The sequence below is a fragment of the Nitrospirillum amazonense genome (genome assembly GCF_029594735.1).
GTDB lineage: Bacteria > Pseudomonadota > Alphaproteobacteria > Azospirillales > Azospirillaceae > Nitrospirillum > Nitrospirillum amazonense.
The window spans coordinates 57341-108568 of sequence record NZ_JARPAF010000019.1; the positions used below are offsets into that span (position 1 = coordinate 57341).

Below are 51228 nucleotides of genomic sequence, written 5' to 3' on the forward strand. Positions count from 1 at the left end.
CCGAGCAGCAACTGGCCAGCTCTCCGCAGAGTGTCGCAGTCAAGGGTCATGGCCATACTTTCCGATAAGGGTTGTGGCCGCGCAATGCCGCAGCCTCACGCAATAACTCGACTTCCTGTGAACTGACGGTAGCGCATATTCCCCGGGTGTTTTCCCCAAGATTATAGCTGCCCCAGGTATCACCATCGCCACCCTTGTAGGTGATCATCCACACCAACCCATCATCCCCCAGCACCATCCATTCCCCGTAGCCATGTAGCAGCCCCCCTACTCGCTGGGCCAAGACCTCACCCGCAAATGGACGCTCCACCTTGACCGGGGATGAACCCTGCGTTTCGATGCGGACGGCGATTTCCTCGGCCGCGATTAGGACGGCATTGCGCGACGCTTCGACCGTTTCACTTGCTCCCAGCGCCGCCGCTTCGGCGGGTGTGGCCTCGCGCCAGTCCACCGCCACGACATGTCGATCCCATAGTGCGGAGGAATATAGCGAGGTAACACCGTCGTCGCGGCTGGCATCGATATACCACGGGAGGGACAGGCCGGTGGTGACCACAGCCATGCCGTCGCGCAGCCGCCACGTCGTTCCCACTGGGCGCGCCTGTTCCGCAGGCACAGTCACAGTGCCTGTCTTCGGAGCGGCGTCAAGGGCGGCCAAATGGCGAGCAACTTCCTCGGGCGAGGCCTCACGGGTGTAGGCGTACATGACGGTGTGGCCCGTCTCCTTCTCAACCCAGCTCGCCCCGTAACTCTCCACAGCCCGAAAGGTACCACCCCACCAAGGGACAAGCCCCCCGATCGCAGGCGCTTTGTCACACCGCACCTGCACTCGCGTCTTCATGCGCTCCGCGACCTCAGCCCGATCAGTGGCTATTTTCTGAGCCCGTGCCTCCAACTCCACCTGCCGGCGCGCCGCCTCGGCGACGCGGCGATCCTGACCCTGTTCGTCCAGCCTCTGGCGGATTACAGCGATTTTTTCCAAGGCTTGCCCAAGGCTCTTTGAGTAGCGGGCGAGGACCACATATCGCCGCGCCGCCTTGTCCCACCGCATCGAGCGAACCCCGCGCAGGATTTCCGCTGCTTCGTCTGAGCCGGGCCAGGCTACGTGGATCTCCGCCCCCACCACGCTGACGCTCAGGCCTGGTACCTTGGGCAGCACCACAGTGGTGGACGTGGTTTTCATCAACGACGTTTCGGCACGCTCCAGGCAAGCGGCAAGCTCATCTCCCCGCTCGAAAGGCACCGTGAAACTCCCCTCCAAGCCGGTCCAGGTACCAATGCGCTTAAGCGCAGTCCGACCCGCCGGGGTGGTGGTTACGATGTATTCCCAAGCATCTGTGCTGTGCTGGACCGTGTACACGCCAGCATAGGAGCCGGGGTTTATCCCGCCGCGGTGCCCTTCGGCGCAAGCACTGTCTAAGACGGCAATGACGGCCGCAGGGTCCTTTATCGCCTCTTCGATGACAATACGTCCGTCCCCTTTGACCTGGAGGCCATGACGCATCGCCTCGGCCCACAGGGCAGGTGCAAACCCCAGGCTGGCCGGGGCAATGATCTGCAATTTCTGAGATGTAGACGTGGTTTTTGCGACGGTTAGACCAGACAGACGTGTGCCCAGAACGACCTCATCACGCCCGGTGCCCGTAATGATAAGATTTTGCGGTGATTGCGACATATTGCGGTCTCCCGTCAAACCTGGGCGGCAGCGCCGTCCCATGTCCGTCAATATACGGACACCCCTGGCGCGCATCAACGGAAATTATGTCTCGCAGTTCAGCCGCGGCGGCCGCGCTTGTCTCACCATGGCGCCGACCAGGACCGCACATGCCGATCTTGGACATGGTGCCATAACCAAGAAATTTTGGGCTCATTGCCGCGAGGCTAGTCACCTGCTTCCTTGGGCGGGTAGGTGGGCGGCATGCTACTCGGGAGTAACGTCAACCGTCCGTCCGCCCAGCTTCCGTGCCGCAAAACTCGGGCTTCTGCAGCTGTGTCCCCGCGCCGGTCAGTTGACCAGGTCGCTGTGGGGCCGCTTAGCCGGATGGGGTGAATTCCGAATTCGGAATAGGAACGCCACTCCCATAGCTTCCTTGTCTCGCAGTCAAATTGCGCCCAGTCCTTCACCCGTTCCCGGTGGCTTCTGGACGGCGGCAGACGGGAGGCGGTCTGCTGTCAGAGGACGGCGTCACCTGCTGCCTTCACCGCAGCCAAGGGCTGGGATAGGACTGGCGTAGTCTCGATCGCCTCCGGCACCTGAAGATGTAACTCGATCCAAATGGTCTGGCCTGGCCGCAGGCTGGATACAGTGAACCCCCTATGACCTGGAACACCCGTTGAGAAATCATCCCAATCGACGTGCGCCGTTTGAGAAATCCCAAGCGAGCAAGGATGAAACGTCTGTCCGGCGGGCGGCGCGACGACGAACCGGCACGCCGCATCGACCTGGCCCACATTGACCACGGACACGATCACATGGCGGAACGCCTCGCTTTTGCGCTTTCCAGTACTGATGGCGATTTCCACCGACGTGGGTACATCTTGACGTATCAGCGACGGCATCCAGACCACCCATTCCGTTATGGCCAATTACCATACAAGGCGTCCACTTCGACGGTTCTGCCTTCAAAAAAACTACCGTTCCATCCAGCGCTGAAGGCTGCGCGTGAACGATTAACAGCATCATCGAGTCTGGACCCAAGAAGACGCAAGTTGGACGCGACGCCATGCATCATATCGAGATGCGCGGGCAGCGGGCGCCCATACCAAGCGGCGACGAGAGCAAGCTCCATGTACTCAACAGCTTCTTGCTCCCCCAAGCCCCGCTCTTTAAGCGCCTGCGCGGTGCTCTGCAGGCATTCGCTCATGACCATGATGGCAATGGCTTGTATAGTTGGATCGTCAGTATCGACCTCGCTCCGCGACGCTTCATCAGGCGCAATAAACGGAAGCCGTTCCAGCAGGGGGGCATTCTCCAGCTCAGCGAATTGCGCATAAAGCGGATCGTAGGCCGTGCCTTGCTGCCTGGCTTCCATCATAGCGCGGGCGCGTAAAGGCATTAGGCGCCAAAGCCAACCCGGGATAGCCCATTCAGCTTCAGGCCGATCGCACCACCAGCCTGACAACACAGTTCTGCCACTAGGAGCGACAATGAATTTTGTGCCTTGACGATCTGCGGACCTACGCGGCTTATCGGTCACGCGACCGTCAATTTGTACGGCTCCTGACATGATGACGGCGGAAAAGCCTTCCCGATCCCTGAAGCGGGCAAGTTCCTTGCCGCGCATGACTTCCTCTGGACGTTCCATGGCCATCGATTACCTTGAGGTCTGTACGCGATCAGTCGGCGCTATGGGCTGGGACACGCGGGCCCGCTCTGAGAAGTGCTTCACGTACTGGCTGGCAACGTCGGCGCCGTCCAACACCACCAGGTTCTCCACGTTCACGTCGCTGGCATGAGCAGTCGGGTTGTAACTGCCCGTGATGACCCGCGTGCCATCGATAATCATCACCTTGTCGTGCGCATGAGCGTATCGGCCGGGTGGAGCATCTATGGCGACAGTCACCCCCTGTCGCGCGCACCACTGCGCCTCTGCGCCATGCTGGGCATACTGCTCGCCATCAACGATAAGACGAACATCCACGCCCCTCCGCCAGGCCGCCACCAACGCTGAGCCGATCGGCCGCGAGGTGAAACTGAAGGCCTGGACCAGAACTTGGCGCCTCGCGCCAGTGATTTCGTGCACGATGACGTCTTCGCAGGCCCCCCCCGGTTCGAAACACACACTTGCAACCTGGCCCGCCGACGCCCCCACGACTGGAACAAGGCCAAGGAGGATGACCAAAAGTAAGAGCGTGCGCAATGTGGTCATCTCCAGCTCTCCTTAACATTGCGGTCGCCGCCATGACAGACAGAGCGACGAATGTCGTCCAAATATTTCCACTCTGGCAGATCAAAAGTGTTGCCCATCAATATCGCTTGAATGGCCAATAACATCGCCCTGTATGTTCATACAGGTTGCATTTAGCTCTTAGCTCGATGGCGTGAAGATCCGGTATTTGCTTGCTATTTTTCGAATGGCGGCCATCCGAAAAGAAAAAGGGCTCATCGCCGCCAGGCTAGTCACCAGCGACCTGTTAGTCGCTGGTGGGCCTGATGTTATTCGGTTAGGGAGCCCCCCTCCGCTTCCGTGGTGCTGCCGGCTTCCAGGAGCACCTTTCTTGGAAGGGCGGCTGACCTTCACGCCATAGCACATCCCCCAGCCTGGCTGGCGCCGGGCCAGCACGGTTGGCGCATGAATTGCCGATGACGGGGAAGAGACATCGCCAATTCAGATGCAAATGTACGAATGCAGGACCCGTCAGGGGAGACTCAGGCCCTGGTGGGGACTCCCGAACAGCAATCCACGCGGTACTTCACCGCCAATATAGCCCGCCTATTACGCGATTTGCACTGTTGGTTTCTACAGGTTGTCAGAGCTGTGGATACCCGTATTCGTTGTCTATCCCATTCCGCGCGACCTGTTCGGCGAATCCCACGCTCAATACCGCCTTTTACGCAGAACGAAACCTCCTTCATCCAGGAAACCCAATGAAACGCATTCTCGTGGCCGCCTTGGTCGTCCCCATTCTCCTCACGGGGCTCGCCCATGCGGAACCTAGCCCCAAAGAGGTCACCCGCGCCGTGCACTCCGGACACCTGCCGGAGGCCGAGAGTCTTCTGCGACAGGTCATAAGGGCCCATGGCGATAGCGCCCGAGCCCACTACGATCTCGGTGAGGTCCTCGGCATGGAGGGGCGGCACGCCGAAGCAGTTGCCGAACTGGAACTCGCGTCCAGCATCGACCCCTCATTGAGGTTTGCGAGCACAGCCGCCGCCTTTGAAGAGCGCCTTGGTCGCGAACGCCAGATGAGCCGCCCGGACAACTCGGGCAACACGGCGTCGATCGCCCCGGCGCCGCCCACTCAACAACAGCCAGACTGGGTGCTCATATCCGAAATCGTTGGAGGTCTGGCCCTTGCCGCCTTTGTTCTGTGGCTGGTCATGCGCCGGCTTGAGAATGGTGGCCAGGACAAGCCCATCCACCAAGAAGCGTCCTCGCCCTCTCCTGCGCCTCCTCCACCCCCTTCACCGCCACCACATGGCTACGCCCCAGCGGCCGCCGCCCCCAGTCCCAGTCCAGTGCTGCCGGACTACCAAGCAGTCGCTCCGCCGCCGGCCGCCAGCCCCGTCATCATCAACAACCACGACGACGGGTTCCTGGCTGGCATGTTCGCCGCATCGATTATGGAGGGACACCACGACACCACTGTGATCCATGAAACCGTCATCGTGGATCAGCCTACCTGGCGCCGGGACGACCAAATTCGCGGAGCGTCGAATGGCGCCCACTACACCGACTTGGAGCCTGCACATCACGGCGCCCGTGCGGCTGCGGACCAGGAGCACGATGAGCCGGGAGATGATGAAGAACAGCCGGACGATGACGAGCATGAAGCCCCCGGCGGCTGGGGCGGTGCATCTGACCATGACGCCTCATCTGATTCATTCGACAGCGGCAGCTCCGACTCTGATGGCAGCTGGTGATTTGACTTATCCCGCCGCGTCAAACCGATAGCGCGATCAAAAAATTCACTTCTTTCCTTGGAGTAATGAGCATGCCCCGAAAGAGTGCCAACACAGCCGTGGTCCTGTTCGAGGACAAGGTTGAACTTCATATCGCCAGTCGCATTCGGCTTCGCCGCGGCCTGATGGGCATAAGCCAGAGCCAGGTGGCCCGTGCCCTGGGCATCACCTTTCAGCAGGTGCAGAAGTACGAACGCGGCTCCAACCGTGTCTCGGCCGGCCGGCTCTTCCGTCTGGCCGAAATCCTCGACGTGCCCCTCACCTTTTTCTTCGACGACATGCAAATCGAAGGCGCCCCGGCGGCCAAAGCGACCACCAGCTGCGCACCCGAGGATAGCCCATCGCTTCTTAGCCGCCGAGACCTGGATCTCCTCCGAGCCTGGCGCAACGCGCCGGCTCATGTGAGCGAAGCCATCGCAGGCCTGCTCCGCGCGGTGGTGGATGGAGCGGTAATCTCCGAAACCACGGCAACGACAGTTGTGGAGCCCTCCCCCTCCCTGCCGGCGCCACAACCTCGGACCGAGATGGCGCAGTCTCCCGCCCGCCGCCGCCGCGGTGCCGCCTGGGACCCGGCCGACATGTACAGCGCTATCAAACCAAATCGCAGGGCCAAAGCCGGTGCAGTGCTTCCCGGAAGCCCCTCACCCTAGTGACCCACAGCACACGGAGTTTTTCCCCTGGCCTCCGGCCTTCGTTCGCCAAGGTGAATTGCCGCCCCAAAACTGCGGCTGACGTTAGTCGGTCGCATCATAGGAAAATCACCATGAACTTCAATCTCACCCCCCTCTATCGCTATGGCTCTGCGCTCCTCATCGGGCTCGTTCTGCTGGTAAGGGCGTGGGTAACCGTTCCCACTGGATCAGTGGGGATCCTCCGCACCAACGGTGCCGCCACGAAGGTGCTGGGCCCTGGGCTCCATCTGAAAATCCCTATTTTCCAAGATGTTGTTCGTCTTTCGGTGCAGTCTGAAATTGATAACTGGGACAAGCTGCAGGCCTACAGCAAAGATCAGCAGCCCGTCGATGCCCACATTTCCATCCAGACCCGTATCGATCCCGACACTGCACTGGACCTCTACAGGCAATTCGGTACGGCCATTCGTGCCCGCATCGTGCTTCCCCAGAGCGAAGCTGCTTTCAAGGAAATCTTCGGCCAATACAGCGCTGTCAGCATCGTCCAGGACCGAACCCGTCTGGGCCACGACCTGATGGAACGGGCCCAGCAGGAGATCAAGACACCGGGCATCGTCGTCGAAGCGGTCAACCTGCAGAACATCGATTTTTCCGATGCGTATGAACACAGCATCGAACAGCGGATGCTGGCTGAGGTGGAGGTTGCCAAACTCCAGCAGAATGCTGCCCGAGAGCAAGTCCAAGCCCAGATCGTCGTGACTCAAGCCAAGGGCCAAGCCGACGCCAAGATCGCTGAAGCTGAAGCTGAAGCGAAAGCAATCAAATTGCGAGGTGACGCCGAAGCAGCTGCCATCGCCGCCCGTGGTCAAGCGTTGCGCGACAATCCTGCCCTAGTCTCCTTGACGGCCGCCGAACGCTGGAACGGTGTGCTCCCCACCACCATGGTTCCCGGTGGTTCTACCCCCTTCGTCCAGTTGAAGTGACCCCCTGCCACATACATTCCAACCGGCCTAGTTCTCATCCTGTAGAGAACTAGGCCGCCTACATCGCTTCACCTTGTCGTTCTAAGCTTTGACCCACTGTCACCTCTTTTTGACTCTCTTACTGTCCGGCTAAAGTTTCGCACCCGCACATACCTCCTCATGGATTTCGGTGTAAGTCTTGAAATCCTTTGGGTCAATCATGCGGCCCTCAGCTATCGCGACCTTATTCATCCCCAGCGAGGCGTTTGCCTCGTACATGGGGTTCATGCTGTCCATCACGGGGACGATGCTGCTCTTCCGGGCAGCTTTGCCGCTCCGGTCGAGAAAATAGGCGGATCGGGTCTTGCTCTTTTCGATGAGGTCGGGCCAGGGCCCTGATCTCAATCGCCGCATCCTGTCGATCACCGCGCGCCCGATGTCGGTGCCGAAACCCTCCTCGGCGGCTTCCTCGACTGCAGCCTCCAGCTCCCACATCATGGCTTGATCGCGGGAGGTCAAAACCATAAAGGCCGCCGCTCCCCGCAAGATGGCCACCTGCGGAAGGAGGAAGGTCCAGACGATCTCGACACCGTAGAGACGTTTGCTATCCCCGCCAAGACGTTGCACCTCGCGGGTCAGGCGCTGTCCTTCTTTGGCTTTCCGCAGGTCGTAAGCGAGACCAAGGACAAACTCCCCCACGTCATAAGGCAGAGGGCCGTCCTGTCCACATACTTGGTGAACGAGATCGTAATGGGCGGAGAGATCATCATAATCGCCCCACAGTACCAGGCCGCCGAGCTTGGAAGTGGGATTGGCTGTCAGCATAGCAAATCACCGAGGTTGGAGGTACGGGCGGAGGCCCCCGGATCTGGGTAGACCATGGCGATGACGCAGGCGCTATCGCGTTCTGGTAAGCCTTAGTACCGGCATGGCGATGAAGGGTCTTTGGCAAGGCATGGGCTAAATGGATGGTCAGGCGGCTGCTTCAACCTGGTAACTTATGGGACAAGACATGTGGCGCGGACAGCGCCCTTCCCTCGATTTCCCACTTAATCCTGAACGACTCTATGGCGGCGGGGGCGGTGGGACGTGTCTGTTGTTCACTATCTTAGAACCTGTCAGCATCCTGGGGATCAACGTCAGCCTGGCAGTTCACCTCCAGAGGAAATTGGTCCAAGGAAACATGGAATTGACCAGTGGTGCCACCGGGCTCTGTTCCGGGGTAAATTGGGCCTTCCGTCAAGGGTCCAGGATTGATGGGACCCCAGTGTTCCATCCCACCAGCTTCCAGTGGACGAGCGTCGGTTGCGGAGACCTGGATCACGTCTTTATTCCCCCCCATGATCGATACTTGCATCCCGATGCAGACGCCTGCGAGATACGCCTCGGCACCAGCGGCATCGAGCATCGAGGTTGTTGTCATGACCTCAGGAACCAACATTCCGTCGAGCACGGCTACTGGGTAACCGTGTGGGAGCCGGATGACCAAGGAAGAGCCAAGAAGTTCCGCGCGAATCCGTTCAGACGTAACCCAGTTACCTTCGATATCCGCCTCGCCAATAGCGTCGGCTTGACTTCGCTCGAAAAGGCGAGAGAGGGTTGGATGAGACGAGAATGGGTTCCCTGTCGGTCCTGCTGACGAGATTTGCTCGCAGATATCCGCTAGATGGCTAAAGTCGCCGTCCAATTTCTTCCGAGAATGGCGACGAAAGATTAGTCCGCCGGGTATGCGAATATCATTGGTGGCAAGGATCCAAAACCATCGCGGGTGAGGCGCGGTCATTTGCCATCGACCATCAAGGCCCCAGACGTAGTGTGTGGGAATATGGGGGTTGACAGAAGTGTCGAGCCATGTCGCCAAGCGATGGGCAAACCATGCCGGGGCGGAGAACATAACAAAGGCGCCAATGGTGGTCTTGTTCCGATGCCCTTGGCACGAATAAAGGGTTTGAACCCCTGGCAATCGATTAAGTCTATAAACCAAATCTCGGATGTGTGGGTCGATGTTTGCTTCGTTGGCCGGATTCTGAGGCTGGGCCGGCATGAACAGGTCTGATAGCCTGAGAGGCATTCTGTTGTTTGACATGGTTCCCTTGCTTCCCGTGAGATTGCGCGAGCCTAATAGGGCTAAGGCGGAAGGTTGAGTAAACGTCGGTCCCGCGGTCCCGCGGTCAACTCCGGCTCTCCTTAACCTTGTGAGCGCCGCCATGACAGCCAGAGCGACGAATTGTCGTTGCAAATATTCCCAATCCTGCAATCAAAAGAGTTGGCCGCCAATATCGCTTGAATGGCCAACAACGTCGCCCTGTATGTTCTTACAGGGCGCATTTAGCTCTTAGCTCGATGGTGTGTAGATCCGGGATTTACTTGCTGATTTTCGGATTGCGGCCGTCTGAAAGGAAAAATGGCTCACTGCCGCGAAGCTAGTCACCAGCGACTTGATGGTCGCTGGTGGGGCTAATGCTATTTGTGTGCAAGGTCAACCGACCGGCCGACCAGCTTCCGCGCCCCCCGGGGAGCCTGTGCAGCCGGGTCCCCGCGCCGGCGGTGGACCAGGGCTGCGCGGAGCCGCTTTGCAGTATAGGGGCCTTCCGAATTCGGAACTGGAACGCCCACCCCATTCGCTTCTCCATCAGCTGAGGTCACACGGGGGGCGCTGACTTTGTCTGGTCAGCGATCAGCACTATTCATTGCAACGCAAATGATAATCGTCGCTGGTATATATCCCGCGCAAATAGCCAATAAAACACTGTCTGTGCAATAATATACAATTCCAGAAAGGAGCATCCCTCCGATGACCATTACGTTCGCGTATTTTTCAAGCAAAGTTTTAGGCATGGCGTATTCTCCAATTTAATAAATTCATAAATAAATTATCTTGTGATCGGCTTCCTTTCGCAAAGGGTTCATTATCCAGACATGGTCCGCTCTGCAGCCTGGCGGACCAGATCGTCACGCTCGTCCCAGCCAAGCTCGGACCACTGGTTGAATTCGTCAGCGCCTGCATTCCACGCCGCCATCGCCGGCGCCACAAACGGCAGTACGTGGGCTGGGACAGTCTCTAGCCACCCCTCATGGTTCAGGTCGAACATCCTCACACTCCTAGCTCTCGACCGGCGCGGCGGCGCTCACCAGCACAAAATGCTGCCTCGCTTGCTGGCGCCTGGATCGGTTACTGGCGGTTCTTGGTTAGTGCAGGGTTCTGGCCGCTTGTGACCACGCCGGCAGTCATTTGCACGGCGGCAACGGCGTCCTTCAGTGCCGCATCCTCGCGTTCGCTTTCGGTTGTCACACCCAAGGCCTTCAGGCGATTATTCTCGCGGATCAGCATGTCCTCAAGGCTCTCTTGCCAGGGGCCTTTGGCGACGAACTGATAGTAAAGTTTAAGAGTCCCCAGGTATTCCCCCGCAGTCTTCTTCTCATCCGGTAATTCGGAGAAAATCTTGACGTCTTTACCTGACGGGGTATGGACATAAATTTGCAAATTCTCATCGATAATAAACGGCTCCATGAAATAACATTGCCTATAATCGTAGGGGGATTGGCATTTCTGTAGCTGAACATCGGGTGGTCCGCTTTTAAAGGACGCAATATATTCGCGATATTCTGACAAAGCATGGTCCATGCAATTTGCGTAAATTGCCTGGGCGTATTGGCAGCGATCAACAATAAATTTATCTTCGGACGTCGGTGTGATAGTCCGAGATCGTTGAATTAAATCGTCAGCTAGATGCACGATGTTGGCTGCTTGTTTTGTTATCGCATAGGCATTGTGCCCACGAGAAAGTGGGACTACGACATCGGTTTTTTTACAGCCAGCAAAGGCCACTGCAATCGCGCCGACTACAACCATACCGGAAACATTTCGCATCATCGTTCCTCATCTATGGACCGTTTCATCTATCCGGCCATTTTCATGAATTATTCCATGCAGCTGTAGAATTTGGCCACATCCGTTGTCTTACCGGCGCCGCATGCCATAAAAATCGTCGCTCGCGGCACAACTCGCAACTCTGCCACGGCGACCGCAGTAACCTCAACCTGATACCGATCCGGAATCAGCTACGTAATCTTCGACGTGCGCCGTCGACAAGGGTAAAAAAAGGGCTCATCGCCGCGGGCTAGTCACCAGCGACCTGGTGGTCGCTGGTGGGCGGGATGATATTCGGGCGCAGGGTCAACCGGCCGGCCGCCCAGCTTCCGCGCCCCCGCCGGGGGCTTGTGCAGCAGGGTCCCCGCGCCGGCGGTGGACCAGATCAGCGTGGAGCCGCTTCGCAGGATAGGGTGCATTCCGAATTCGGAACAGGACCGCCCTGCCCATCCGCTTCTCCATCACCTCAGGTCTTTCGGTCTCGTGGGTCACGCGGTTCGCCGCTGACCTAGATTACCCGCACGAAATTAGCTCTGCAAAGGCCAGCAACGGTCGGAGGCCCCTTGCGGAACGCACAGTTCACGACCGATTTCGCGATATACAGCGTTATGCTTATGGGTAAACCACGATGATAACGGGTCATTATCCGCATCAATAGTAGCCTCCATTCTGGTCACAATAGTCGCGTCTCTTTCGCCCGCAAATGATACGATTGCGTCGATCTGAAATACGCCGGTTTCCGTTCTCACCGCGCTATGATCCGTAAAGAACCCTCGATCAACATCTACTGACAGAACTCGGCCAACCTTCTGCACATCCTCCTTTGGTGAAGGAGCTTTGAACAAGCTGTAATTTGATGCGACACATCCAACAGGTGCGGCAGTTAGAAACAGTAGAAATATGACAATAAGCATATTGTTGAAAGGTGACATTCGATTTTCTCCGGCCATATTTATCTACTGGTCGCGCCATTCGCGTTGCGTACTCGTGGTCACTTTCGGGGTGGGACCAAGCTCTTGGTCCGACGCCCATTCTCGCGTCGCTGGCCCAACTTACGGATACGATCAAGCTCGACGGCCGGGATGATCTCACCCTTGATGATCTTGGCATGGGCCGCAGGCCTAGCGCAGCCGAAAAGCCCGCGCATGTTCCGATTGATCGTATCTGTACTGACGCCTGCCTCTCGGGCGATATCCGCGACGGAGCCGCCATCCTCGCGCAACCACCGCTCGGCTGCTTGGGTCAAAGCATCCCCCGCCATCTTGGGCTTAGGGCCGGGGTTTTTCACGCTGCGTCGGCCGGCGGCGGATTGAAACCGCGCCTTCTGCTTCAGGAATTCCTGTTGGCACTCCAGCGCCATAGATAGATCGGTAAGAGGCCATACCCGTTGAGATGACCACTCACGCAAAGTGACCTGGCGCGGCGCCCCAGTCCCAGGCCACCTCGCAAGGGCCGACAACAGCCCGACAAAATCTGTGATGGATAGGGCCAGCACGGCTACGTGTGACACCGTCACCCGGTCTCCGTCCCGCAGGTCGCGCACTAAATAGGCCCGATGCTCCAGAGCCTCCGGGTCCTGCCGGCGCATCTTGGCGACGTCATCAATATAGATCGGGGCATATTCGTCGGAGACGTCTAGGCCAGCGTCCCGCATCGCGGACATCTGTTCTGACAGTGGTGGCCCAGACTTCCAGGTCCTTACATATCCGTGATCCCGAGGCTCAACCATGCTCAACCGTCCAGAAAATTTGAAGCCGCACATTCTATTCGTCTTGCGGTATATCATAGAATATGCCATAGTTCAATTCATCAGTAACGAGCACCCAGCAGAGACTCCGCCATGGCCGACTACCGCAAAACTCCCAACGCCCGCCCCTGGCCTCACCAACTGAGCGAGGGCGATATCCTGACCTTTGATCAAGCCGCGCCGTTGAAGACTGACATGGCGCGCCTTCGAGATTTCGGGCTGACGACGATGGAGTTGCGCAGATACGTAAGAATTGTGACGGTCGAGTGGTACGAGAATTGGATGAACGCTGAGCTTCTGCGCATGGATCGCGACGCCGCCGCCAAGGCAGCGGCCTAACGGTAGCGAAATCTCGGATCGCCAAGGATTGTGCTCTGCGGGGCGCGGCGGAGCAGGTTAATGGTGCGTCGCATATTCACAAGCCCCCGACATCCATCTAAGAGCTGATCGTCTATAGGGAGGATACCACGACGCCGGAAACGCAGGTCGGCCCTGCCCGCCAGCTTGGCGGTCGTCTAGCAAGGACACCGGGACTGTGGAGAGGCGGGTTCGACCCCCGCAAAGCTCACCAAATTCCGACAATCGCCCTCACCATGGAAGGACACGGCATGTTGACCACTGCTCCTCGCGTTGGGGCGATGTACCTGGAGATCGCCGGCTTACTCCGCTTCGTCATCGCAGTAGAAGCGCCCACGGCCCGACGTCAAGAGCGGGTTCATTGGCGCCGGCCTGGCGCGCATGCTGACCGCATTGTCTCCGAAACCTTCCGTCAATTTGCGCCTCAGATCCTACGGGAAGCGTCCGACGTTGCCCCTGATCCCGCACCTGCTTTGCCGCACAACGGCATGCCACAGGATGCACCTCCGTCCAACACGGTCGACGTTGTTCAACCGTCAACCAAATGATTGGCTCGAAAACTCCCGCTGCATAATCATTCTAGGTAACGACCTATGACCGAACCCATCGCTTCCAATGACTTCTCGGTCGACGCGAACCGGGCTGATAGCCGGGCCCGGAGCAACAGCAGAGCCACTTGGGCGGCAGTGGTCGCCATGATCGGCACTCTGGTCTTCGACTACCTCCTCATTGCGGAGCGAGGCCCATCGCTCAGCCTATCGCAGACTCTGGTCCTGGTTCTCGTTCCGGTTGGCTTGGGATTGGGCGCTGTCATGACCCGGCTTGACACGCTGCGGCACCGGGAAACAGCGGCGAAGTATCGACGCATGCTTCACCTGACGCCCCCGTGATGATTTCCGTAAGGAAAATCCCTCAAAAAAACCGTAACTACCATGCCCAACCATGATCCTTTTGCCGAAGGCGCCGATGCTTGTATCGCTGGGCAGCCGGAAACGGCCAACCCTTACGACTTGGGCACCGATGATTATCTTACCTGGAATGACGGCTGGCAAAGCCAAGCCGATCAGGATGACGATGACGCCTGACCCGCCCACAGCCCCAGCCCCAATGGCTGATCTTGCAACGCCTACAGGGAACTCATAAATGCTTTTCGATCATTCCACCTTAGCCGCTGCCGCTGAGGCCATCCGCGCCAATCCGCCGCCGCCCGCTGATAAAACCGAAGCACTGTGGGCGACCACCCACCTTCATCACATCCCTGAAGCGACCGCCGTGGAGTTGCAGGCACACATCCGAGCCAGCGGCACAGTGATCCTCCGTAGCGATGAGGACCTTCCCAAACTGATGGCGATTGTGGCTGCTTGGCGAGCCCACCTACAATTGCCTCCTGTCATGGCCCTGAGCGGCGACACCTATGATGCAGAGCTGACAGTCACCGAACTGAATGGCCTGATCACCATCACCGTTGGTGTCACCACGCTGTCGTCAATCTGCAGCGAAGCATTTAACGACTACCTCATCAAGGACAAGGCTGAGGCCAGCAAGTCTATTCTCCGCGCCCTCCTACGCGAAAAGGAAGACGGCACGACACTTGTCCACGAGATGTTCGACCAAGCTATCAACGACGCTATCGAGAGCGGCGACGACGGTTTCGAGGAATCTGACGAGGAAGACGAAGATGACTAACCAGTCCCGCAAACCCCAGCTCAGCCTCGAGCATTCCGACCGGAGGAGCAGCCATGCCCATCTTCAAAATCGTCGCCACCCAGGAAATTCGCCAGACCTTCACGCTCTACGTCGATGCTCCGACCGCGGAAAAAGCGATAAGCTACGCCGCCTGTCTGGAGGACCTTGATGGGGTCCAAGGCGTCGTCAAGGATGACGAGGAAGATATGGGAGGTGAAATCAAGTCAACCGAATTGGTGGAAAACACCCCCACCAATATCAAGGCGCTGACACCGGCCTGGAGCGGCGTCCGCGCAGTCGTAAAGGACCCCGCCCACGCGACGCCGGCGTCACCTGCGATGTAATTGTCACCAAAGCCCCCTCCCCTGGAGTTGCTCACCTTGGATCCCGAACAAGAGCTTACGGCCGCCATCCAACGCTTCGGTGACCAGCGCTATTCTGCAGGCATTGAGGTGGGCCTTGCAGTCGCTGAGCGTATCGTCGGGTGGCTTTCCATGCAGCCCGACACACCTCGCCAAAGAGAACAGCGCCAGTGGGCCGAGCGCGCAATCGCCGCTGCCCGCGCCGAAGACAAGTCCTAACTGCCCTGAATATGCCACCTGTAGGAGCACGCCTTGTTCACCATCACACCAGTGCCTCCCGATGCAGCCGGGCAGCTTGTCACCCCAGTCTATGTTGGCCCCCGGGCACATACCGCCCGGCTTATCGGCCGATATCTGGCCCCTCTTCCATCGCCCCTTGGCGACAAGGTCGTGATCGCGACCGGCCGCGGCGTGATTGAAGCCGCGGTTGAGCATCGCGGAGGCGCCCCGACCATCCGGTTCACGTCCTGTCCAGATGTCGCCCTGGTCTACGACCGGCTCATCGAACTGCAGCAGACATTCCTACATCTCGACGCGGCGCCGATCGATACGACCGCGCCCGCAACACCTGGCCGGTGCCGCGTGTGCGGTTGCACAATGGAGAGGGCGTGCGCCTGCGGATGCTGGTGGGCGGACAACACCGAAACGCTATGCAAACAGCATGGCACCTGACCCCTCCCGAAAGTCTCCAGCTAGGTTCCCACTTCATGAATCCAACCACCCGTCCTTGCGACTTCTGCGGCACCGGCAGCGAAGCCTTCGCGCTGATCTTCCTTTCCATCGGGGACGAGGATGCGGCCAACTTGGCGCCCTACACGGCTACGGCCCTGTGCGAGACGCACTGGCGCGAGCATGGCCCCGCCGCAGCCATCGCCCATAACAACGACATCCGCGACGGCGCCGGGCTGCCGTCACTGCCGCTGCCGGCCGCGTCCGACTTCGAGATGATGCTCCGCGTGCTGGTGCATAAGTTACGTGACTCCGCTGACCCGAAAATCATCAACGCCCGCGAGCGGGCGGCCGACCTGCTCAGGCGTAAGGGTACCACCAGTATCCTTCGCGGCCATCCCCCCAAGATGCCAGGTGCGCCCCCATGATCACCGACCGCCAAGCCAGCGCAGGATTCAAATGGGCCGGTATCGGGTTAAGGTAGCGCCTAATGGGTTTCCCGCCCCTGCCGGGGCCGGGAGACTGGGGCCTGTTCCGGCCCCACCTCCTGGCGTGCCGCCTAAAAGGGCACCAGGGCCGCGCCGCGTAGGGGCCAAGGCCCCCTTCGGCGCAACCCTGCTCCCCTCGCCGGCACACCCCCTCCACACCCGTCCCAGTTCGCCACTTGGCAGGGTTGCAGCAGCTGCTGCAACCCATGACTTAAGTGACCCGCTATGAACCGACCCAAAGACGAAAACGCTTTTGATCTCATGGTCGCCCCGGACTACCGCGGCACCTTCGACACTGCTCAAAATGCCCGCAACTTCCGTCAGGAGCACGGGACGGGTGGTTGGATTTTTTCCCCCGATGACGGCAGTCCCGTGATCCTATTCCAACCGTGGATCTATCCGTCTGCAATTTTCCATCACCCTTTGACTCTTGGGAAATCCGGTACCTTGATCGGGTGCTGTTAAAGGTCTGGTGGGCCGACACCAACGAAGCGCTGTGCAAGCAGCATGGCACTTAACTGTCCTGACACAGCCCCGAGGTCCTCAATGTACAGTGCACAAAAACGCCTTTATGATGCCTGCCTGGCATCGCCGCCTCCAACGCCCAACGGAGATGCGGCTGGACGTTTCTGGCAGGGCTATGCAGTAGAAGCTGGAGCCGTCGATTTACCGCGGCCGCCCAATGACGAAACCGTCATCTGGGGGCCTGGATGGCTGGGCGTGAATATCGCCGGCGAAATGGAAAAATACCGGCGACTGTACGCCTATCTTTGCCCCACCTCTTCGCCGACGTAAGCGATCCTCCTGAACCTTCCGCCCGGAACAATTCCCCCGAGAGCGAAATGGGCGACGACATCTCCACCGACCCGCTGGCAACCCAACTGCTTCAAGTCGCTCGTGACTTCCAGGTAGAGTTGCCGCTGATCCATATCCAGGCCCTCAAGGATGCGGCAGCGAGGCGGCACCGGCAGAATATCGATCATACCGCCCAGGTGTTCGACGAAGGAACGGCGGCGGCCCCTGCAGCGGCGCCCAGGGACTGGGCGGAAGCGCGAGCCCGCCTGATTGTTGATCAGTATCGGCACCTGTTCCGCGCTGACGCAGCGGCGGCCACCGGCGGCATGATCAATGTCATCGCAGGGGAACTGCGGGCGGCGGAGGCAACCATGCTCCGGCAAGCAGACGAGATCGCTGAAGATATGAGAGTGAAGTTGAAAGCCTTGCGCGCAGGCACCCTTTAACCGGCGTGCCGTAGTCCCATCCCCTCCTCGGAGCCATCTCGATCATGTCAGAGCAAGAATGGAAGGACATTGCCCTATATCTCGCCTCCTGCCACGCCGCGACCGCTGAGTATGATGGCCACCTGAAGGGCACATCGAAATCTCGTAGAAACCGCTACCGCGACATATGCACCACCGCCCTTAGGGCGATCAGCTCCGGCACCCTGGTGGATGCTCGCCCCCAATCAGAACAAGATGTCGTACGGCGCCTCCAAGATGCCATCACCGCCCTTACCGCCTGACCTCCCGTCCCGAGGTGTTGACAATGATTGTAATTCGGAAAGCTATGTTCGCGTGGATTTCGATAAACGGCAGCCACGAGTGGGTCGAAAATACTCCCGAAGCCATCGCGGCAGCTGAAACCGCGGCCAGCTATTGGCGCAGCAAGGTGAACACCACCCGCCCGGAGGAGCTTTGGGGGCTCTGGGTTGACACTCGGCTGATAACGACGTTCACCGAGGTCGACGGGGCGATGCGCTGGGCCTCGGAGCGAAATCCCGATCGGCATGAAATCCAAATTGTTGGCGACGATCCAGAAGCCGTCCAGGCCCGGCACGTCATGTCCTCGGATTCCATGTACCGTCTGGCCATCCTTAAGGAAAAAACCCACCGTCATGTCGATGGAACGGATCGCAATGTGACGGTCGACATAACCTGCCCGGATGGCGAGGTAGTCCGCCTAATTTGCCGCAATCTCGCGGACTTTGGACGGGTCATCAACCGCCCATTGGGAGGAATTCTGATTGGGTCCGAATGGGATACGGCGACGGGCCGCCTAGCCGCAACACCTGCAGAGATCGCTGCGGCGTCGTATTTGGCCCGGAACTGGCCAGTCCGCCCAACCTGAATTTCCAAAGTGACCAAGTTGACGCTCCCCCGGGGTTCAGCGTGATGAAGCCACCTACCATCATCTCCATCAGGCCGGCCGACGAGAACCACCAGGTCGTTTCCGTCGAAGGGGGCGGCGCACGGTACATGCGGAAGCCCTGCCCGGAGTGCCCCTGGCGCCGCGCCGCTCCGATCGGCGCGTTTCCCGCTGAAGCCTACCGCATCAGCGCTAAGACAGCCTACGATATGTCCTTGCACAAGTTCAGTTGCCACATGGCCGGCGCCGAAAAGCCGGCTACCTGCGCCGGCTTCCTCTTGCGCGGCGCTGACCATAACCTGAGCGTCCGTTTGGCCCGCTGTTCCGGGTCGTTGAAGCCTGACGACGTCACCACAGAGGTCGATCTCTACGACAGCTACCGCGACATGGCCGAAGCCAATGGTGTGGCTTCTGACGACCCCGCCTTAGCCCGGTGTCGATAGCCACCCTGTCCCCTCCACCCTGTCAGTAGGCGCACGATATGACCCACACCAGCACCGTCAGTTTCCGCCAGCAGACGAGCATTGACCTTACGACGGCTGAGATCGCCGAAACGATCGCGGCTGCCGGCCCGCGCGCGGTCTCTAATCTATTGAATGCCCTGGCCTACGAGATGTCGGAGGCCGGGATCGTTACGACCGACATCCACAAGAACTTAAGTCCGGCTGCCAGGGATTTCACGCGCGGCCTTATGGCCGCCATGTCGGCCCAATCCTAACCCTAAAGCAAACAACAACCGATCGTTCCATGAGCCGCTACACCCTTGCCTCCATCAAGCCAGGTCATGAAGTCGTCGTAGGGTGGGACCCGCCTTTGACGACCTACTATGGCCAGGTCTTTCGAGAAAATGACGTCATCCTTTGGTTCGGCCTGAACATCGATGAAATCCACGACGTCGAGAAGGCGGTTGCTCTCCTCAGCCCTTTTGCAACAGTGCCCGCCTACGTACTGACACAGCTCATTGCCGACCGCGCGGCCTCCCTTGATCGGCGCCTCGGTCCTGCACAACTGGCCGCTCGCGCCTTTATCAAGCAGAACCAATGACTATCCCTAAACCCTCAGCCCATCGAGCCGGATTGCTCACCTCTTCCGCTGCCGTCCGACGGGCTCTGGATTGGACATGCGCCGCCATCCAACACATGCCTGGCGACACCGATAGCATCTTGTCCCGATTGCGTGGGCTGCCCGTCAATCCGGCCGTAGCAGAAGACGTCCTCCTAGACGCCCTGGCATTCATCGAACGGAGCCCCGCTTACAATTCGAAGCTGGATGTCTTCCATTCCCTTACCGGCACCGTCAACGAACCCTTCACCGCTGCGTGGCGCGAAGCCAGGGCGACGCTTCTAGAAGCCCTCATCACCGGCGCCACGCCGCGATCCTGAACGGCCCCTGTCCGCATGAGTCCAGCACGTCCTCTGGCTCTATCCCCTCGCAATCATCATGGCCTTCGTCGTTACCTCCTTCCGACGTGGCGATTTAATTGCCTCCGCGTTCGGGCTCACGATCCAGATCCTCCATACCATTGGCCCAATCTGGTTGGGCCGGACGACCCGTTCCCCCAGCGCGGTTCCATTGGTCATGGCCAGGCTTCGCGCGCAATCTTATTTCGCGGCACCTAACAGAACTGCCAGTACATACAGTAGTAGGCCCCCGCAATCCTTCGACGGTAGCCGACCACACAAAGTCGGCTCAGACCGATGGAGGGAAGTGTGGAAAATACCGTAGCAGCGCCCACTATGGGGCTCCCAGTTGGGCCTATGGCCATCAACGCAGCAGCTGGCCCGCACGGCGCGACATTCGCCGCGGGGCGCGCTGAAGAACTCGCTCAAAAATACGGCCTGAACACTGTCTGCTCGCTATTCCAATTGCGACATGACGTATTCCATGGCCGGCTCCGTTGGATACCCGCGTCCCCCAACGGCCTCGACGTCGATGAATTTGACGCCCTTGCGCCCACTCATGGCCTGGTTATGCACCAGGGGGTGGTGGTCGGCGGCTGGCGGCTTCTTCCGACTATCGGGCCCTACATGTTGGCGGACATTTTTCCAGACGTGCTCCGGGGCAACCCGCCTCCGAAGGCCGCCACGATATGGGAAGTCTCCCGCTTTTCGCTGAACACACTTCTGGGATCTGCCGTTGCGCTGTCCGCGGCCGCTAGCCTTCTCCAAGGGCTTTTCCACACCGCCTACACCCTCGGCGCTGATCAGCTCATTGCCTGCAGCGATGTCCGCTTCCAGCGCCTCCTGGAGCGCGCAGGAATGCGCCTCAGTCTCTATGGCCCGCCCGTGCGGATGGCTGACGGCGTAGAAGCCGTCGCCGGCGTCGCTGACGTTGCTTCGCATCTACACCGAGCCATTGGAGCGAAATGGTCCACGCTCAACGAGGGGATCGCCGCATGACCGCAATTGATCTCCCTTGGCCGAACGCCCGCCAGCAAACAGGAGCGTTCGGTGTACCGCGTGTCCCCGGGTTCGCTCCCAAGGAAATGCTGAAGATGGGGACGAACCCCCTCAGCTATATCACGTCGGCCGCGAGGCTGGGGCCGATCGTGGAACTGCCCTGGGTCGGTGATAAAGTTCTACTTCTCTCCAGGCCCGAAGACGTGCGCCACGTCCTCACATCGTCACAGTTTGGCAAGAGCCCCTTCTATCGGAAAGTTCGCCCCCTGCTGGGTTTGGGCCTGGTGACCAGTGAAGGCGAGCTTTGGCAACGGCAACGCAACATCATCTCCCCCGCTTTTCACCAGACAGCCCTAAGTTCGATGACCAATATCATGGTCAGCCGAACCCAAAACATGATGCTGGACTGGGGGAAGCACGGTCTACAACAGCCCGTCGATGTCTTCCGGGACGCCATGCGGCTGACCCAGCGCATCGTCGTCGAATGCCTGTTCAGCGACGACATCGGGACCGACGAAGACCTGGTCACCGAAGCGGCCAATACGATCATGTCCCATGCCGAGAAACGCATTTGGCGGCCGTTGGACGCACCAAATTGGCTTCCAACTCCGGAAAACCGCCGAACCGCGAAAGCGATTAGCCAACTGGACAAGGTTGTTGACCGGATCATTACCGGACGGCGGGACCGGCCTATAAGGGCTGACCTTCTGCAAATGCTTCTGAGCGCCCAGGGAGATGACGGGAGCGCAATGAGCCGGACGCAATTGCGGGACGAGGTGCTGACCCTACTCATCAGTGGCCATGAGACCACAGGAACTGCGCTCGCCTGGACCTTGTATGCCTTGGCTCAGCAACCCTCCCTTAAAGAGCGTGCGGCCGCCGAGGCCGCAGACTGGCCTAACCAGCCGACAATGCACGACCTTAAGCGTTTTCCCTATATCAAAGCGTGCTTGGAAGAAGGACTAAGGTGGATGCCACCGGCTTGGACCATCAGCCGCGTGACGCTACAAGACAGCGTCGTCGGCGGCATTCGAGTTCCCGCCGGCACTTCACTCATGTGCGCTCCCTACCTAGCTCATCGCTCCCCAGAAGACTGGCCTGATCCCGAGACCTACGACCCGAGCCGTTGGCTCAACACTGACATAAATCGCCGGGCGTTTCTTGCGTTTGGAGCGGGGCCTCGCGTCTGTATTGGCCAAGCCTTTTCCATGTTGGAGATGACAATCGTCCTCGCCTCAATCCTCAAGGCGTTCAACTTTGAGCTTCAGCCAGGCATCTCTGTCGCGGCACAGCCTAAAATAATGCTCAAACCAAGCCCAGGTGTTCCTCTAATTTTTACCTCTCGGAGGTAGGAATGGCTGTTCCAATTCACCCGTGGACTGATCTTGTTTCGCAAAATTCCACCGCCCATGACTGGCTGCTTAATATCATCAACACCGTCAACTCGATTGAAAAGGTGCCGCGAAGCGTGCGCATTGGAAACAGGCGAACCAGCATGCGCATGGAGCCTGTCTTTTGGAGGGCCATCGAGGAAATTGCGGTTCGAGAGAAAACTGATGTCACCACATTATTGACGCTTATTGATGGCTTCCGCATCAAAGATGTGAACCGTACCAGTGCCATACGCATGGCGGTCCTCGACTACTGGCTCAGAGTGTCACAGACCAGTTCGTAACCTCCAGGTCTAGCAAACGGCAATCGGGTCCGGAACACTGCTGGTCCTGATTGCCGCTTGCCTCCTATCGCGCCGATTCCCAACCTAGGCTTTTGGGGCCATGGATAACCATGTCGCTCAGGGTACTGTCACCCTGTCAGCTGGCCCCAGCCCATCGCCGCATGACTTTTTTGATGACAGTCGGGCGCGTACGCCCCGCCTGGCCAGAACGTGGGACGCATCACCACGCTTACCTCTTCCCTTGATATAACAGGCGAATAGAACCTCCTACCCGCCAATCGGGGGACACCCATCCTGGTGCGCTGAACAATCATTCTATATGCCCGGACCGCCCCGCTGCCGCCTACCTGTATATTCATACAGGTTGCGTGAAACACACGTTGACGGCGACTTTCCCCCATTAGAGCGCCTGAACACCTGGGGTAAGGCCCCCTGCTTATGGAAGTCGCCGGTCGCATGCCTTCTTCGAGTCTGCCGCATCGCCAAACGCAGGCACCGATTCAATGGGTAGTATGCCGCACCACCGCTGGCAACTACGCGCGCGACTCCGAGTCCGACTCCGATTCAGGCAGAAAATCCCTAAATTCCCGGGACTTCCCCGCCTTTTTTATGTCCCCGTCGCAAAAGATCTTGCGTGGCCGCTCATTTCGGCTGACACATACTCAGGACCGGGTACCGAGTACCGAGTACCGAGTACCGTGTGCAACGTTCCCGGCCCACGTTGATCGCGATTTCCGTGCACCGGGTGGACGACCATGGACCAACCTACCGCTGACAACCGTACGATCGTTAAAGTACCACTGCGTCCGGACCAGCGAGAATGGGTTGATCAGATGGTCCAGGCCCATGGTGTCCGCCGCGGCAACAACCGGGCGTCGCGCCCCGCTGTCCTGGAAACGGTCCTGGACTACGTCATGGGTGAGCAAAAGGCTGGCCGCCTCGTGCTGCCCCTCTGAAACCAGGCATATAGCCCCCAACCTTCTCTGCGAAAGGAGTTTCGCCAGCAGACCACCATAAACCAAACGCCCCCCAACCTTTCGGCGGGAGGCGTCGGGGCAAGCCCGGTTGGCGCCGGGTAACAGCTGCTTGAACACCAGCATCTTGCCTCGCACCCCCCAACAACGCAAGCGCTTTTTGCACTTCCGAATTCGGAAGTCGATGCTGCTTGCCCTGGCCGTGCCCTAACGAAGGGCGCGAACGAGGGATCGTACGCCCGATGCAGATGCATAATTATGATGTCGACGCCATAGGCGTCGCCAAACGCCCCCCTTTTTTCGATAAGATGGTGAGCGAAGCACAAAGCTGGACCGGCACAACAGCGCCAGCTGCGTCAATCATGACCCTGCTAAGCGCCGGTTTCGCGCCAATTATGCGCCGCGACACGCTTATGCCTCTCTCACACAAGGCCCGCTCCTACCTCACCTCGCTTGTCGCCAAGATACACACCGACAATTGGCGCTCAGGCCATGCCACTCTCCGCGTCCGGAACGCGGAACTGGCGTTGCATTGGCAATGCACTGAACGCCAGGTCCGGGCGGTCCTCCAGGATCTGGAGAACGCCGGGCTGCTCATTCGCAGGTACGACCACCTCAACCGCCGGCAATGGATGAGCGGAATAGACCTTGCTCCGCTCGGCATGATGCTCAACGACCTGGCAGAGGCGAACGCGGCTGCAAAAGAGCGCTTCCGTGGTGACTACCAGTCCCTTCGTCACGACAGGGACGAGACTGATGTCCTATATGAGAAAAAAACTTCCGGGGACCCGGAAGAATTCTGCCCCCATAAATACAACGTACAAGCATATCCAGCTGCTAAACAGCAGCCTGTACAACCGCAAGCGGGGTGTGTAATCGACCCTCCCCCTCCTCCGACGGGAGCCCAGGATGAGACGATTTTGCACGGGATCATCGCCCACTGCCCGCAACTCCCGGCAATGGCCGGCAATTCCAGCCCGAGCCCGGCCCCCACGGACTTTGTCCGCGCCGCCCAGACCATCCTTCACCGGGATCACTCCGATCTACGACCGAGCGCATGGGAAGCGGCCGTCAAACGGCATGGCGCTATCCCATGCATAGCGGCGGTCGCCGTGGCTGCGGCGAAGCCCGCCGACCGCAGTGGATCCGCGATCGGCAACCGCACCGCATATCTGGCGAAAATGCTGGCCAGCCAGCAACTCAGGCAGACGGTAATGAGCCAACTGCGAGGCCTAAAACGAGAAAAGAGGCCTGTTAATGCTTATTCAAACAGTTGAACATTGTGTTATACTGTCCACCTTAGACTATTCGGCCTAATCACGACTTCCGGTCGACACTTCACCTTTGATGGGAAAGAAAGGACGGACATCATGTTGAATGAAAAGTATCGAGAACAGGCTATTTCCCTTGTCGTCGCCCACATGCAAGGAACCCCTACCCAGCCTGACCAGATTGTTGACTTGGTGAAGAAGGTTTATTCCGGCCTTCTCGCCTGGGAAGACGAGGCCAGCCGCCCCCCGGAGCCCGTTCCCGTGGCCAAGCCCACTCCGGCCGTTCCTATTCGGAAGTCGGTCACGCCCGAATACATCATCTGCCTTGAGGACGGTAAGCGTCTCAAGATGCTCAAGCGCCATCTGCGCACTGCCTATGGCATGTCGCCCGACGATTACCGCACCAAATGGGGACTCCCCTCTGACTATCCCATGGTCGCTCCTGAGTACGCTGAAGCCAGGTCAGGCCTGGCGAAGCAAATCGGCTTGGGACGTAATCGTGGAGGCACCAAGCCCAGTCCGGCACCCACCCAACCCGAAAAGGGCGCCCGACCCCGGCAAAAGGCCGCGGCCACTGCCTAGTTCCGAATTCGGGAGAGGCCGCCGTCGTCCGTCCGGCGGCCTCTCCCTTCGAGGGCATCTACCCCCAAAGCCTATACAAGGACAATCCGCGCCAGTCTTATCCTGAAGCATCTCCGGCCCACACTCAGACGGGCCACCGTCCCTTATCCTACTTGCCAGCCCCGCGGCCTTCATAGCAGATCAGATTAAAATGGCTTCTGACCTGGGCCTGAAATGCCGGATCCAGACCCGAGACGTCGCGATGCACGCCGTCAGCACCGAACTCCTTCAAGATCAGCGCGCACTCCCTCGATATGAAGCTTCGGCCGAGGACTGAACGGCTGAACAACCCCCTGCAGATTCAGGGCAAAAAATCAGCTCGTGATCCAGCGCCCGCTTCCAAGAGCGTGGACCGCCTCCCGCCATCCTGCCAACGATCTGGCCATTCAAGCTCAGCCCCAATTCAATCACTGGTAAGCGATCTCGTGATCGGGTGTCGGCACTCTACGGCTTAGCAGAGTCACCCTGCTCGACTTTATGTCCCTGTCTTTTCCTTGGCCCTTCGTTGCCACGGCTTCTTGGGCGGAAACTCCGGAGGAGCGGTGCCCTCCTCCGTCACGTCCCAGCTCCAATGGCCCCCTCCTGGGAAGAGCCGCTCATAAAGCTCTTCTTTCTCTGCTTGCCGCGCCTTGTAGGCCGGGTCGTTCCGACCGTAAATCTCCATGGGGATTAGCGGAGGGTCGCCATCCGTCAGAATCACGTCGGGGAACATGACGTCTCTGGTCGCGTCATACCTCAAAGGCTTAATGAAGGACCGCTCACACTCCACCAGGCGATTCACGATCAAGCGCTCATAGCCACTCTCAACGGGTATCCATTGATCCGTGATGATCGTGGCCGCACCCGCTTGTACTTCCAAACGGGTCCAGCGCTGCTTTTCAGCCAAGGCGTTCCCCAACTCCCTGATCTCGCAGAGGAGCAAGACTAGAACTCGCTCACCCGCTTTCAGACTCCCCTCCTTCAGCCGCTGAATGCATGAAAACGACTTCGCCATACGCTCGACCATCTGCTTCGAAACCATGACATTGATGTGCTGGTGAGGCGCGCCATCCAGTTCAAAGCGATGCCCTTCCAGGACGATCTTCAACCCGTTGGCAACGCCTACCGCGAGCACCTTTTGCCTCGTTCGGTTGTTGCTGTTCTCCCAGCGTCGCTCGAGGACGGTTAAATTTCGTCGGATCAGCGACCCCCATTCGCCGCCATGCAATCCCTGGAAGAAGAACAGACTGCAATCATCCAGGCAGTCGTAGCCGGCCTTCACCGTTCTGCTCGCCTCCACAAGGCGTCGATGGACCACACCTGGCGTCCGCTTGCCCGCCATACCAGGATGCCACGTGTTGATCTCGGCCCGCTCCCAGAGGAAATCGAGCAAACCTCGCAGCGTCATGGCCGTCTGTGACTTGCGGCCGACGGGAGGCGGTCCCTTCTCCGGGGGGGTGGCCTCACCAGTTCGCTCCACCAGGTTCTCCCGTAGGGACCGCCGAAGTTTCACCTTGGCTGTCCCGTCCTCCAGCTCTTTGACAACGCTGGATTCATAACCATCAAGTCCGCTGCTTTCGCGGGGCAGCTCCCACCATTCGCAGTCAGGAGAATGAAGGGGGCCGCTGTCGGGGTAGCGGGCGATATAATATTCGCCCGAGCCCTTATCCCGTTTAGCGACGTAGAGCCTGGTGAGGGGATGACGTTCACCGGCCGGTGGTTCCACGCACCGACAATACAGAGGCGCTCCCGCTCCCCATGTTCTCCCATGGTGCTCGGACAACGCCGTCAGATAAGAAATGACCTTTTTCGCCCGTTCTTCTGCAGAGAAAACCCGGCCGTCGGCGAACACCACCTCGTAACTCTTTTTCTCCACGCCCGCGTGCGATTCCCCAACGATGGTGCTCATGTCCCTGGCCCCGTAAAAGTCGAAAATTCCCTATTTTAGACCCCTATCAGTTGGCCGCATACCTGTGCATTTCCACAGGGTTACCGCCCCAAGGCTGGCCGATAAGATGGCCGTCTTACTCGACCGAGCCCGTGACACATCCTGCGTCCATATCCAGGTCTGTTTCACGCATGCCCGCATGGCATGACATTGTGTCGTGTATGCCGCATATGCCTGTTCTAATCATGCGGCATATTTTTGTTGCGATTATGGTGGTCCCCTGTCAGACTCAACTCAGGGTCTAAGCGAGGAACATCATGACCACCACCGACATCACCCCAGATCTCAAGCTGGCGCAGCATCGTCACCGCCTTGGCATGAACCAGTCCCAATATGCCGAGGCTCTGAATAAAATCTTCAACACCCGTTACTCACAGCCGCTCATCGCCAAATGGGAATCGGGGAACACCGCTATCCCCGCCCGTGTCCAGGAGCACATCGACAGCGAAATGGCTGTCGGTAATGTTTTGGCGATCATCAATCAGAAAGGCGGCGTCGGCAAAACGACCACCAGCATAAACTTGGCGGTAGCCCTGGCTCGTGCCGGCGCCCGGGTTCTGCTGATCGATTTTGATCCGAACAAGAGCGCGTCGCAGATTTTGATGCTCGATACCGACGATCTCCACCGGAACCGGCAGACCTTGGATCATGTCGTCTCCGGCAAACGGGAATTTGCCGATATTATCCAGCACCACCGGAGCGGCATCGACGTCGTCGCGTCTCACATCGCGCTTTCAAGCACCGACCAGTCCTATGAAAGGGATGCGGTTTACATAATCCGCGACAAGCTGGTTCCCATCCGGCAGCAATACGACTGGATTTTGTTGGATGGCCCCCCATACCTCGGGGTTTTGGTCACAATGATGCTGACCGCGGCCGATCAAGTCCTGATCCCTTTCCGCCCTGAGCCAATTGACGCGATGGGCCTCAGTGACTTGATCAAGACCGCCGCAAAAGTCCGCGACAGCTCCAACAAATCCCTTCGCATCATGGGAATCCTCCCGTGCCAAGTGAAGGATCGTTCAATCGAACCGGAGATGCTGAGGACCGTCCATCAGGTTTTCCCCGACGAATCCATGTTCAAGGCGATCCCCGATAGCGCCTGGTTCAGCCGGGCCGCCGCGAATGGCATGGTCGCTGTCGAGTATCGACCCAAAGCAAAGGGTGTATGCGTCTACATCGAGATGGCCACCGCAATGGTGAACCGTCAGCCCATTCCCCTTCAGCCCATGGAGGCTTAATCATGGCCACCAAACCCAAGCCGGGTATGTCCAACCTCACCAACATCCTCAAGGGTGCCAAAACTGCGCTCGACAACAAGCCCGAGGATCTCGCGACAATCCTCGAGCCCATCGACCTCGAGGACATCGAGCCCGACCCGGACCAGCCGCGGCAGCATTTCAGTGACGACAGCATTGCCGAACTGGCCCAGACCATCGCCGCCGAAGGCTTGCTCCAGAACATCATTGTGCGTCCCAAGCCTGGAGCGCTGAACAAGTACATCATCATCATCGGCGAGCGCCGTTGGAGGGCAATGCGTCTTCTTGGCTGGAAAAGTACCCATGCCAGGGTTAAAGACACCAACCACATGCTCGCGCAGATCCTCGAAAACGAGCAGCGGGAGGATGTGGCCCCGCTGGACAAAGCCCGGGCCTATAGGCGGTACATGGAGATCGAGGACCTCGATCAAGTGACCCTCGCCCAGCGCGTCGGTAAGAAGCCTGCGGAAATCAGCGCAATCCTAGGCCTGCTGCGCCTGGCACCGTCGGTCCAGGACGCCCTTCCGAATTCTGAACTGTCGCTCGGCCTGTTGATCGAACTCTCCACCATGAAAGTGGAGGACCAAGAGGCCCTCTGGCAGGAGTACCAGAAGGACGAATTTTCTCTCACCATCCCGAGCATCCGTCGCGTCAAGTCTCAGCTGCGCGGCGCCGCCGGAAGCACTGTCGCGGAGGTCATCAGCCAGTTGGCCAGCCCCGCACAAGTCCCTTCCCCTGTGCCCGCTCCTACAGTGCCGGCGGCGTCCCCGGTGGCCCCCACGCCAACCGTCGAAGGCTATGCCGGCGACGACACACCGCACCTCGCCCCCACCGTGGATCAGGTGGCTCAAGCGGACGGTCCGCATACCACGCCCGCCTCTCCCACCCTGTCCGGTCAGGACGACGCCGATGGCGCCGTCTACGACAACCACAACCCGGATCACGAAATCCACCATGGCGCCGAGGTGGTCCCCCGTGAGCCCCCCCCGAAGGTCGCAGAAAGCGGGCCCCAGGACGGCCTGTTTGATGATCACGAGAAGACTGGCACCGCACGGGAACGGACGGAAGCCCAACCCCGCCGGCCCATCCAGCTCGACGACATTGAACGCCTCCAACGCCATGCCGAAATGCACATCTTCAAGGGGCTGTCGTTAACCGCGACTGAGCGGCAGGCCGTCCAGCGCCTGATGGACGTCCTGGATAAACTGACTTCCACGCGTTGACAGGGGCGGCGACAGCCGCCCCTTCCTTTTTTTTGGCGTCTCCAATGATCCAGAAGATTCTCGATAAAACCGCCTCGGCGTCATTCAGGCTGATAGTAGTCACCGCCGTCTTGGGCTTATCTACTTACTACCCATGCCTTGACCTGAACGACCATGACTTATCAAAAATGGTTCCATTTAGCTCTTCCGATGTGAAATTACCGGAAGGAGACAATGATGTTTTTCTGTTTAATGATCCAATCGACGACAAAGCAAAGATCAAATTCGATCAGCTTGACCATGCCCACAAACTCTACCCTACAGTCGCCCTCAACAGTCCTGGCGGCGCAATCGACATTGCTGTGCAACTGGCCAAGACCCTGAAGGAAGCTCACTCGAAGGTGCTGATACCCGAGAACGCGCTGTGTGCCAGTTCATGCGCTATTCTTTTTTCCCTCTCTCATTCCGCCCACATTGATGACAAGGGCTACATCGGTCTACATAAATCGTTTGTCATTGACGTGTTCAAGCAAGAAGACTGCTGCAGAGCTATTTACGAAATAAAGGACCTCTTTTATCGAGCCATCCCCTTCTCCGAACTCAACATTCCCTCAGCGTCGTTCAAGGCCGCCTATCCCAACACCTGGCGTTTCCTGCGAACCTGCCATCCCTTTCCCTTCGACGACATCAATGGCATCGCCCTAAAAGGTTCCCAACTGCGCGAAATCGAACGGGGCGATCATCAGGGCACCTGCGACGAACTTCTCGCTAACCAAAATATACCCGCCGTGGTAAAGCTCCTGAACAAGTTCGGGCGGACAGCCGCCACGCCGGAGGTCACCTCCAAGCAATAATTGGGATACAAAAATGACGATGCCGGTCGCGGTGTACATCTACCTACATATGGATGACTCGCGCCCCTACTTCCCGAATCGTCATAACCGCCGGTTTTGGTTGCCCGTGACTCACATTTATGCCCGGTTTACGAAAGGTCCTAAGCCCGCTCCCTCAATCGTGCCCTCGCAAAATGCCAGCCGTCGTTCAACCAAGCCCACCGAGGCGACACTCTCCGGCTGCCGCTGAAGGTACGCCATGGTCGACATCCACCAATTCCTCGGGCAGACCAAGCGACGCCTGGATATCCACCAAAACGCGTTCACGCTCAGCCCATATGAGCGCCATCTCCTCACTACCATCGGGACACCGCGCCGATCGCGGCAGATCGGCTATCTCTTCATGGGCGGCATCGGCCTATCAACCCTCATCGCAACGGCCGCCAGCATCGCTCGGGCGCTTGACCGGCAACTCCCCCTCATCCTTGTCATCTGCCCAATCATTACGATCATCGCCGGCATCTGTGCGAAGCTGGTCTTCGATCGTCATATGCCGCCGGACTTCAATGAACGGATCGGTGACCGCGCCCAGCTTATCCTCCAGCGGCGCCTATCCGCTGACCACTGGCGCATCCTCCAGGACTACCTGCAGATTGACGCGACCGACGGCCTACTCGCTGGGCATCTACACCTGATGCTCGCACATGACGCCGGCTGTACATCACAACCCCAACCCTGTCCGCGCACGTTCTTCTTGCGCCGCGCTCTCCGCGCCGCTCAGCTGGTCGACCTTGGCGCCTGCGAAGACAATCCGGACAAGCCGGCCCCCACCACCAGGCTCAACTAAAAGCCCCCGTTCGGTTGCAGCATCAACCTTCGCGATCCATACGCATCTCGGCACGGCGGGGCGTGCCTGGTCCCCTCGAATGACGCCGTGATCGCTGGCTGGCCCTTTCAGCTGCTTGCACGGTCGAATCTCCCCGCCACAGATTGCTTCCCATATGCGGAAAGTTTCAGTCAGTGGCCAGCTTGCGGCTCTCGGCAATCGGCACGAATGACACGCGCAGCGCTCGCCTGCGCCTGCAGCTCTCTATCCTGCCTCAGGTATATTGGTTCCCTGCGCAACGCGCGCGTTGCTCGGCCACCCCCTAACCCCCCCACCCCCCATCCCCTCAAAGGGGCTTGGGGGGCAGCGGTGTCGGGCCAAGCCCGACCAAACACCGCGGCGCGGCCTGCGTCCGCGCATGAGATTGCCCAACCCCAGCCCTTCTCCGGTCCATCAGGCCGCCGTCATCGCCGCGGCACCGTATGCATTGGCAGCGGTCCACCGCACGGTAGCTGAACCCTTGAGCAGGCGTGCCGGCCCTTCGAGCCGTCACCGATCCCCTCCTTCATGGACACCTGGTCGCCATCACCCAGTGTAGGGCCGCGCCGGCCGCCCAGCGGCCGTCGTGCCGGCACCCGACCCCACCTTCGTGGGGCTCGGGCGGCCCCCCAATGTTAATCGAAGTATTGGCTTCCAGTTATGCTGAAGTGTTGACGGTTTTCAATATTAATGGCCGTTTGGCAGCAATAACTAAGTAGAATCCAAAGAATAGTGTTGAACTGTACGGCCTGATGTATTAGTATACAAAAGTCATCATCGGGATATGGCGATATGTTTATCGACAAAGAAACCCCCATTTTTGTTGGCACCAAGGTACTGTCTTGTCTGGGCGGCGTGGGGAATGGCTATGTCTTCGCGGTACGCGGCAAGCCCGATCCAAAGTCTGTCCGGCCCATCGGCAACGGGATCGGCGTTACCGGTGGTGGCGCCCGCTACGACGTCGTTTTTCAGAGCGGGCACCGCTTATTGGGCGTGGGCGAAGGCGCCATGCGCTCCGCAATGTGGACCATCACAAGTCACGTGGCCGATGCCGCGACTATGGAGGCAATCTTGGATAAATCGAAGACCGTAAGCACTTGGTTCACTCAGGAACAGGACAAGGGCAAGTTCGATGCCGCCGTGCAGGCCATTCGGAAATCCCCGGAATTCCACCTGCTGAAACAAGGTGACGACCCTCTGTCCGGGACCCTGGCCGCCAAGAACATCCGCATCATCGTCAAGGACCTGTCGCCCCACTGCCGGTTTACCGTCCACAAGGTCAAGGGCGGTTCCGTCGCCGTCGAATGGACGGATGGTCCGGCTGAGGACCTGGTCACCGAATGCGTGGCCATCTTCGGGGGCAGCATCAGCTCCCCCAAGACCGAGGCAACCATAACCCCGTGGATGGCGGCGTTCGGCGGCTGCTCCTTCGTCACCACCAACCGCAACTACAGCGACGGGGTGCTGGCCAAGGGAATCGCCGCCACCTGGGACCGGTTTGCCGGGATGCTGACCGGCATCGAACGCCCCGACGTCGAGAGCGTCAGGAACGGGACCGCCTGGAGCATCCCCATCGCCGTCAACCCGCTCCGGCAAGGCGCCAACCTCGGCGCCCTGATCTACGGCGTCCTGTCGTCGATCTCCGTCTAAAGACGACCTCGCCAATAAGCCCCGACAGATGGTCAGTACGCCATGACTCCATCCACACTCCACTTGCGCTCTCTGACCATCGGTCAAAACCGGGGAGCCGCCCGCCTCTGGCTCCAAGGGCGCAGCCTGGCTGCCAGTGGTGCCGTTCCTGGGGCACGGTTCGACCTTCACGCCAATCCAACCGCCCGCCGCATCGTCATCCTCATCCACCCGAATGGCGGGCGCGTCGTCAGCGCCAAGCCTGGTGGAACGCCTGTCATCGACAGCAGAGGGTCGGAAATCGGGCAAACCTTCCCCACCGGTACGCGCATCCGGGTGCGGTTCGAGCCTGGCCGCATCGTCATCACCATACACCCCTCGGATGCCGCACAAGCCGCACGAGCCCAGCGGCTGAAGGAAAAGCTGCTGAGCGGCCAAGAGATCGACGTCGGCAGTCTCTGTTTCGGGGCCGGTGTCCTGGACGCGGCCTTGCATCAAGGGCTGGCCGACGCCGGCGTGACATCCCGGCTCCGCTTCGCCGTCGACGTGGACGGCGACGCCTTGGACCACGCGATGGGCCACAATCCAGCCTGGACCACCGACACCATGGCAGTGGCGGACGATATCGCCCTCGTGGACCCCAGCGAACTCCCCCCCGTTGACCTATTGGCAGCCGGGCTGCCCTGCGGCCCAGCCTCACGCCCCGGCCGGGCAAAGCAGCGCTCCCTGGACCCCCTGCTACGCCATCCCGAAGGCCACCCGGATGGTGCCGCGTTCATCCATCTTGTGCGTTTTGTCGCCGCCCTCAACCCCGCCGCCGTGGTGCTGGAAAACGTCGACCTCTATCGGGACACCGCCGGCTATGCCGCCTTACTCACCACCCTGACCACCCTCGGGTACAAGGTTACAGAAACCTTCCTCTACTCCCAGGCCTGGGGGGTGGTGGAAGATAGGCAAAGGCTCGCCATGGTGGCGGTCACCGGCGACGCAATCTCGCTTGAGGACCTCGCGCCCAACATCCCGCCGGAACCCCTGTCCACCGTGCTGGAGGATATCCCCACCGATAACGTCAGGTGGAGAGACCATGGCCACCACGTAGCTTCCACCGATGAAGAACGGGCGGCCGGCAACGGTTTCTCGTTCCAGCTCGTCGGCCCCGAGACGCGCCGTATAGGCACCATCGGTAGAGGTTACAGCCGCGACCGCCGAACCGAACCCCACCTCCGCCACCCGACCGATCCCAACCGTTCCCGGCTGCTGACGGTGCGGGAACACGCCCGGATAAAGCAGATCCCGGAAAGGATGGTCTCTGACCTCGGCCACATGCGCGGTCACCAGCTGCTGGGGCAATCGATCGCTTATCCTCCCTTCGTGTCCCTGGGTCGCCGGCTTGGGCAATGGATGCGGGGCGACCGCCGGGCTTTCGCCACCGGTGGGGCGCGCCCTCTGCAGCGCCATGCAAGTGTAATCGCCCCTACCCCCCAGCTCACCCTGTTCAGTGACATGGACATGCCCCCTGCATCGAGGGAGCTACAGTCATGAGCCGGGCACTCCCCACCCTCGAAACCTGTAAAGCCGCCATCGAATGGGCACTGCAGAAGCGGCAGGACGAGTTGGCGTCCAAGCGCGAATACATCGACCAGGAGCAGCTTGACGCCGATCCCCTATGGTCCGCCCTGGCCCACATGGGCCGAACCCTTGATGTCCCAGCCCGGCCCTTCCACGAGGAACTGATCGACGCGATATGCGTGGCCATCAGCCTTTACGAAGTCCTGACTGGGCACTACCTGGCCGCCCTCTATCCCGCCGCGGCCCTTGCCGTAATCCACATCTACAAATGGCGTTACCCCAAGGCGTAAGGATTCCCCAATGAGCCAAGATCAAACCCCAGCGCTCCAGGATGCCATCCTGAAGCAGCGGTGGACCCGCATGCCGGGACAGCCCGGCGTGGTTGTAACCGATGATGACGAAGGACGCGCGGTCCTGGTCATGGACGAAGGCCACGACTGGCCCGACGACCTGGCCAAGAGCGTGGCCGACTACGTCATCGGCCTGCACAACAACCGCCTGAAGCGTCAGCTCATTCAGGAAGCGACCCGGGACAGCGATATCGGCTCTTTCGCGGACTCTCAGCTGATCGCGGAAGTGCTGGAAACCATGGGCAACCATTACGCCGGCAGCGCCGCCATCGTCGGCCGCAATGCCAGCGAGGACAAGCAGGCCTCCCTGAGGCTGATCAGGATCGCCCACCGTCTGCGGCAACTGGCCTTGAGTATCAGCCAGGGTGAGCACCTGCTCGTGATGAATCCCATCATGCGGACCAGCACTCACCTCCCGTTTAAGCTGGAGGAGTTCATCAGCAAGCGGGCCAACAGCGCGGCGCCGGTATTCCTGACCGGTGACCTATGGCAGCAGCTGGACCCATTGCAGCAAGCCGCCATCGGGATCGCAGCCATCCAGCGCGAAATGGTGGTGCGCCGCCAGGAGTTGTCCATGGACAGGGAGGGCGGTTTTCCCACACCCGATGTTGACGGTGAACGGCAGGAGCCCGCCGGGCCACATCTGGATTATGCCGATCACTGCGAGGAAGCCCTCCGCCAGGCGGTCAGCGATGTGATCGACCTGAAAGAAGTCACTGAAAGCGGCTTACCCCTACCGTGGCTGCCTGGCGAGGACCTGCCCTGAACCATGGCCCCAGCACTCCAATCAACGTTTCCGCCGGCGGCGCCCACACCATCCCACCGGGCGCCTGCAGCGGCTCGCCATCCAACCGCCGGCGACCTCTTCCTCTCGCCCTACGAGCTTGCGGTCAACGCCCTGCACGCGGCAACAGCCTTATACACCGTCGACCCCGTGGTCACCGATCTGCTGGACCGGCTGAATTGGCCAGCCTGTGGCGGCCGGCTCTTGGACCCCGGCGCCGGTGATGGTGCGTTCATCGCCGCCGCCGTGGCACGTATCGACATCCCGCCCAATGACGTCGAGGGCTTGTGCCAGCGCGTAGAGGCCTGGGAAATCCACCCCTCCGCGGTCGAAGCCGCACGCCGGCGCATCGCCCTGCACCTGGCCCAGCGAGGTTGGTCGACAAGCTCTGCTGTGACCGCGTCGGCGCGTGTCGTGATCCATGGCGATTTTCTGGCTGACCCTTTGCCAGATGCCCGCTTCACAGTCATCGCCGGCAATCCCCCTTATCTGCGCTTTGCAAACCTTCCGCCGCACTTCAAGGCGGCCTATTCCCACCTTCCCAGATACGCCAGAGGCGACTTGCTTCATGCGTTCATGGACCGGGCATCGCGTCTGGTGGACGCCGCCGGCAAGGTCGGACTGATCACCTCCGACCGATGGCTGTTCAACAGCCAGGCCGCCCCACTGCGCCTGCAACTGGGCGACCGTCTCTCCATCGTCCATGTCCGACGCCTGGACAGCGCAACCACGTTCTACAGACCGAAGGTCCGCCGCCAGGGAACGCCACCCCGGGTACACCCGATCCAGATCGTCATGGCCGCCAACGAAGGGTCCGAGGTCCGTGCCCTCGATCCAAACAGCATGTTCAGGCCTCCGTCAGAGACCCGGCTGACCCTGGGCCAGGTCGCAACCATCCACTGCGCGCCGTACCTCGGCCCGGATGGCATATTCTGCCTCACCCGGGCGGCAGCGGAAGCCGCCGGCGTTCTTGATGGAAACCTGGTGCCCGTCGCCGATATCCCTCGTGACGCCGACGTCTTGGGCCCACCATCCCTGTTTGCCATCAGGACGGCCCGGGGTCACCCACCCTCGGCCGCCGTCATCGATCACCTCCGGGCCACCCGCCACCTCATGCCGGCGAGAGGCCTCAAGGCCCAGGGAAGCTGCGAATGGGCGCCACCGGAGCCATGGGTACACAGACTGCCGCTCTCGCGCCCTGCCCTGGTGATGCCCCGCATCGTCAACAGGGTAAGGGTCTTGCCCTTACCCGCGGGCCACTTACCGAGGAACCACAACCTGGTTCTCGATATAAGGCCGGAGCACCAGGCGAAAGTCCTTCGACATCTGCGCAGCGCGGCCGCATGGCAGCACCTGTATGAAACCGCTCCCCGTCTTGAGAACGGTTACGTGCAGGTCAGCGCCTCAATTCTGCGTGCCATGCCTCTAGAACCCGAATAGGATGAGGTTGCCGATGCTCAACGAGCAAACGGCAACGACGTACAAGACCGCGTGTGCTATGCCCCGAAATAATAGTTACCCATCCGGCAGGAAGGCTGTTATTCCAGTCTTTGTAAATCTGGGATTTACCGCCGCTGGGCTGTTCTTACTGTATCTGTACGTCTCTCATCCGGTGCTGGCTCTGAGAATTGCGACAGGCGGTATTCTAAACATCCAGAAGGTGCTGGTATTTAATGACAAGCCCTGGCCTGCCGTCGGGACCGCCCTTCTCCTCTACGCCGGCATCAGGACGGCGATCAACTCCACCCCGCCCTATTTGCTCGTGCCGCGCACAGAGCGGTTGGCTCCCTACCTACCCATCCTCATGGGCTCCGCCGCACTCGGTAGCCTCTTGCTTCGAGCAAATCCCTTCGGTCTATTCAGCCATTGAGAGGGTGGTGCTGGCTCTTCCCCCAAAATCGCGGCAGACGATGAGCCAGTTGGTCATCGCCCTGCAGGCCAATGACCAATGATGGCTCAAGTGGTCGGTACCCCGTCGGCGGTGAACCAGGTGGGGACGAACGCCTGGCAGGACGGGGTTTGGAATTCAAGCCCGGCAGCCCTGCCAACCATATTTCCATCCAATTCCATCCATTTTCTGAACCCCCGCGCTCGGCCATGCGCCTGGCTCGCTCGCCGCGATTTGGGTGGCGAATGCATCCTGACCCGCCCAGAAGGCAAGCCCATCGGGCGCCGAACTCCATCCCCTCTCCGGCGGTGGACATCCTCGACGTGCATCTGCTGGGCGCGGGTAGCAACCACGACAGCCCCGGCCGCGACGCCTATCTCGACCTACATCTTCGAACTGTCCTTACCGGGCGGGGGCTCGGTTACAGTTCGGGCAGGGCTGGCGCGTACGTTCGGTCATTGTCAGCTCTGAAACCCATCCGTGGTCATGGCCGCAACGATCGCATACCAATCTCACACGTCGGTCTACCGCGGCCACTACGCGAAGCATAACCTCCACGGGCCGGGAGCGGTTGCGCAGGTGAGATGGGAAGTTCATTTTGGCGTCACCATACGATCTCTGGATGAACACCATTCGACTTGATGACTTTTTGTGATGTCAGGCCAAATAAACTCCAACTGTTCCTTTTGAGTATCCTGCGGAATGGTGATGATCTGCACCCGGCAACCAATCGGTATCCATGGATTATGCCCCATGGCAGTAGCTTCAATCGCCATCACGTGCTCCAGAGTTGGTGATGTTCGGATTTAGTTTGCTGATATCGTTCATTTCTTCGAAATGACGGCAGATCGAAAAGACTAATAGATAACAAAGGAACGCCGTGGCTACAAAGAGGATAATATCGCTTAATATATTTCCTGTATTTTCGATATACACATACGAACCTAAAATTATTGCAGTCGCCGGCTCAAAAGGATTTCTCGCTATTGTCCCAAGCATATCTTTTCCTTCGTGCCTTCAGGGCCGTCTGACTGAGTGCCCACCATCGATCAGCTCGACATATAGGAAGAAAGTGGCCAATAGGTTCAACATACCACATCCCCCGTCAGCGCACTCAACCCACTGCACTATTCTTTCCTCCCAAAGTGGTTTTAAATCGCCAGACGTGGGCGCACTTAGAACTCCACATAAAATCACCAGCGGAAAAATATTGGCTCATTGCCGCCGGGCTAGTCACCTGCATCCGGGGGATGCAGGTGAGCGGAATGCTATTCGGGGGCAAGGTCAACCAGCCGGCCGCCCAGCTTCCGCGCCCCCGGCGGGGGCTTGTGCAGCAGGGTCCCCGCGCCGGCAGTTGACCAGGCGAGCGAGGAGCCGCTGCGCCGGATAGGGGGCATTCCGAATTCGGAACTGATACGCCCAACTCATCGGCCCACCACCTATTTAAGCGTGCCAGCGGCAGGGGCTTTTGGGGCCCGCATCCACCGCTGGGCCCAGGCTGTCGCGACCAGAGCGGCCCCCCTGTCGCTCAATGCCCAACCCTCCCCGCCTCGTGGACCTGGTACTTCGACAATGTAACCCCGCGCCTTAAAGCGTTGCACCACCATGTACACCGCCTTGCGCTCCGCCAGCCGCGACCAACGGCTAGCGGCTGGCAACACGCGGCCTATTTCCGTAGCTGTCAAGCGCACGCCCGCATCGGCACCAAAATAGCGGCGAAGCTCAGCGGCTATGCGTTGGGCTGTGCGGCTAGGTACAGAATGGGCATTGCTTTTGTTAACCATCTGGTTTGTTCACGCCTGCTCATGGAGTGTATTTCACTGTTGTCGCGCCCCAGAAAATGCCCGCAGATGATACACTAGCTGGCTTTGGTTGAAGTTGTTCGGAGAAAACCATATAAAGAGTACATGTTCCGGGATATATACCTCCAAATAACCGCAATTACCTGGACTTTGTTCACCCGCATAAGCGACTATGCTACCAACTTCTATTACTGTATTGGAAGTTATCATTAGCTGCGACCAGACCCTGTGGTCTCCGGCCCATCTGCGGACAGCCAAGGGGCGACGTCAATTTGTGATCTCGCGATTGCAGATCAATCTGGTCTGTCGTCCCCGTTCCATCCTGGTCAAAAAAGAAATCCACCCGTGCTCGTGACCGAAACAATCACAGTCCAGTCGTAAGCGCCCGCCGGCCTTCGCCCCCACGCGTTGCAGGTTAATCGCCGGCCTGGCTCTGTTCCGAAGATTGAACAAAAAGCCCATCGGTTCAACCCACCATCACCACATCCTCCTCGGGCAGCGGTACTGCGATCGCTGGCACGGCCGTCGCCGGCGCATCAAGCCATGCGCGTTGCGCTTCGGCGCCAACCAAGACCACGGGCATTGCCTTGGGGTGGATGGGCGCCACTATCGAGTTCGGCTCGCAGGTGAGAAAGCTGAACAGCAAGTGCTGCCCCGTCACCGGCCCCTTCTTCGGCCCGCGTTCACCTTCCCATTGCCGCCAGATACCAGCGAAAGCCGCGGGGCGGTCGCCCGGCACCTCGAACCATCGCTCTTTGGCGGGCACCTCCCGCTTGTCGTATTCCGCGAAGCTGCTGAACGGAACCAGACATCTGGACTCCGGCTTCAGCCAGGTCTGCCAATAGCGACTGCTGAGGTTCCGGACATTGGTGACTGGCTTTCCGCCGGCGGCGCTGGGGGGCGGAGGAAACCCCCACCTCATCGCCTGCCACTGCAGGGTGCCATCAACCCGCCGGGTGATCACAGGCCCCATGCGGTCTGGAAATATGTCCCGCGGCAGGTCCTTGATCTCCTCATAGCCGTAAACTTGGACCTCGAGGCCCAGCTTGCGGATTTCCGCGCGGTAGTGGTTGCACATGCCCGTCTCCCGGCCGCTGCACCTTGTGCTCAGATCGCGCCAACCGACCCGAGCACCGCGTATTCTTGTGCCGGCGCCAGGTCATAGCCACGTACAATCCGCCGAAGGAGTTGCGCATCGACAAGCCGACTAACAAAGCAAACGCCTTCCTTCCGGCCGCGGGCCGCCAAGACCGCAAATTCCTCACGCCAGCTTGCGGCCACGGCACACCGATCCAGGAGCGTCGCCCGTCCCTCGATCACAACGCCGGCGCATTCGAGTTGATCCACCAAATCCGCAAAATCCAGCATGTAAGGTCCCCTTCACCTTGTGCGTCGGTCGACGGCCGCTAGGCGGCGCGCTATTGAAAACAAAACCGCCCTCTCAGCATCAGTGTTCACAGGATGCTGGAAGGCAAGCCACTCTCCCTCTACCCCGCCGGGTGGCCACCGATTCCCCGTCGGTCTAACAATCTCCCTGACGCGTCCTCCAACCTCGTGCAATAGCCCCCAGCCCGCCGGCAGTTCAGCGGGCAGCGCGACGCCAGCTGGCGACAAATAGAACCTGTAGAGGCCCACTCCAGGAGCCCGTCCTGAACGCTCAGGCTTACGATCGTCGGCCAGGAAATCCGCTCTGCTGGCCTTCGCCTCAATGATTGCCGTGCACGTCGACCTGAAGCCAACAACGTCCGGCACCTCTCTGCACCCCGCAGCGCTCAACTCGGTCGCCACTACAGGAAAACCCTGTTTCCGCAGCCACCTCGCCCCCAGCGCAACCAAATCACGATGCGTCGGTGCCACCTTCAAAGCCTCGCTTCACCTTGTGGTCAGCCGCTGATGATGCCGAGTGCGAGGCCAGGCACCCGAAGGGCATCGCGCAAGTCAGCCGCATCCGCCTGAGTGGCGCCTTCGGGCAGGACAAGAGCGATGCGTACTTGGCCACTGTCAAATGCCTCGATGCCGGTCTTTTCGTAGGGCTCGAAGAGGACGTACGGCCGCCCATCACCAAGCTCCTTAATGGTCGGCATAAAACTCGTACTTTTTAATGTCGACATGGTGATTCACCTTGCAGTCCTTGGCTGTCATATTGCTGGGAAACGATCGGCCGGAAGGCGGAGATATAATCCCACTGCCCAAGCCCGCTGGGCCCAGATAGCCGCAAACACTGCGAGAGTAGCGGATGAAGCTGGTAAGCATCCCGTTACCAACATTACCAGGGTCGAAAAGCTGGTTGTGGTCGCCTCGACCGCTGGTGCGCCGCTAATGACCAGCACCAGGGAAATAACGGTCAAGAAGGTATTGAACAAGGAAAAGGCCAGAAATCTCCGAGCCCGACGTTCAGCCTCGGCCGCCGCGCCGGAACGATCAAAGGGCTGACTAGGTTCAGACTTGGTTTCAAGCATCTCGTTCACCTTGTGCCCCACTTGATGATCCATGTTTTGCACCACCCGCCGGGAGTTACCTGGCACTCTTCAATCTCGCTACCGCCTTCCCCATTTGCCCACACGCCCTTCCAACCGATCGGGACCGAACAGTAGGTGTCGCCGGTGGGCACGTGGCTCCCCTTAGCATCCACAAATCCACACACCGGCGCGCGGCGATCCTGTTGATGGGCATGACAGATCGAACCTGCCTCCACCCATCGTTCAGACCTGACGGCACACCAGCTGATAGGCGATTCAACGTAGCCGGCGTGGTAAATGGACAGTGGGAGCGTCACCTCATGGGTGATCGCATCGTTTGCCTTCGCGGTTGCAATCCAGAGCGTCGCGAGTGCCGCTCCTATGACCCAGGCGTTAACCATGGCTACGTCTCCAGTGCCGTTCACCTTGTGATCTTTGTCGATGGCTCCTGCGCGCCACCCGCCAGCCCCAGGAAGGGCAACAAGGGACCTGGCTTGGCGTTGGCCCAGGCCTGGCCCAGAGCCCCAAGCACCGCGTGTTCCTGTACCGGCGTCAGGTCATAGCCACGCACGATCCGCCGCAGGACTTCCGTATCGACATGCCCGCCGATAAAGCGAACCTCTTCCTTCCGGCCTCGGGCCGCCAAGAACGCAAACTCCTCACGCCATGAGGCGGCCTCGGCGCACCGATCCAAAAGCGTCGCCCGTCCCTCGAACACAACGCCGGCGCTTTCCAGTTGGTCCACAAAATCTATAAAGTCGGGCATGTAAAGTCCCCTTCACCTTGTGTCTGCTGAGGGCGGGTGCCCACCGCGAGCTATTTGCGGTCGACGCTTATTAGGCGCAGAACCCCTGGATGCGTCGGCAAATCAGTCAGTCGATATACCAAGTTGTCGGCGTAGATTTCGCCCACACCACGAAAACCACGGGAGCCGGCTCCGACAATCTGAATAGATGGGTTCATAGAAAATATTGTGCGGGCGGCTGAACAGTCCTCACGAGATACGGCCGACGCACACCAAATAAGTGGATCGCTCGTCTCACTGCCCCACCAACCTTCATCGATTCCTCTATTCCAAACGGCCCAAACCGCAAGGGGCAATAGCCATAGCACCGGTGACGATAAATAACGTCTGTCCATAGGTTCACCTTGTGTCCGTTTCATCGGCGCCCGGCACCGGCAGACCTGGTTGGACCCGCCGGCGCCGAAGACCTGCCTTGAACGCCTCTGCCGCCAATGTGCCTGCGGCCGGCCGGTCGATACCGATCCCGGTGTCGCCGCGATCATAGGCCCTCCAGAACCAGGTCGCGAAGGCGCCGCGCCCACGTTCCGGCAAGGGGCCGCCAGCTCGCCCATACTGCTTTGCTAGGTCAGGCCGCAGTGCCATCGTTCACCTTGTGGTCTTACGGTTGCATGCCGGGCAGGGCTGGCGGCCGCGCTCCGTCACAGTGAGATCGGCAACCCACCCGTGATCATGACCACAACGGTCACAGACCAGACGAACGCGCCCACCGGCCGTGGCAACCACGCGTAGCAGGACCATCACCGGCCGGGCCCTGTTCCGAAGGTGGGACGGAAAGGTCATCGGGCACCTGGTAGCGCTCGCAGCCGGGCCATCAGTTCTTCAGCGGCCGCAAGGGCGCCGCCCTGAACCCGCTCAGCGGTACCGCGCAGTTCACCAGCGATAGCGTTGACTAGGCCGTCAGCCAGGGGCGCTGCGTCAGCAAGGAATAGGCCGCGAAAGGGCGCCACCACTCCCCGCGCGCGTTCCTCCGCCCAATCCATCCGTTTCTCCATCCAATTCCATCCATTTCGCGGTTCCTCCGCGCTGGGTCGTTCACTTTGTGGCCCAAGGCCAATGGCCCATTTCTTTTCGCTGAATCCACACCCGCAGGCCAACCAACATAGCCATAACTGCCAGGCCCATGCACGCTGCACCACCTAACAAAGAGAAGGTAGCGCAGATGCCCGCCTTGAAGGCTTCAGGGTGTTCCAATGGTTCAATCTTCATTGCCGGCACCAGTTCAGGATAGGCGTGGCTAGCGAACCACCAGCCAGCGGGTGCACCTAACCAAGGAAGCGCACAAAACACTACCAGCAGTGTGATCAACCAACCCCATTGGCTAATCAGAGCCAGAGCTAACTTCGCCATCAACTTCTCCTTCACCTTGTGGTCCTGCTAGGACGCCGTCGAGACGGCTTTCTCATGGCGCTGTCATCAATATAAATGGGGTCATCGTCTCTATCGACGGGATATCCTCGCGCCCGGAGGATGTTCTTGCTTTCCTCTAGGGGCGTCCCTCCTGGTGTGAGGCGAATGAACGACACTCGGTCAATTCCATCATTTTTTAATGCCATCATCCGCTCCAATGTCGTCGATTGGCCCCGCTTCGTTGAAGGCCACTTTCCACTTGATGTAAGTCGCTTTTGGAATGCCGAGTTCAGTAAGAGCTTCCTTGACCAGCTTCCCGTCGCGCCGCAGCCGCTGGAAGGCAGCCACCCGCCCAGTATCCACGTATAACTCCGCAAATGTCTTCCGGCCCATCCGCACACCCTTTGCGCGGGCGGCCTTCTGGCCAGCCATGGTGCGTTCCGAAAGCTGGTCGCTCTCAAACTGTGCCAAGGCGGCGAAAAGAGTGAAAATCAACTTCCCACTCGCTGTGGACTGCGCCTCGGTCGAGATCTCTGACTGCGTCAGGCTCCGGAAATTGACGCCTCGTTCATGCAGCCTATCAACGGTGCGGATCAGCTCGCCCGTGTTCCTGCCTAGGCGATCAAGCTTCCAGACCAGCAACGTGCCGCCCGGTCGGCACGCCTTAAGAGCCATGCGAAGACCTTCCCGGCTCTGCGAGGACGCGCGCCCGCTTTCGATATCCGCAAAGATGAATTCTTGCTCTACGCCAGCCGCCTTAATGGCATCGACCTGCAGGTCATAGCTCTGCTCCTCTGTGCTTACGCGGACATACCCAACCAGGCGCGGCCCATCATTCACGGCTTTCAATGCCCTTCGTTTGACGTGACAAAATCGTTCATGGCACCGACGTTGTATCACTATTCCGCTTGCGCGCCCATCGGATTTTTGGCATTGTAGTACCTACGTTGTATAACCTGGAACGGGATTGTGACCATGCAGCAGTATTTCGTTTCCGCCGACCTTAAGCGGGCTTCGGCCGTCAAAGCGGGCCAGCCTGCGCCTCCAGGGCCCGGCTACCAGGTCGAAGCCGATGATCGGGACCAGGCACTTCGGCGCGTGCGTCACTACCGGCTGGGCTGTGCCTACGCCAGTGATGTGGTGAAAGTCGTTCACTGATCATATGGGAAGTTAAACCATGGCCGAGTACAGCGTCGTCCTGTTGGACAAAAATGAATTCGAAATTGCCAGCTGCCTAATCAACGGCTTGCCCAATGCCAAAAAGCAGGCGCGGTATCTTCTCTCCGATGCTTACGCAGTGGCTGTGGAAACCACCCATGACGACCTGGGAACTCACAAGGTGGAAATCCGCGATGCGGCCGGAGAATGCCTGTTTGACGCCTTCCGGCTTTCGCCGGCCAACGCGGCCGCCTGACTAGAACCACAAAGGGAGAACACCCATGGCCGCATCGCTGCTGCCTATCAAGGACACCACCACCGGTATGCCAGGCTGGCTCGCATCGCGGGCCGGCAGGGACATCGGCCGCATCTACGACTTTGGCCGTGGTGAGGGAATGCGCTGGCGCGGTTACGCGATGGACGGAACGAGATTCAGCGCCCGTTCCCAGGCCACACTGATCCAAAAGCTGGAGATCCACGCGGCCGCCGCTCAGTCGGCGCCGGATGCTCAGCCACAGGGGAGCCCTTCCTTGACCGACAAGACGAAAGCACGCTTCGCCGCCGCGCAGGGCGTCACACGCCTCAAGGGAATCACCGCCGATTTCGCCCGGGCCCGTGACTTGGCCGATGCCGGCGATGACGAAGGGGCGCGTCAGGCCATGGCCCCCTTGAAGGATCAACTGCTGGCCATGCTGGACGTGCTCAACTTTGCCAATGTCCGCGGCCTCACCGAACGCCCCAGCACCGACCAGGCCGCCTAACCTGTAGGGCCACAGAAGGATCTAAGGATGGCCTATCGATACGAAACCGATCGCGGAACGCTGATGAACCGCATCCTGCAAGCGGCCTATCAGGACCGTTCCTCGCTCGCGGCCTCCCTACGTTCTGATCACCAGCCAACACCCGATGATCTGGCTTATGCCGCCGAATGCGACCAGATATGCCGGGACATCATGCGCATGGACCAGAATTTGAAAATGGGAATCTTCCATCCAGAAGCCGCTAGGCGAGCGCTACGCTCAAAAACCTGACCATAGAGGGAGAACACGGCCCATGTCCGCCGGCAGCAATCATCCGCCAACCCGCAAGGATTTGTCACCCGCGATGCGCCTGGCACTGCTGTCCTATGTGGACGAACGCCCCTGGGGCCACCTCCATGGGCGGTCGATGCACGGCGGGGCCACTGGGACCGTCTATGGGCTCTCACGGCGCGGGCTGCTGGACCCCTCAACGCACAAACTGACCGCCGATGGCTGGATGGAAGCCCGGGCCCTTGCGGCGCTTCGCGACGCCGGCAAACTTTGACGGAATACCCCGGCGACGCCATAGGAAACTCACCAGAAGTCCATTACTGCCACTGGTGCAAACAAGCGGGCATGGCCGTCTTCGGGCACAACGGTTATTCGCTCCCCTCGCCTGGTGGCACCATCGTCCGTTGGGCGTGCCCCGATCACCGCAAGGCGGGAAAGGACTGGAGCGGCCCTGCGGAGATCAGACACGGGCCCGAACCTAAGCAGAAGTCACTCATTCTGAAAGGACCATAACCTTGTTCACAGACATCCTTCCGGACGACGCCGATACCGGCGTGACTTGGACAGCCCTCAGCGGCGCCATTTCCACCTGGGCCTGGATGCAAGAACGCCCAGTTACGGTTGCCGAAGCGGCTGCCACCTTCAACACAACGCCCGAGCATGTTCGAGAGGCAATTGACCAGCACCCTTGGGCTTACCTGGAGGGAGACGGCGACGATCCCACCGCACAGTTCATCGAGCATGATGGCGCGTAACAACGTCCGGCAACTAGGACCACAAGAGGAGCGCGCCATGAAGAGTGACGATGCTGAAACCCAGGGTGATGCCTGTCCCCGGTGCGAGGGAAAAGGCTGGGTCGGTACGGCTACCGCTGGCCAGTTCGCTTACATTGGCAAGCTGGCGATGCAGGGGCGCCTGCCGACGGCGCCATGCTCTCGGTGCAATGGCACCGGGCGTGCAACGTCCTGACCACAGAAGGAGCGACCCAGGTGGTGAATGCAGATCCGCGTGGCAACAATCCACCCGCGCCGGCGCCATGCTCTGAGGCTATGGCTCGCGTCTTGGTCAACCTCTATCGTGGCCTGCCTCCATGGCGGCACCTGAACGGGCGCTCCATGCACGGCGCCGCCGGCCAAACTGAGCGCGCCTTGCGGCTGCGCGGTTGGGTGACCGGCTTTGGTGGTGATCTGAAATTGACGGACGCAGGGCGCGAGCGCGCCGCTGATCTGACCTGAGCACAGAAGGAGACCGCCGTCTTAACCAGCGCAGGATTCAAATGGGCCGGTATCGGGTTAAGGTAGAGCCTGATGGGTTTCCAGCCCCTGCCGGGGCCGGGAGACTGGGGCCTGTTCCGGCCCCACCTCCTGGCGTGCCGCCTAAAAGGGCACCAGGGCCGCGCCGCGTAGGGGCCAAGGCCCCCTTCGGCGCAACCCTGCTCCCCTCGCCGGCACACCCCCTCCACACCCGTCCCAGTTCGCCACTTGGCAGGGTTGCAGCAGCTGCTGCAACCCATGACTAGGAAGGACAAACACCATGGGCAGCCTTTGGGTTTTGGTTGATGACGTTATTGATATTGTTGTTCTTTTCGTCCTACTCGGCATTCCTATCGCCATGACGTTGGCTATGCTGTCACAGGTGGGCTGATAGCCAGCTTGATTACCAGGAACACAAGAGGAGCCGGTGCGATGTCCGCCAAAATCCCGAAGACGATCAAGATCGGCGACAAGATCGTCTCCCTCGATGACATTGCCGCGTATCTCTGCCTTCCGTCTGGGCCTGACTTCGATCCCCTCTCCCGCGCCCTGTACATCCTGCGGTGCGTCGAAACGGACGGCCCGGCCATCGTGGCCGCCATGGAAAAGGAACAGCAGGGGCGCCGCCTGCTGGATCGACGTTTGGGACGACCGGTCAATCGGTGGGGTCAAAGGTTCAGGGAGCACGTCGCCAACGAGAAGGCGATACTGGACGAAGCCGATGATCGGGCTTTCCAGGCGTGGAAGGTTTCCCGGGGCATCGACAAGGCGTTCATCGACGGCCAGCTGGCTATCATAAAGCATGCGTTCGGCGACGAACTGGAGGCAGTCATCGCTAAAGCGCGGCCGGACATCGATGTCCTGCCACTCCATGTCCGCCGGCACATTGGCCACTACGCCGAAGCCGCCATCGCATTCCTGACCCGGCGGGAACTGCCCCCGCAGTCCGTCTACTACTGATCCAGGACCACAGAAGGAGCACACCGTCCATGACTACGTCAGTCTATTTTGGCCTGCCCCTGACCAAGGACAGCCAGGACCACCTGACCCGCGCCGTCAACGACATATACGAGGACGGCAAAGGAGCCGGTTATCGCGACGGCTTCAAGGACGCCGCCGCCTTCCTGCAAGGGGAAGCGGGCCGGCATCGCCAAGAAGGCCGGCACCAGGTCGCGGACGCGCTGTTTCAGGCTTCCATCGATATGCGGTCCTTCGGGGACCGGCGGGCGACCGCTGCAGCTGACATCCGGGCCCAGGGCGGCAACCCCCTCACCCTGGTTCCAGTGGGCTCCAAACCGGCGACGATCACCAAGTCCTGACACAGAGGGAGCCAACAATGCCCAGCGTCATGTATGTCTGCGACGTGTGTCGCGAAAATGTCCCGGAGCACTGCGGCCACGATGATCCTGCCGAACTTCGGATTGTTCCCGCTACTGAAGGTGAGGGCGAGGTGACGATCTGTGAGGGGTGCTGGTCGGGCTGGGATGACTGGCACGAGCCTGGCGGGATACGGCCGGCCTGGAACCACTTGAAACCCTGTCCGGCCTTCGCGCCGGTTCCTGTCTGAACGAGACTGCAGAAGGAGCGCGGCCATGCCCTGTCGCAAAGACCAACTGATGGCCCAGGTGGATCCGAAAGAACTCCATTCACTCGCGCAGGCCTTCCCATGTGGTCTGATGCCCACGCAAACATTGGAGGCAGCCGCCCGCCTGGGGCTTGCCATCCCCCGTCTGGCGCCGGCCGGGCTCTCGGGGAAACCCGATTTAATGCTCCTGGATCATTATGTCGCCGCGCCCATTCTCATGGACGCCTACAACGCCGTCCGCACATGACCTGCAGGACCACAGAAGGAGGCCGTCGTGGCGCGTCTGAGTTTAACTGACGAAGATATCACCGTGATCCTTGGCGCATTCGATCATGTCCGGACAATCCAAGAGGGTGCGTATCCCGACGCTTCAATCCACACCGAATTCGCCGGAATGGCTTCCATCGAAGAGAAGCTTCTTGCAGCGCGGCGTCGGCAACGCACTTCCAAAAGGCGTCGCCCTAACTAATCCGTCCCCAGACGGCCCGATCACCAGGACTACAAGAGGTGCCAAAGGTGGCCAACAGCATCGACAGCACCGATAATTATGCAGATGGCGTGATGATGGCCACTATCAGTGCCGACGAGGGACGTTCTGTGCGTCATCGGTCTGATACCTGGGGCAACGTTTACCGTGCCCGCTACATCGCCGGTTGGAATGCCGTTGTAGCGGAGATCGCTGAACGCCTCACGGTGATGGCCCTGTTTCAATAGCCGTCATAAGGAACCTGATCCTTCAGGTGCTGATACCTGTTCCTTGAGGCGACGGGCTCATTCGCATATTCACAAGCTCATTGATGGTGGACGCACTATGAATTTCTTCGCCACTAAACTTCATGTCGGCGGTGCTATTCATCCCCTCTCGGTCCCTCAGATTGCAATTGAAGCGCTTCGGGACAACGTGCGTATTTATGAATATGGGATTCTTGCCGATGAAGATACTATTGAATCCTACGTTCGATACTCCGCTTCTTTAGCTGTCCCTCTTAAGTTTTATGCTGATCCTGGCCTCCTTCCCTACAAGAACCTGATAACATTCGCCCATGACTATGGACTTCGTGTTGGGATTTGTGGCCCTGATACAACAGAGGCGTGCTGCTGCGCAGTTGATGGGCTCCATTACTCTATGTCAGCCCCCTTCCCAACAGCCGATTTTGAGCCTGTCTGCGTAAATCAGGACTCTGGATCAGTCGCGCGCTCTTATTTACCTGCCCATCATCATGGGCCTTGTGTTCTAAAGTACGGGCTATCATACCGCCAACCCTTCTGGGCCTTGTTTCCCAGTCGATCTGAAGCTGTCGATGCAGCTACCTACGCATTTCTTAACCCTGCCCAAGTCCCGCTATTCGCCAATATTTATCCATCATTCTTGGCCCCATCCGGCACTTTATTTTTTCTAAACGGCAGGGCATTTGCTCAGGTTTTCATCGCCCAGCTAGGTCTTCGACGGAATAGCTGAACCCAGGTCCGACACATCAGGTGCAAGCGCTTCAGGCGCCGACATTTGGCCGCGCATTGATGGCGATAGAGCGCACTTAAACGTACAGAACCATTAGCTCTTTGCCTAGGAGCTTAGTTGCCGCCCGGCGCTCATGTCCCAGCCCTATAAGCGACGCCTTTCCTTATGTCTAGGTCGTTGCGACCGGGCGATCGGCCGCTATTTATCAGAAAGGAGAGTACCTTGGTCATCACCACAAAAGAGTACCGCTTTCACAAGGGATTGGTTGTTCGTGTCCACACCATGCCCAAGATTTCAGGCTTTGCCGCTGCCGAAGCCGCTGTAAAGGCCTCACTCTCTGCTTATAGGCAGAATAAGTTGCCAGCTCCATTGACCCCTAGCCAGTTGGTTTTTCGCCGCGTGCTTGGATTATTCTGGACCGCCTCGTTTGAATTACGATCTGGCAATTGAGCCACCATACGGGAATGGGACTTGACAGAAGTATTTATAGGAAGCAACCCGTTCGCTTGATCGGGTTCGCTTGATCGGGTTCGCTTGATCG

Annotated in this window: 62 protein-coding genes; 44 read left to right on the forward strand and 18 right to left on the reverse strand. The window is 59.6% G+C overall.

The window, feature by feature from the left end:
- Positions 1–46: 46 nt before the first annotated feature.
- From P5F91_RS29380 to P5F91_RS29395, 4 genes are all read right to left on the reverse strand, one after another.
- On the reverse strand, positions 47–1675 hold the full coding sequence (locus P5F91_RS29380; RefSeq protein ID WP_277909072.1) for a hypothetical protein: 1629 nt from the start codon (positions 1673–1675) through the stop codon (positions 47–49).
- Positions 1676–2172: 497 nt separating this feature from the next.
- Entirely contained in the window at positions 2173–2559 is a 387-nt protein-coding gene (locus tag P5F91_RS29385) for a hypothetical protein (protein WP_277909073.1), read from the reverse strand.
- Between the two features lie 17 nt (positions 2560–2576).
- Positions 2577–3305: a hypothetical protein gene (locus tag P5F91_RS29390; RefSeq protein WP_277909074.1), complete on the reverse strand. Its 729-nt coding sequence runs from the start codon at positions 3303–3305 to the stop codon at positions 2577–2579.
- A gap of 9 nt (positions 3306–3314) precedes the next feature.
- Positions 3315–3869, reverse strand: a complete 555-nt coding sequence (locus tag P5F91_RS29395) for a phospholipase D-like domain-containing protein (RefSeq protein ID WP_277909075.1) — start codon at positions 3867–3869, stop codon at positions 3315–3317.
- A gap of 719 nt (positions 3870–4588) precedes the next feature.
- On the opposite strand from P5F91_RS29395, the gene P5F91_RS29400 reads away from it, so the two are divergent.
- The 3 genes from P5F91_RS29400 to P5F91_RS29410 all read left to right on the forward strand — a co-directional run bounded on the left by P5F91_RS29400 (position 4589) and on the right by P5F91_RS29410 (position 7238).
- Entirely contained in the window at positions 4589–5584 is a 996-nt protein-coding gene (locus tag P5F91_RS29400; RefSeq protein ID WP_277909076.1) for a tetratricopeptide repeat protein, read from the forward strand.
- Between the two features lie 71 nt (positions 5585–5655).
- Positions 5656–6273 carry a helix-turn-helix domain-containing protein gene (locus P5F91_RS29405; RefSeq protein WP_277909077.1) on the forward strand — a complete coding sequence of 206 codons (618 nt, stop codon included), beginning with the start codon at positions 5656–5658 and terminating at the stop codon, positions 6271–6273.
- A gap of 113 nt (positions 6274–6386) precedes the next feature.
- Positions 6387–7238 carry a prohibitin family protein gene (locus P5F91_RS29410; protein ID WP_277909078.1) on the forward strand — a complete coding sequence of 284 codons (852 nt, stop codon included), beginning with the start codon at positions 6387–6389 and terminating at the stop codon, positions 7236–7238.
- Between the two features lie 129 nt (positions 7239–7367).
- Here the strand turns inward: P5F91_RS29410 and P5F91_RS29415 are convergent, their stop codons facing one another.
- The 5 genes from P5F91_RS29415 to P5F91_RS29435 all read right to left on the reverse strand — a co-directional run bounded on the left by P5F91_RS29415 (position 7368) and on the right by P5F91_RS29435 (position 12742).
- Complete coding sequence (locus tag P5F91_RS29415; protein WP_277909079.1) at positions 7368–8042, reverse strand: DUF6904 family protein; 675 nt, start codon at positions 8040–8042, stop codon at positions 7368–7370.
- 283 nt (positions 8043–8325) lie between these two features.
- Positions 8326–9303 (reverse strand): hypothetical protein, encoded by a 978-nt coding sequence (locus P5F91_RS29420; RefSeq protein WP_277909080.1) that lies wholly within the window; start codon positions 9301–9303, stop codon positions 8326–8328.
- Positions 9304–10126: 823 nt separating this feature from the next.
- Complete coding sequence (locus tag P5F91_RS29425; RefSeq protein WP_277909081.1) at positions 10127–10309, reverse strand: hypothetical protein; 183 nt, start codon at positions 10307–10309, stop codon at positions 10127–10129.
- 80 nt (positions 10310–10389) lie between these two features.
- Entirely contained in the window at positions 10390–11091 is a 702-nt protein-coding gene (locus P5F91_RS29430; protein WP_277909082.1) for a hypothetical protein, read from the reverse strand.
- A gap of 988 nt (positions 11092–12079) precedes the next feature.
- Positions 12080–12742, reverse strand: coding sequence for a helix-turn-helix domain-containing protein (locus tag P5F91_RS29435; protein ID WP_277909083.1), 663 nt, complete (start codon positions 12740–12742; stop codon positions 12080–12082).
- A gap of 186 nt (positions 12743–12928) precedes the next feature.
- Between P5F91_RS29435 and P5F91_RS29440 the strand changes: the two genes are divergently transcribed.
- The 19 genes from P5F91_RS29440 (at position 12929) to P5F91_RS29530 (ending at position 25443) form a co-directional block, all read left to right on the forward strand.
- Positions 12929–13174, forward strand: coding sequence for a hypothetical protein (locus tag P5F91_RS29440; RefSeq protein ID WP_277909084.1), 246 nt, complete (start codon positions 12929–12931; stop codon positions 13172–13174).
- A gap of 611 nt (positions 13175–13785) precedes the next feature.
- On the forward strand, positions 13786–14082 hold the full coding sequence (locus P5F91_RS29445) for a hypothetical protein (protein ID WP_277909085.1): 297 nt from the start codon (positions 13786–13788) through the stop codon (positions 14080–14082).
- 42 nt (positions 14083–14124) lie between these two features.
- Positions 14125–14277 (forward strand): hypothetical protein, encoded by a 153-nt coding sequence (locus tag P5F91_RS29450; protein WP_277909086.1) that lies wholly within the window; start codon positions 14125–14127, stop codon positions 14275–14277.
- A 58-nt stretch (positions 14278–14335) separates the two neighbouring features.
- Positions 14336–14878 carry a hypothetical protein gene (locus tag P5F91_RS29455; RefSeq protein ID WP_277909087.1) on the forward strand — a complete coding sequence of 181 codons (543 nt, stop codon included), beginning with the start codon at positions 14336–14338 and terminating at the stop codon, positions 14876–14878.
- 53 nt (positions 14879–14931) lie between these two features.
- The gene (locus P5F91_RS29460) at positions 14932–15222 is read left to right on the forward strand and encodes a hypothetical protein (protein WP_277909088.1); all 291 of its coding nucleotides are present in this window, start codon (positions 14932–14934) and stop codon (positions 15220–15222) included.
- A gap of 36 nt (positions 15223–15258) precedes the next feature.
- Positions 15259–15459 (forward strand): hypothetical protein, encoded by a 201-nt coding sequence (locus tag P5F91_RS29465; RefSeq protein WP_277909089.1) that lies wholly within the window; start codon positions 15259–15261, stop codon positions 15457–15459.
- Between the two features lie 488 nt (positions 15460–15947).
- Complete coding sequence (locus tag P5F91_RS29470) at positions 15948–16337, forward strand: hypothetical protein (RefSeq protein WP_277909090.1); 390 nt, start codon at positions 15948–15950, stop codon at positions 16335–16337.
- 606 nt (positions 16338–16943) lie between these two features.
- Positions 16944–17192, forward strand: coding sequence for a hypothetical protein (locus P5F91_RS29475; protein WP_277909091.1), 249 nt, complete (start codon positions 16944–16946; stop codon positions 17190–17192).
- Between the two features lie 47 nt (positions 17193–17239).
- Positions 17240–17638, forward strand: a complete 399-nt coding sequence (locus P5F91_RS29480) for a hypothetical protein (protein ID WP_277909092.1) — start codon at positions 17240–17242, stop codon at positions 17636–17638.
- A gap of 325 nt (positions 17639–17963) precedes the next feature.
- Positions 17964–18524 (forward strand): hypothetical protein, encoded by a 561-nt coding sequence (locus P5F91_RS29485; RefSeq protein WP_277909093.1) that lies wholly within the window; start codon positions 17964–17966, stop codon positions 18522–18524.
- A 44-nt stretch (positions 18525–18568) separates the two neighbouring features.
- Positions 18569–18985 (forward strand): DUF6283 family protein, encoded by a 417-nt coding sequence (locus P5F91_RS29490; RefSeq protein WP_277909094.1) that lies wholly within the window; start codon positions 18569–18571, stop codon positions 18983–18985.
- A gap of 38 nt (positions 18986–19023) precedes the next feature.
- Positions 19024–19260 carry a hypothetical protein gene (locus tag P5F91_RS29495; protein ID WP_277909095.1) on the forward strand — a complete coding sequence of 79 codons (237 nt, stop codon included), beginning with the start codon at positions 19024–19026 and terminating at the stop codon, positions 19258–19260.
- A 29-nt stretch (positions 19261–19289) separates the two neighbouring features.
- A complete protein-coding gene (locus P5F91_RS29500) occupies positions 19290–19586 on the forward strand; it encodes a hypothetical protein (protein WP_277909096.1) in 297 nt (98 codons plus the stop codon).
- 713 nt (positions 19587–20299) lie between these two features.
- The gene (locus P5F91_RS29505) at positions 20300–20941 is read left to right on the forward strand and encodes an acyl-homoserine-lactone synthase (protein ID WP_277909097.1); all 642 of its coding nucleotides are present in this window, start codon (positions 20300–20302) and stop codon (positions 20939–20941) included.
- A complete protein-coding gene (locus tag P5F91_RS29510; RefSeq protein WP_277909098.1) occupies positions 20938–22293 on the forward strand; it encodes a cytochrome P450 in 1356 nt (451 codons plus the stop codon). The genes P5F91_RS29505 and P5F91_RS29510 overlap by 4 nt, the downstream gene beginning before the upstream one ends.
- Before the next feature lie 2 nt (positions 22294–22295).
- Positions 22296–22616: a ribbon-helix-helix domain-containing protein gene (locus P5F91_RS29515; RefSeq protein ID WP_277909099.1), complete on the forward strand. Its 321-nt coding sequence runs from the start codon at positions 22296–22298 to the stop codon at positions 22614–22616.
- A gap of 833 nt (positions 22617–23449) precedes the next feature.
- The gene (locus tag P5F91_RS29520) at positions 23450–23572 is read left to right on the forward strand and encodes a hypothetical protein (protein WP_277909100.1); all 123 of its coding nucleotides are present in this window, start codon (positions 23450–23452) and stop codon (positions 23570–23572) included.
- A 260-nt stretch (positions 23573–23832) separates the two neighbouring features.
- Complete coding sequence (locus P5F91_RS29525; RefSeq protein WP_277909101.1) at positions 23833–24867, forward strand: hypothetical protein; 1035 nt, start codon at positions 23833–23835, stop codon at positions 24865–24867.
- A gap of 93 nt (positions 24868–24960) precedes the next feature.
- A complete protein-coding gene (locus P5F91_RS29530) occupies positions 24961–25443 on the forward strand; it encodes a Ros/MucR family transcriptional regulator (protein WP_277909102.1) in 483 nt (160 codons plus the stop codon).
- A gap of 514 nt (positions 25444–25957) precedes the next feature.
- Here P5F91_RS29530 and P5F91_RS29535 read toward each other — a convergent pair.
- On the reverse strand, positions 25958–27370 hold the full coding sequence (locus P5F91_RS29535) for a DUF1173 family protein (protein WP_277909103.1): 1413 nt from the start codon (positions 27368–27370) through the stop codon (positions 25958–25960).
- 296 nt (positions 27371–27666) lie between these two features.
- Between P5F91_RS29535 and P5F91_RS29540 the strand changes: the two genes are divergently transcribed.
- From P5F91_RS29540 to P5F91_RS29585, 10 genes are all read left to right on the forward strand, one after another.
- Complete coding sequence (locus tag P5F91_RS29540; protein ID WP_277909104.1) at positions 27667–28650, forward strand: ParA family protein; 984 nt, start codon at positions 27667–27669, stop codon at positions 28648–28650.
- A 2-nt stretch (positions 28651–28652) separates the two neighbouring features.
- Positions 28653–29891, forward strand: coding sequence for a ParB/RepB/Spo0J family partition protein (locus P5F91_RS29545; protein ID WP_277909105.1), 1239 nt, complete (start codon positions 28653–28655; stop codon positions 29889–29891).
- Between the two features lie 44 nt (positions 29892–29935).
- Positions 29936–30724 carry a hypothetical protein gene (locus P5F91_RS29550; protein ID WP_277909106.1) on the forward strand — a complete coding sequence of 263 codons (789 nt, stop codon included), beginning with the start codon at positions 29936–29938 and terminating at the stop codon, positions 30722–30724.
- 238 nt (positions 30725–30962) lie between these two features.
- Positions 30963–31550, forward strand: a complete 588-nt coding sequence (locus P5F91_RS29555; RefSeq protein ID WP_277909107.1) for a hypothetical protein — start codon at positions 30963–30965, stop codon at positions 31548–31550.
- Positions 31551–32360: 810 nt separating this feature from the next.
- The gene (locus tag P5F91_RS29560) at positions 32361–33218 is read left to right on the forward strand and encodes an LPD29 domain-containing protein (protein ID WP_277909108.1); all 858 of its coding nucleotides are present in this window, start codon (positions 32361–32363) and stop codon (positions 33216–33218) included.
- A 42-nt stretch (positions 33219–33260) separates the two neighbouring features.
- The gene (locus P5F91_RS29565) at positions 33261–34739 is read left to right on the forward strand and encodes a DNA cytosine methyltransferase (RefSeq protein WP_277909109.1); all 1479 of its coding nucleotides are present in this window, start codon (positions 33261–33263) and stop codon (positions 34737–34739) included.
- Positions 34736–35056 carry a hypothetical protein gene (locus tag P5F91_RS29570; protein WP_277909110.1) on the forward strand — a complete coding sequence of 107 codons (321 nt, stop codon included), beginning with the start codon at positions 34736–34738 and terminating at the stop codon, positions 35054–35056. The genes P5F91_RS29565 and P5F91_RS29570 overlap by 4 nt, the downstream gene beginning before the upstream one ends.
- Before the next feature lie 10 nt (positions 35057–35066).
- Positions 35067–35882, forward strand: a complete 816-nt coding sequence (locus P5F91_RS29575) for a hypothetical protein (protein ID WP_277909111.1) — start codon at positions 35067–35069, stop codon at positions 35880–35882.
- Positions 35883–36050: 168 nt separating this feature from the next.
- On the forward strand, positions 36051–37340 hold the full coding sequence (locus tag P5F91_RS29580) for an Eco57I restriction-modification methylase domain-containing protein (protein WP_277909112.1): 1290 nt from the start codon (positions 36051–36053) through the stop codon (positions 37338–37340).
- 13 nt (positions 37341–37353) lie between these two features.
- Positions 37354–37770 carry a hypothetical protein gene (locus P5F91_RS29585; RefSeq protein WP_277909113.1) on the forward strand — a complete coding sequence of 139 codons (417 nt, stop codon included), beginning with the start codon at positions 37354–37356 and terminating at the stop codon, positions 37768–37770.
- Positions 37771–38381: 611 nt separating this feature from the next.
- Here P5F91_RS29585 and P5F91_RS29590 read toward each other — a convergent pair.
- From P5F91_RS29590 to P5F91_RS29620, 8 genes are all read right to left on the reverse strand, one after another.
- Complete coding sequence (locus tag P5F91_RS29590; protein WP_277909114.1) at positions 38382–38564, reverse strand: hypothetical protein; 183 nt, start codon at positions 38562–38564, stop codon at positions 38382–38384.
- A gap of 1492 nt (positions 38565–40056) precedes the next feature.
- Positions 40057–40668 (reverse strand): SOS response-associated peptidase, encoded by a 612-nt coding sequence (locus P5F91_RS29595; RefSeq protein WP_277909115.1) that lies wholly within the window; start codon positions 40666–40668, stop codon positions 40057–40059.
- Positions 40669–40697: 29 nt separating this feature from the next.
- On the reverse strand, positions 40698–40958 hold the full coding sequence (locus tag P5F91_RS29600; protein ID WP_277909116.1) for a hypothetical protein: 261 nt from the start codon (positions 40956–40958) through the stop codon (positions 40698–40700).
- A gap of 12 nt (positions 40959–40970) precedes the next feature.
- Positions 40971–41447, reverse strand: a complete 477-nt coding sequence (locus tag P5F91_RS29975) for a hypothetical protein (protein ID WP_422394509.1) — start codon at positions 41445–41447, stop codon at positions 40971–40973.
- 26 nt (positions 41448–41473) lie between these two features.
- Positions 41474–41701 (reverse strand): hypothetical protein, encoded by a 228-nt coding sequence (locus tag P5F91_RS29605; protein ID WP_277909117.1) that lies wholly within the window; start codon positions 41699–41701, stop codon positions 41474–41476.
- Positions 41702–42470: 769 nt separating this feature from the next.
- The gene (locus P5F91_RS29610; RefSeq protein WP_277909118.1) at positions 42471–42815 is read right to left on the reverse strand and encodes a hypothetical protein; all 345 of its coding nucleotides are present in this window, start codon (positions 42813–42815) and stop codon (positions 42471–42473) included.
- Between the two features lie 1071 nt (positions 42816–43886).
- Positions 43887–44216 (reverse strand): hypothetical protein, encoded by a 330-nt coding sequence (locus tag P5F91_RS29615; RefSeq protein ID WP_277909119.1) that lies wholly within the window; start codon positions 44214–44216, stop codon positions 43887–43889.
- A gap of 174 nt (positions 44217–44390) precedes the next feature.
- Complete coding sequence (locus P5F91_RS29620) at positions 44391–45041, reverse strand: recombinase family protein (RefSeq protein WP_277909133.1); 651 nt, start codon at positions 45039–45041, stop codon at positions 44391–44393.
- A gap of 135 nt (positions 45042–45176) precedes the next feature.
- Between P5F91_RS29620 and P5F91_RS29625 the strand changes: the two genes are divergently transcribed.
- The 12 genes from P5F91_RS29625 to P5F91_RS29680 all read left to right on the forward strand — a co-directional run bounded on the left by P5F91_RS29625 (position 45177) and on the right by P5F91_RS29680 (position 51137).
- On the forward strand, positions 45177–45359 hold the full coding sequence (locus P5F91_RS29625; RefSeq protein WP_277909120.1) for a hypothetical protein: 183 nt from the start codon (positions 45177–45179) through the stop codon (positions 45357–45359).
- Between the two features lie 19 nt (positions 45360–45378).
- Complete coding sequence (locus tag P5F91_RS29630) at positions 45379–45615, forward strand: hypothetical protein (RefSeq protein ID WP_277909121.1); 237 nt, start codon at positions 45379–45381, stop codon at positions 45613–45615.
- A 25-nt stretch (positions 45616–45640) separates the two neighbouring features.
- On the forward strand, positions 45641–46120 hold the full coding sequence (locus P5F91_RS29635) for a hypothetical protein (protein ID WP_277909122.1): 480 nt from the start codon (positions 45641–45643) through the stop codon (positions 46118–46120).
- A 27-nt stretch (positions 46121–46147) separates the two neighbouring features.
- Positions 46148–46390 carry a hypothetical protein gene (locus P5F91_RS29640; RefSeq protein WP_277909123.1) on the forward strand — a complete coding sequence of 81 codons (243 nt, stop codon included), beginning with the start codon at positions 46148–46150 and terminating at the stop codon, positions 46388–46390.
- Between the two features lie 22 nt (positions 46391–46412).
- Positions 46413–46664 (forward strand): hypothetical protein, encoded by a 252-nt coding sequence (locus tag P5F91_RS29645; RefSeq protein WP_277909124.1) that lies wholly within the window; start codon positions 46413–46415, stop codon positions 46662–46664.
- Positions 46665–46905: 241 nt separating this feature from the next.
- Positions 46906–47145 (forward strand): hypothetical protein, encoded by a 240-nt coding sequence (locus P5F91_RS29650; protein ID WP_277909125.1) that lies wholly within the window; start codon positions 46906–46908, stop codon positions 47143–47145.
- A gap of 930 nt (positions 47146–48075) precedes the next feature.
- Positions 48076–48603, forward strand: a complete 528-nt coding sequence (locus P5F91_RS29655; protein ID WP_277909126.1) for a hypothetical protein — start codon at positions 48076–48078, stop codon at positions 48601–48603.
- A 29-nt stretch (positions 48604–48632) separates the two neighbouring features.
- Complete coding sequence (locus P5F91_RS29660) at positions 48633–48962, forward strand: hypothetical protein (protein ID WP_277909127.1); 330 nt, start codon at positions 48633–48635, stop codon at positions 48960–48962.
- 297 nt (positions 48963–49259) lie between these two features.
- A complete protein-coding gene (locus P5F91_RS29665; RefSeq protein ID WP_277909128.1) occupies positions 49260–49475 on the forward strand; it encodes a hypothetical protein in 216 nt (71 codons plus the stop codon).
- A 269-nt stretch (positions 49476–49744) separates the two neighbouring features.
- Positions 49745–49942, forward strand: coding sequence for a hypothetical protein (locus P5F91_RS29670; protein WP_277909129.1), 198 nt, complete (start codon positions 49745–49747; stop codon positions 49940–49942).
- Positions 49943–50039: 97 nt separating this feature from the next.
- Positions 50040–50687 carry a hypothetical protein gene (locus P5F91_RS29675; RefSeq protein ID WP_277909130.1) on the forward strand — a complete coding sequence of 216 codons (648 nt, stop codon included), beginning with the start codon at positions 50040–50042 and terminating at the stop codon, positions 50685–50687.
- 222 nt (positions 50688–50909) lie between these two features.
- Entirely contained in the window at positions 50910–51137 is a 228-nt protein-coding gene (locus P5F91_RS29680; protein ID WP_277909131.1) for a hypothetical protein, read from the forward strand.
- Positions 51138–51228: the final 91 nt, after the last annotated feature.

Bases quoted from the DNA above. Each gene is read 5' to 3' on its own strand.
- P5F91_RS29445 (WP_277909085.1), top strand. From the start codon at position 13,786: ATGACCGAACCCATCGCTTCCAATGACTTCTCGGTCGACGCGAACCGG.
- P5F91_RS29410 (WP_277909078.1), top strand. From the start codon at position 6,387: ATGAACTTCAATCTCACCCCCCTCTATCGCTATGGCTCTGCGCTCCTC.
- P5F91_RS29485 (WP_277909093.1), top strand. From the start codon at position 17,964: ATGTTCGCGTGGATTTCGATAAACGGCAGCCACGAGTGGGTCGAAAAT.
- P5F91_RS29605 (WP_277909117.1), bottom strand. From the start codon at position 41,701: ATGTCGACATTAAAAAGTACGAGTTTTATGCCGACCATTAAGGAGCTT.
- P5F91_RS29590 (WP_277909114.1), bottom strand. From the start codon at position 38,564: ATGGCGATTGAAGCTACTGCCATGGGGCATAATCCATGGATACCGATT.
- P5F91_RS29455 (WP_277909087.1), top strand. From the start codon at position 14,336: ATGCTTTTCGATCATTCCACCTTAGCCGCTGCCGCTGAGGCCATCCGC.
- P5F91_RS29380 (WP_277909072.1), bottom strand. From the start codon at position 1,675: ATGTCGCAATCACCGCAAAATCTTATCATTACGGGCACCGGGCGTGAT.
- P5F91_RS29515 (WP_277909099.1), top strand. From the start codon at position 22,296: ATGGCTGTTCCAATTCACCCGTGGACTGATCTTGTTTCGCAAAATTCC.
- P5F91_RS29545 (WP_277909105.1), top strand. From the start codon at position 28,653: ATGGCCACCAAACCCAAGCCGGGTATGTCCAACCTCACCAACATCCTC.
- P5F91_RS29655 (WP_277909126.1), top strand. From the start codon at position 48,076: ATGTCCGCCAAAATCCCGAAGACGATCAAGATCGGCGACAAGATCGTC.
- P5F91_RS29495 (WP_277909095.1), top strand. From the start codon at position 19,024: ATGACCCACACCAGCACCGTCAGTTTCCGCCAGCAGACGAGCATTGAC.
- P5F91_RS29425 (WP_277909081.1), bottom strand. From the start codon at position 10,309: ATGTTCGACCTGAACCATGAGGGGTGGCTAGAGACTGTCCCAGCCCAC.
- P5F91_RS29480 (WP_277909092.1), top strand. From the start codon at position 17,240: ATGGGCGACGACATCTCCACCGACCCGCTGGCAACCCAACTGCTTCAA.
- P5F91_RS29510 (WP_277909098.1), top strand. From the start codon at position 20,938: ATGACCGCAATTGATCTCCCTTGGCCGAACGCCCGCCAGCAAACAGGA.
- P5F91_RS29520 (WP_277909100.1), top strand. From the start codon at position 23,450: ATGGTCCAGGCCCATGGTGTCCGCCGCGGCAACAACCGGGCGTCGCGC.
- P5F91_RS29525 (WP_277909101.1), top strand. From the start codon at position 23,833: ATGCAGATGCATAATTATGATGTCGACGCCATAGGCGTCGCCAAACGC.
- P5F91_RS29560 (WP_277909108.1), top strand. From the start codon at position 32,361: ATGTTTATCGACAAAGAAACCCCCATTTTTGTTGGCACCAAGGTACTG.
- P5F91_RS29470 (WP_277909090.1), top strand. From the start codon at position 15,948: ATGAATCCAACCACCCGTCCTTGCGACTTCTGCGGCACCGGCAGCGAA.
- P5F91_RS29635 (WP_277909122.1), top strand. From the start codon at position 45,641: ATGGCCGCATCGCTGCTGCCTATCAAGGACACCACCACCGGTATGCCA.
- P5F91_RS29555 (WP_277909107.1), top strand. From the start codon at position 30,963: ATGGTCGACATCCACCAATTCCTCGGGCAGACCAAGCGACGCCTGGAT.
- P5F91_RS29665 (WP_277909128.1), top strand. From the start codon at position 49,260: ATGGCCCAGGTGGATCCGAAAGAACTCCATTCACTCGCGCAGGCCTTC.
- P5F91_RS29490 (WP_277909094.1), top strand. From the start codon at position 18,569: ATGAAGCCACCTACCATCATCTCCATCAGGCCGGCCGACGAGAACCAC.
- P5F91_RS29430 (WP_277909082.1), bottom strand. From the start codon at position 11,091: ATGATGCGAAATGTTTCCGGTATGGTTGTAGTCGGCGCGATTGCAGTG.
- P5F91_RS29600 (WP_277909116.1), bottom strand. From the start codon at position 40,958: ATGCTGGATTTTGCGGATTTGGTGGATCAACTCGAATGCGCCGGCGTT.
- P5F91_RS29535 (WP_277909103.1), bottom strand. From the start codon at position 27,370: ATGAGCACCATCGTTGGGGAATCGCACGCGGGCGTGGAGAAAAAGAGT.
- P5F91_RS29640 (WP_277909123.1), top strand. From the start codon at position 46,148: ATGGCCTATCGATACGAAACCGATCGCGGAACGCTGATGAACCGCATC.
- P5F91_RS29440 (WP_277909084.1), top strand. From the start codon at position 12,929: ATGGCCGACTACCGCAAAACTCCCAACGCCCGCCCCTGGCCTCACCAA.
- P5F91_RS29530 (WP_277909102.1), top strand. From the start codon at position 24,961: ATGTTGAATGAAAAGTATCGAGAACAGGCTATTTCCCTTGTCGTCGCC.
- P5F91_RS29610 (WP_277909118.1), bottom strand. From the start codon at position 42,815: ATGCCCGACTTTATAGATTTTGTGGACCAACTGGAAAGCGCCGGCGTT.
- P5F91_RS29400 (WP_277909076.1), top strand. From the start codon at position 4,589: ATGAAACGCATTCTCGTGGCCGCCTTGGTCGTCCCCATTCTCCTCACG.
- P5F91_RS29390 (WP_277909074.1), bottom strand. From the start codon at position 3,305: ATGGAACGTCCAGAGGAAGTCATGCGCGGCAAGGAACTTGCCCGCTTC.
- P5F91_RS29385 (WP_277909073.1), bottom strand. From the start codon at position 2,559: ATGCCGTCGCTGATACGTCAAGATGTACCCACGTCGGTGGAAATCGCC.
- P5F91_RS29550 (WP_277909106.1), top strand. From the start codon at position 29,936: ATGATCCAGAAGATTCTCGATAAAACCGCCTCGGCGTCATTCAGGCTG.
- P5F91_RS29505 (WP_277909097.1), top strand. From the start codon at position 20,300: ATGGCCATCAACGCAGCAGCTGGCCCGCACGGCGCGACATTCGCCGCG.
- P5F91_RS29435 (WP_277909083.1), bottom strand. From the start codon at position 12,742: ATGCGGGACGCTGGCCTAGACGTCTCCGACGAATATGCCCCGATCTAT.
- P5F91_RS29420 (WP_277909080.1), bottom strand. From the start codon at position 9,303: ATGTCAAACAACAGAATGCCTCTCAGGCTATCAGACCTGTTCATGCCG.
- P5F91_RS29570 (WP_277909110.1), top strand. From the start codon at position 34,736: ATGAGCCGGGCACTCCCCACCCTCGAAACCTGTAAAGCCGCCATCGAA.
- P5F91_RS29595 (WP_277909115.1), bottom strand. From the start codon at position 40,668: ATGTGCAACCACTACCGCGCGGAAATCCGCAAGCTGGGCCTCGAGGTC.
- P5F91_RS29450 (WP_277909086.1), top strand. From the start codon at position 14,125: ATGCCCAACCATGATCCTTTTGCCGAAGGCGCCGATGCTTGTATCGCT.
- P5F91_RS29660 (WP_277909127.1), top strand. From the start codon at position 48,633: ATGACTACGTCAGTCTATTTTGGCCTGCCCCTGACCAAGGACAGCCAG.
- P5F91_RS29475 (WP_277909091.1), top strand. From the start codon at position 16,944: ATGTACAGTGCACAAAAACGCCTTTATGATGCCTGCCTGGCATCGCCG.
- P5F91_RS29415 (WP_277909079.1), bottom strand. From the start codon at position 8,042: ATGCTGACAGCCAATCCCACTTCCAAGCTCGGCGGCCTGGTACTGTGG.
- P5F91_RS29395 (WP_277909075.1), bottom strand. From the start codon at position 3,869: ATGACCACATTGCGCACGCTCTTACTTTTGGTCATCCTCCTTGGCCTT.
- P5F91_RS29675 (WP_277909130.1), top strand. From the start codon at position 50,040: ATGAATTTCTTCGCCACTAAACTTCATGTCGGCGGTGCTATTCATCCC.
- P5F91_RS29540 (WP_277909104.1), top strand. From the start codon at position 27,667: ATGACCACCACCGACATCACCCCAGATCTCAAGCTGGCGCAGCATCGT.
- P5F91_RS29645 (WP_277909124.1), top strand. From the start codon at position 46,413: ATGTCCGCCGGCAGCAATCATCCGCCAACCCGCAAGGATTTGTCACCC.
- P5F91_RS29630 (WP_277909121.1), top strand. From the start codon at position 45,379: ATGGCCGAGTACAGCGTCGTCCTGTTGGACAAAAATGAATTCGAAATT.
- P5F91_RS29500 (WP_277909096.1), top strand. From the start codon at position 19,290: ATGAGCCGCTACACCCTTGCCTCCATCAAGCCAGGTCATGAAGTCGTC.
- P5F91_RS29405 (WP_277909077.1), top strand. From the start codon at position 5,656: ATGCCCCGAAAGAGTGCCAACACAGCCGTGGTCCTGTTCGAGGACAAG.
- P5F91_RS29460 (WP_277909088.1), top strand. From the start codon at position 14,932: ATGCCCATCTTCAAAATCGTCGCCACCCAGGAAATTCGCCAGACCTTC.
- P5F91_RS29625 (WP_277909120.1), top strand. From the start codon at position 45,177: ATGCAGCAGTATTTCGTTTCCGCCGACCTTAAGCGGGCTTCGGCCGTC.
- P5F91_RS29575 (WP_277909111.1), top strand. From the start codon at position 35,067: ATGAGCCAAGATCAAACCCCAGCGCTCCAGGATGCCATCCTGAAGCAG.
- P5F91_RS29585 (WP_277909113.1), top strand. From the start codon at position 37,354: ATGCTCAACGAGCAAACGGCAACGACGTACAAGACCGCGTGTGCTATG.
- P5F91_RS29565 (WP_277909109.1), top strand. From the start codon at position 33,261: ATGACTCCATCCACACTCCACTTGCGCTCTCTGACCATCGGTCAAAAC.